Origin of the sequence: Mesorhizobium sp. M0048 (genome assembly GCF_040323405.1) — a bacterium.
In the GTDB taxonomy this organism is placed as follows: domain Bacteria; phylum Pseudomonadota; class Alphaproteobacteria; order Rhizobiales; family Rhizobiaceae; genus Mesorhizobium.
In genome coordinates this window covers 1-44,195 of the sequence record NZ_JAMYUV010000046.1, presented here as the reverse complement: position 1 = coordinate 44,195, position 44,195 = coordinate 1, and the positions used below count along the sequence as shown (strand labels likewise).

The 44,195-nt window shown below is 61.4% G+C and carries 33 protein-coding genes and 4 pseudogenes; 14 read left to right on the top strand and 23 right to left on the bottom strand.

Going from position 1 to position 44,195, the window contains the following annotated elements; all coding sequences use genetic code 11:
- Together NKJ84_RS26615 and NKJ84_RS26610 are read right to left on the bottom strand one after the other, a co-directional pair.
- The coding region (locus tag NKJ84_RS26615; protein WP_352508906.1) for a DUF6600 domain-containing protein at positions 1-1,184 on the bottom strand (1,184 nt) is incomplete at its 3' end.
- A gap of 156 nt (positions 1,185-1,340) precedes the next feature.
- Positions 1,341-1,615: pseudogene (locus NKJ84_RS26610) on the bottom strand (LacI family DNA-binding transcriptional regulator); the annotation flags it as partial.
- Between the two features lie 832 nt (positions 1,616-2,447).
- Here NKJ84_RS26610 and NKJ84_RS26605 point away from each other — a divergent pair.
- The 4 genes from NKJ84_RS26605 to NKJ84_RS26590 all read left to right on the top strand — a co-directional run bounded on the left by NKJ84_RS26605 (position 2,448) and on the right by NKJ84_RS26590 (position 11,709).
- Positions 2,448-8,714: a hypothetical protein gene (locus NKJ84_RS26605; RefSeq protein WP_352508905.1), complete on the top strand. Its 6,267-nt coding sequence runs from the start codon at positions 2,448-2,450 to the stop codon at positions 8,712-8,714.
- A gap of 3 nt (positions 8,715-8,717) precedes the next feature.
- Entirely contained in the window at positions 8,718-9,140 is a 423-nt protein-coding gene (locus NKJ84_RS26600) for a dihydrofolate reductase family protein (protein WP_352508908.1), read from the top strand.
- 78 nt (positions 9,141-9,218) lie between these two features.
- Positions 9,219-10,949, top strand: a complete 1,731-nt coding sequence (locus NKJ84_RS26595) for an adenylate/guanylate cyclase domain-containing protein (protein ID WP_352508904.1) — start codon at positions 9,219-9,221, stop codon at positions 10,947-10,949.
- A gap of 223 nt (positions 10,950-11,172) precedes the next feature.
- Positions 11,173-11,709, top strand: coding sequence for a dihydrofolate reductase family protein (locus tag NKJ84_RS26590; protein WP_352508903.1), 537 nt, complete (start codon positions 11,173-11,175; stop codon positions 11,707-11,709).
- A gap of 244 nt (positions 11,710-11,953) precedes the next feature.
- Here the strand turns inward: NKJ84_RS26590 and NKJ84_RS26585 are convergent, their stop codons facing one another.
- The 5 genes from NKJ84_RS26585 to NKJ84_RS26565 form a co-directional block, all read right to left on the bottom strand.
- Entirely contained in the window at positions 11,954-12,817 is an 864-nt protein-coding gene (locus NKJ84_RS26585) for a patatin-like phospholipase family protein (RefSeq protein WP_352508902.1), read from the bottom strand.
- Positions 12,814-14,226 (bottom strand): M16 family metallopeptidase, encoded by a 1,413-nt coding sequence (locus NKJ84_RS26580; protein WP_352508901.1) that lies wholly within the window; start codon positions 14,224-14,226, stop codon positions 12,814-12,816. The genes NKJ84_RS26585 and NKJ84_RS26580 overlap by 4 nt, the downstream gene beginning before the upstream one ends.
- A gap of 4 nt (positions 14,227-14,230) precedes the next feature.
- A complete protein-coding gene (locus tag NKJ84_RS26575; protein ID WP_352508900.1) occupies positions 14,231-15,595 on the bottom strand; it encodes a M16 family metallopeptidase in 1,365 nt (454 codons plus the stop codon).
- Positions 15,596-15,693: 98 nt separating this feature from the next.
- Positions 15,694-16,248 carry a 16S rRNA (guanine(966)-N(2))-methyltransferase RsmD gene (rsmD, locus tag NKJ84_RS26570; protein WP_352508899.1) on the bottom strand — a complete coding sequence of 185 codons (555 nt, stop codon included), beginning with the start codon at positions 16,246-16,248 and terminating at the stop codon, positions 15,694-15,696.
- Entirely contained in the window at positions 16,229-18,154 is a 1,926-nt protein-coding gene (locus NKJ84_RS26565) for a pseudouridine synthase (RefSeq protein WP_352508898.1), read from the bottom strand. Before NKJ84_RS26565 ends, rsmD begins: the two co-directional genes overlap by 20 nt.
- Positions 18,155-18,230: 76 nt before the next feature.
- Here NKJ84_RS26565 and NKJ84_RS26560 point away from each other — a divergent pair, with 76 nt between their 5' ends.
- Positions 18,231-18,683 (top strand): nucleoside deaminase, encoded by a 453-nt coding sequence (locus NKJ84_RS26560; RefSeq protein WP_352479909.1) that lies wholly within the window; start codon positions 18,231-18,233, stop codon positions 18,681-18,683.
- A 71-nt stretch (positions 18,684-18,754) separates the two neighbouring features.
- On the opposite strand, the gene NKJ84_RS26555 is transcribed toward NKJ84_RS26560, so the two are convergent.
- Positions 18,755-19,435 (bottom strand): hypothetical protein, encoded by a 681-nt coding sequence (locus tag NKJ84_RS26555; protein ID WP_352508897.1) that lies wholly within the window; start codon positions 19,433-19,435, stop codon positions 18,755-18,757.
- A 195-nt stretch (positions 19,436-19,630) separates the two neighbouring features.
- Complete coding sequence (gene ileS / locus NKJ84_RS26550) at positions 19,631-22,621, bottom strand: isoleucine--tRNA ligase (protein WP_352479907.1); 2,991 nt, start codon at positions 22,619-22,621, stop codon at positions 19,631-19,633.
- Between the two features lie 359 nt (positions 22,622-22,980).
- Here ileS and NKJ84_RS26545 point away from each other — a divergent pair, with 359 nt between their 5' ends.
- Both NKJ84_RS26545 and NKJ84_RS26540 read left to right on the top strand, forming a co-directional pair.
- Positions 22,981-23,355, top strand: coding sequence for an Xre family toxin-antitoxin system antitoxin (locus tag NKJ84_RS26545; RefSeq protein WP_352479906.1), 375 nt, complete (start codon positions 22,981-22,983; stop codon positions 23,353-23,355).
- Between the two features lie 2 nt (positions 23,356-23,357).
- Positions 23,358-23,792 carry an RES family NAD+ phosphorylase gene (locus tag NKJ84_RS26540; RefSeq protein WP_352479905.1) on the top strand — a complete coding sequence of 145 codons (435 nt, stop codon included), beginning with the start codon at positions 23,358-23,360 and terminating at the stop codon, positions 23,790-23,792.
- A gap of 16 nt (positions 23,793-23,808) precedes the next feature.
- On the opposite strand, the pseudogene NKJ84_RS26535 reads toward NKJ84_RS26540, so the two are convergent.
- A pseudogene (locus tag NKJ84_RS26535) lies at positions 23,809-24,577 on the bottom strand (MipA/OmpV family protein).
- A gap of 235 nt (positions 24,578-24,812) precedes the next feature.
- Positions 24,813-25,718, bottom strand: coding sequence for an alpha/beta hydrolase (locus tag NKJ84_RS26530; RefSeq protein ID WP_352508896.1), 906 nt, complete (start codon positions 25,716-25,718; stop codon positions 24,813-24,815).
- A gap of 350 nt (positions 25,719-26,068) precedes the next feature.
- On the opposite strand from NKJ84_RS26530, the gene NKJ84_RS26525 reads away from it, so the two are divergent.
- Positions 26,069-26,623, top strand: coding sequence for an HdeD family acid-resistance protein (locus NKJ84_RS26525; protein ID WP_254817426.1), 555 nt, complete (start codon positions 26,069-26,071; stop codon positions 26,621-26,623).
- A 141-nt stretch (positions 26,624-26,764) separates the two neighbouring features.
- On the opposite strand, the gene NKJ84_RS26520 is transcribed toward NKJ84_RS26525, so the two are convergent.
- Positions 26,765-27,748 carry a bifunctional riboflavin kinase/FAD synthetase gene (locus tag NKJ84_RS26520; RefSeq protein ID WP_254817425.1) on the bottom strand — a complete coding sequence of 328 codons (984 nt, stop codon included), beginning with the start codon at positions 27,746-27,748 and terminating at the stop codon, positions 26,765-26,767.
- Between the two features lie 9 nt (positions 27,749-27,757).
- Complete coding sequence (locus tag NKJ84_RS26515; protein WP_352508895.1) at positions 27,758-28,618, bottom strand: TIGR01459 family HAD-type hydrolase; 861 nt, start codon at positions 28,616-28,618, stop codon at positions 27,758-27,760.
- Positions 28,619-28,848: 230 nt separating this feature from the next.
- Here NKJ84_RS26515 and NKJ84_RS26510 point away from each other — a divergent pair, with 230 nt between their 5' ends.
- Positions 28,849-29,481, top strand: a complete 633-nt coding sequence (locus tag NKJ84_RS26510; protein WP_352479901.1) for a LysE family translocator — start codon at positions 28,849-28,851, stop codon at positions 29,479-29,481.
- Positions 29,482-29,487: 6 nt separating this feature from the next.
- Here the strand turns inward: NKJ84_RS26510 and NKJ84_RS26505 are convergent, their stop codons facing one another.
- Both NKJ84_RS26505 and NKJ84_RS26500 read right to left on the bottom strand, forming a co-directional pair.
- Complete coding sequence (locus NKJ84_RS26505) at positions 29,488-30,312, bottom strand: DUF2189 domain-containing protein (protein ID WP_352508894.1); 825 nt, start codon at positions 30,310-30,312, stop codon at positions 29,488-29,490.
- Between the two features lie 141 nt (positions 30,313-30,453).
- Positions 30,454-31,158, bottom strand: coding sequence for a glutathione S-transferase family protein (locus NKJ84_RS26500; protein ID WP_352508893.1), 705 nt, complete (start codon positions 31,156-31,158; stop codon positions 30,454-30,456).
- Positions 31,159-31,264: 106 nt separating this feature from the next.
- Between NKJ84_RS26500 and NKJ84_RS26495 the strand changes: the two genes are divergently transcribed.
- Positions 31,265-31,630 (top strand): winged helix-turn-helix transcriptional regulator, encoded by a 366-nt coding sequence (locus tag NKJ84_RS26495; protein WP_352508892.1) that lies wholly within the window; start codon positions 31,265-31,267, stop codon positions 31,628-31,630.
- Positions 31,631-31,908: 278 nt separating this feature from the next.
- On the opposite strand, the gene NKJ84_RS26490 is transcribed toward NKJ84_RS26495, so the two are convergent.
- Positions 31,909-32,358, bottom strand: a complete 450-nt coding sequence (locus tag NKJ84_RS26490; protein ID WP_352508891.1) for an SgcJ/EcaC family oxidoreductase — start codon at positions 32,356-32,358, stop codon at positions 31,909-31,911.
- Between the two features lie 62 nt (positions 32,359-32,420).
- Between NKJ84_RS26490 and NKJ84_RS26485 the strand changes: the two genes are divergently transcribed.
- Both NKJ84_RS26485 and NKJ84_RS26480 read left to right on the top strand, forming a co-directional pair.
- The gene (locus NKJ84_RS26485) at positions 32,421-32,876 is read left to right on the top strand and encodes a MarR family winged helix-turn-helix transcriptional regulator (protein WP_352508890.1); all 456 of its coding nucleotides are present in this window, start codon (positions 32,421-32,423) and stop codon (positions 32,874-32,876) included.
- A gap of 126 nt (positions 32,877-33,002) precedes the next feature.
- Positions 33,003-33,518: a CAP domain-containing protein gene (locus NKJ84_RS26480; protein WP_352508889.1), complete on the top strand. Its 516-nt coding sequence runs from the start codon at positions 33,003-33,005 to the stop codon at positions 33,516-33,518.
- A gap of 43 nt (positions 33,519-33,561) precedes the next feature.
- Here NKJ84_RS26480 and NKJ84_RS26475 read toward each other — a convergent pair whose 3' ends face one another.
- The 6 genes and pseudogenes from NKJ84_RS26475 to NKJ84_RS26450 form a co-directional block, all read right to left on the bottom strand.
- Positions 33,562-36,249 (bottom strand): EAL domain-containing protein, encoded by a 2,688-nt coding sequence (locus NKJ84_RS26475; RefSeq protein WP_352508888.1) that lies wholly within the window; start codon positions 36,247-36,249, stop codon positions 33,562-33,564.
- Positions 36,250-36,423: 174 nt separating this feature from the next.
- Positions 36,424-37,959, bottom strand: coding sequence for a DHA2 family efflux MFS transporter permease subunit (locus tag NKJ84_RS26470; RefSeq protein WP_352508887.1), 1,536 nt, complete (start codon positions 37,957-37,959; stop codon positions 36,424-36,426).
- Between the two features lie 304 nt (positions 37,960-38,263).
- Positions 38,264-39,442 (bottom strand): HlyD family secretion protein, encoded by a 1,179-nt coding sequence (locus tag NKJ84_RS26465; RefSeq protein WP_352508886.1) that lies wholly within the window; start codon positions 39,440-39,442, stop codon positions 38,264-38,266.
- Positions 39,439-39,918 (bottom strand): MarR family winged helix-turn-helix transcriptional regulator, encoded by a 480-nt coding sequence (locus tag NKJ84_RS26460; RefSeq protein ID WP_352508907.1) that lies wholly within the window; start codon positions 39,916-39,918, stop codon positions 39,439-39,441. The genes NKJ84_RS26465 and NKJ84_RS26460 overlap by 4 nt, the downstream gene beginning before the upstream one ends.
- Positions 39,919-40,074: 156 nt before the next feature.
- Positions 40,075-40,766 (bottom strand): annotated as a pseudogene (locus NKJ84_RS26455) (LysR substrate-binding domain-containing protein).
- Between the two features lie 77 nt (positions 40,767-40,843).
- Positions 40,844-40,924 (bottom strand): annotated as a pseudogene (locus NKJ84_RS26450) (LysR family transcriptional regulator); the annotation flags it as partial.
- Between the two features lie 199 nt (positions 40,925-41,123).
- Between NKJ84_RS26450 and NKJ84_RS26445 the strand changes: the two are divergent.
- The gene (locus NKJ84_RS26445; protein WP_352508885.1) at positions 41,124-42,512 is read left to right on the top strand and encodes an FAD-binding oxidoreductase; all 1,389 of its coding nucleotides are present in this window, start codon (positions 41,124-41,126) and stop codon (positions 42,510-42,512) included.
- Positions 42,513-42,549: 37 nt separating this feature from the next.
- Here NKJ84_RS26445 and NKJ84_RS26440 read toward each other — a convergent pair whose 3' ends face one another.
- Positions 42,550-43,485, bottom strand: coding sequence for a bifunctional helix-turn-helix transcriptional regulator/GNAT family N-acetyltransferase (locus NKJ84_RS26440; protein ID WP_352508884.1), 936 nt, complete (start codon positions 43,483-43,485; stop codon positions 42,550-42,552).
- A gap of 218 nt (positions 43,486-43,703) precedes the next feature.
- Here NKJ84_RS26440 and groES point away from each other — a divergent pair, with 218 nt between their 5' ends.
- The gene (gene groES / locus NKJ84_RS26435; RefSeq protein WP_006203049.1) at positions 43,704-44,000 is read left to right on the top strand and encodes a co-chaperone GroES; all 297 of its coding nucleotides are present in this window, start codon (positions 43,704-43,706) and stop codon (positions 43,998-44,000) included.
- Positions 44,001-44,195: the final 195 nt, after the last annotated feature.

Genomic DNA, 44,195 nt, shown 5'->3' with positions numbered 1-44,195 from the left:
TCGGCCTGTTGCTGCTCGGCGGCGGGCTGCTTCTTGGTCTTCTGCTTCTCAGGCTTGGCCGCCTGTTCCGGCTCGCCCTGCTGCTGCTCGGCGGCGGGCTGCTTCTTGGTCTTCGGCTTCTCAGGCTTGGCCGTCTGTTCCGGCTCGGCCTGTTGCTGCTCGGCGGCGGGCTGCTTCTTGGTCTTCTGCTTCTCAGGCTTGGCCGCCTGTTCCGGCTCGCCCTGCTGCTGCTCGGCGGCGGGCTGCTCGCCGACCTTCGGCTTCTCAGGCTTGGCGGTTTCTTCGGGCTTGGCCTGCTCGGTCGATGCAGCACCTTCGGTCGGCTTCGATTTCCGGCCAGCCTGAACCTGCTTCACCTCCTCGATGTCTTTGAGCTTAGCTGGTTTGGCCTTAGGGTCGGCTTTCACCTCGCCCTCAAAGACAGCGACCGTATCGTTTTCCAGTTTGCCGGACTGCTCGGGCGCGTCGGTCTTGCTGACCTTGACGGCAGTCACCTTCTGGTTCGTCTCCTTTTCGATCACATCGACATCAATGACTTTGTTGATCACCACGTTGTTCCGGATCGTCACGTCGCCGGCCGGCTCGGCCGCCTCGACGATGCGCACAAACTCCGGCTCATCACGTATAACGACGGTAGAAATGTCCGCAGCAAGGAATTCGCGGGTGGGGACCACAACCCAGTAATAATCCGGCGTCGTGTCGAAGGTCACCTCGATTGAAATCAAATCCGGATCGCGGCGCGGCGGCAGCGGAGCCCAAATCATGTGCTCCCTGTCACGACGCCAACTCACCCATGCCGGCGCCCAACGAGTGCCCGGAACCCAGTACCAGCCGATATCGTCGGCATAGCCCCACCGGCCGTAATGGTACGTCGCCCAGCCGAATGGCTCGTCCGATACCCACAGCCAGCCATACTGCTCGGTATAGGCCCAGTGTCCAACGGTATACGGACGCCAATCGTCAGGCACATCAACCGGCACGAAAACGGTCGCTCCGTGATACGAGACCCAATCACCATAGGAAGACAGCTCTTCGTAGAATGTGCTGATCGAAACGGTGGTGGCAGCCCTTGCCTCGGACACAAGCGACAACGGCGCAATTGGGTTGGGAATCTCGACAACTGTGAGCAGGCAGGCGGCGCCGAGCATCAGTCGCACCGCATGTTGGGCAAGGACGCGTTTCATCGTAATCTTCCTCCGAAACAGATCGCCCTTCATCCTACAAACCCGCCGGCTGCCGGATTGTTCCATTTCGCCGATGTTACCCGCATCCGCTCACGCAACGGCTTGGCATCGCACGATGATAATAGACATCAGAGTTGCGTCATGGAGGCGGTGAACCGTCACCAATGCGCGCCGAAGACGCGGCGATAGGTCGTTGGTCAGCGGGCCCGACGGTAAGGGAGCCGCCGCGACAGGCTCTGCGCCAGGCTGTTGGGGCGAAAGCCAAGCCGCTGCGCCGTCTCGCGAATGCGGGTCCGCGTCTCGGCCGTCATCCGCCCCTGCCCGTTCAGCGCTTTTGAGGCCGTGGCAACGCTGACGCCGGCGAGTGCCGCCACCTCGCGGAGAGTGACGGGGGTCTTGGTGGGCGCTGGCTGGGCGTCGGACGCCCTGATTTGGATATCGATCCTCCCAGGTGAGAAAAGCTTTTCTCTTATAGCCCTGCAAAACGCTGGATGGTGAGGTCAGCGGATGCGACGCGATTTGGGAAAAGGTTTTCTCAGAGGAAGATTAGGGGAAGGTGGAGGGGTTTGGCAAGGGGTAATGGCCTAGTTATGGGCGTCCGAGATTTCTTGCCAGGTGCCGTCGTGTACGACCGCGTTGCGCACGAAGCGGACATTAGGTCGCTCGGTCTTCCCTACCATCTAGGTGCCAGCGCCCTAGCAGCTTCACGAGAATCATAGTGCGGTGCGCGTTGTTTCGGTGTGCGCTTTCCCACAAGTAAACATTACTAGTCGAGGATTGCACTGAAACATTTTTGGGAATTAGATTCGAGATTGCGATTCTGTTTTATTGATTGACCCGCCTCCCCTTCGGCGCTGGCGTCAACTAGCAAGCTCGTCAACCGAAGGTATGGAGACCTATGGCAAACATTGCCGTCGATAAGGTACGTGCCTCACGCGACGGGCACCAATACCACGAAGCATGGTTGGCGAGGCGCGCGCTTGGCTTGCTGCTTCCGCACGACCAACTTTGCGGAATCGCCGTGGAGGGATTGGCAGTTGAAGATCAAAAAGGCGCCAGCCAGGACACTATCGAGATTGCGGATGCCACGTTCTATTTTGGTGCCGTTCCCAACTTTCAGGATGCTACGCGCATAGAAATAGCGCAGTTCAAGTATTCTATTGCCAGAGAAACCACGAAATTTCTGGCCTCCGATGTAGCTAAGACGCTTGGGAATTTGCTAAGTCGGAGGCCGGCTTTCTGTCGAAACCCGACCAAGCAAATGTGGCGGGCAAGATTGCTTATGCGATCTATACTAATCGACCCGTGGGTTCCGATCTGGCCGATGCAATATCTGCGTTGGCCGAAGGAACCGTGCCCTCCAAGAAAAACGTTCGCGCCCAATACAATCAAATCTTAGCTGTCATTCCCTTGGATGGCGACCATCGCAAGGCGTTTGCGGCAAAGGTGTCACTCATTGGCGGAGGAGGCGACCTAAACGCCGTCGAAAAGGGCAATGCCCGAATCGTCGCCGATTGGTCTGCTTCCAACGATGTGTTGGCACGTGCCAGATTGGGAGAGCTTCAGCAGCTTGTGCGCAACAAGGCAGGTCACTCAGGTCACAACAACAACGTCATCATCAATATTGACGTATTGGCAGCGCTAAGAATCGCACACGAAAGCGATCTGCTTCCAACGCCACAGGCGTTTGCCGAGCCTGGCCCGATCGTTGAACGTGAACAGCTGCAATGCTTCATCGACGGCATGGCGAGCTCCGGCTTATGGTTTGTCCACGCCACCGGCGGCGTCGGAAAGACCGTGTTTGTGCAGAGTGCGGCAGCCCGGCTCGGCACGGTTGATGAAGTCGTGGTCTTTGATTGTTTCGGAGGCGGCGCCTATCGCTCGCCCCTAGATGTTCGACATCGCCCCGAACGGGGATTGATGCATATCGTCAACGAACTTGCCTGTCGCGGCCTATGCGATCCGATTCTACCGGGCGCCTCCGATCCGACCGAAGTAGTACGACGAAGCATCGAACGGTTTGGACAGGCGATTGAGGTTGTACGCCGCGCTCGACCGAAGGCGCGTTTGGTTATTATCATCGACGCTGCCGACAATGCCGGAATGGAAGCGAGGGATAGAGGACAAGCTTCGTTCCCTCAGATGTTGCTGGAAGGTCTTTCGCACCTGTCTTCGCCCGTCGACGGCCTGGTTTGCGTTGCCACGGGTCGGCCCGAACGGCGCGCAATGGCAATCGGCCGAAGTCAGTGCAGTGACTTCGCACTTAATGCGTTCTCTTCTGCCGAGAGCCGTTCCTTCATCGAAAAGCGTCGCCCGGAAGCCACCCTAGCCCAGGTCGAGGCTATCCACCGTCGGTCAAATGGCAATCCACGAGTAATGGCCAATTTGATCGAACCCGATCGGTCACTCGCCGAGGTCGACACCATTACCACCGATATCGACCTGAACGATCTCATCCGCCAGCGGATTGAAAAAGCGATATCCCTGGCTGACGACAAGGGCAGTACTCGCCAAGAGATTGCGGCTTTCCTCTGCGCCTTGTCCGTACTGCCCCCACCAGTTCCTACCGATGAGATCGCAACGGCATTTGGAATCACTGTGTCCGAGGTGGAGAGCTTTGCTGCGGATCTCTCGCCACTACTGGAGCGCACAAGGCACGGCCTTATCTTTCGCGATGAGCCGACCGAAACGCTGGTCCGTCAGACCTATGGGCAGCAGCTCTCCCTTCTCGACGGAGTTGTGGCTCGTTTAAGAGACGCGCAGGTCTCTTCGGTTTACGCCGCTCGGTCGCTTCCCGGCTTGCTCTTCGCTATGGGCAAAACCGACCTGTTGCGGAGCCTTGCCTTCGACACACGGTTTCCTCCCGAACTCGATAGCGATCTTGCGAAGCGGGCAATTCGGCTCAACAGATTGCGGACGGCGGTAGGGGCAGCGGCAAAGGACCGAGACTTTAGCGCCACCGTTGACCTCCTGGTGGAGCTCGCTTCGCTGGTCATCGTTGATGAACGCGGCGAGGACTATCTGCTTGAAGAGCCCGACCTTGTAGTCGGTCTGGGTGACCCCGAAGCGCTTCGGCGTCTGTTCGAGGCACGAACAGGCTGGCCGGGCACGCGCCATGCTCGATTGGCGGTAGCCTATTTGGCCGATGGCGATGCCGCCGAAGCTTATGGTCATGCCGTGAGGGCGGATAATTGGCACCGGTGGCATAGCAACCAGGACAAGGAGTCAAATGGAGGAGGTGGACCAGATCACGACGACTACGCGTCGATCGCGTTCTATCTCTTAGCAAGGAGTCGACCGGCCAACGCCGCTCGATACATTGGTCATTGGAAGCCCTTCTATGGGTTTCTGATAGCGAGCCGCCTATTCGAACATTGCGTGGCCACAGAAGTACTCGGCAACCTCCCGAAGCTTATAGAAACCGTGAACAAAGTGGTCTCGTTGGCAAAAGCGCCACCCGCTTTGATTGCAGCGGCATTCACAGCCTTCCCTGGCTTCGTATCTCCCTCTCGCGCAAAAACTCTACTGAAGAAGCTCGCCGCAAGGCTGAAGCCCAGCGAGCACTTTCCCGAGGAATATGCCGGCAATGCGCACCGAGATACCTACCGAAAAGCTATGCTACGCTGTGCCGTCCGCATGGCAAGCCTTGGCATGGTGGAGGAAGCAGATCGTACCATTCAGGTCGTCGCACCACAACGATATGGCATGTGGTTGCTACGCGAGGCGTGGCACATCGATCTACTCATCCCTTTTGCATTGAGTGTCGCCGCACGCTGCGCGAACGAATCTCGGACAGCCGAATTCTTCGATTGCCTGCCCAAAGAACTTTGGATGTTGGTCGAGGACGCACCACGGCCTACGACCGATGAGGCCCAGCAAAAGCTCCTCAGCGAACGCTTGAAGGAGCTGGAGAAGTCAAAAGCAGAGGCATCGGTAGAAATCGAGGAACGGCGCAAGAAAAGCACCCTGTCGTCATCTGACAGGTATCATGCATCCGAAAAAATTTCCGATGGTGTCATTCCCCTCCTCGCCTTGGTGAGGCTGCTCACGTCCATAATTGCGGCGCCTAAGAAAACCGAAGCTCATAGTACAACACTGGCCTTTCTCGATGCGTGGGAGGCGGCTCAAACCAATGCAAGTAGGCGAGGTGCCTATGTGCAGAGAGAACAGCTTCGATTCACAGACGCTCTCTTCAAAGGGTGTGCAATCGAGATGTTTGCGGCACTCGAGTTGGCCATTCCCGATTCGGCCAGACGGTTGTCCTCATGCCTGGAGCGTTGCGAGGTACTAGCACCGGAAAGCGTCATTCGCGTTGTAAAGCGGTTCGCAGCAACACGCAGCTGTCACAACGAAGCCGGAAAGTTGGCGGTGCTGGCAATTCGGCTTGTCGAACGTGAGGACGACGTACAGCGTCGCAGCCAACTGTTCGCCAGCTTGTCGCGTGCGTTGCTGCAAGCAAATCTCGCCGAGTCTGCGCTAATCTTCAAGCGGGGGCTGAGGGAACTCGATGCCATAGGCTCGGGCGACTATGAGTTTGCCAATGAACTTCTGAACTTTACGGCCACCTTGCGCGATGGTCGGTTGAAGCCGGAGCTGGCGCTTCGCCTGGCTAAGATATGCGAGATCAACGTGTATGACTCGCACAAATGGCACTGGCCTCTCACCGCGCGGGCACTTACGCGCGCGTCAGGCGCCACTTACCTGGCGCAGATTGCCCGGTGGCATGACCGCGACAAAGTCGATCTAAGCCTAACCTTGCCATCTGCGCTGACATACCTTGTGAAGAACAGCGCTCTAAGCCCGGCGATTGGTGTATCGCTACTCTGGTTGGTTGATCCCGAGGTCTTGATGAATTGGGGATGGCATGACCTGGTGAAGGCCATGATCGGGCGGGATGCTACTGAGCCAATGCTGCAAGAAGTCCTCGATCAATACGAGCATTCCTTTCCGGGCAGATCGTCCAGCCATTACCTCAATGAGCTCGGTCAGGCATTTGGCTCCAATCCAAAACTCGCTGCGAAATTCGCTGAGCGCATCAGGCTGTTAACGCAGCGAGGCGTAGCGCCGCGAAAGGTCGAGACGGAAAATCGTTCGTCAGCATCTGGGCTTAGTGATCGCAATATCACCCGTAAAGATGCTGAGCGGCAGACCGCGTTAAAAGAGGCATTGGCAGATGTAAACCCAACCGATCCTGCGTCATTTGAGAGCTTTGTCGAAAAGCTAGACGCATTATCCGGCTGGCCCTACAAAAAATCTGACGCCTACAAGGCACTACGCGATCGGGTTCTCTACGGAGACCGTGCAAAGCACATCGACGTCATTGTCGCTGCGCGAAACCTGGGATTGTTCCAAAAGAACGATCTTTTACAAGCAATCAAGGACGAATGGACGCAAGACTCCCCGAGCCAACTAGTGGCACTTTCTGGAATTGGCCTGCGGCTGGTGCGGGAACACACCGAAGAATTGCTAAACAGGAAATGGGGCTTTGGTTCTGACCTCTTCAAATTGTCAGAGTTGACGAGCGTCCCGATTGATGAACTCGCCATTGCGCTGGTCGAGGCAGCGACGACCCGTGAACTAAATGCTGCGGCAATGACGTGGCTGAGCATTGCAACCATTCTTTCAAAGCGGGCCGATGCTGCCGTTCCCCGGATTGCGCTTGAGCGTCTACTTGATAGCGGCGCCGCAAGGCTGGCCGATCCGATTGGTGATGGGCCGTGGCGAGATGAGCTGGACGCTGGAACGGACGCCGACAGCATCGCCGCTGGCCTGCTGTGGTTTCGTCTCGGCTCGCCGATCGCAAGAGAGCGATGGCGTGCAGCGCATGCTCTGCGTTCGATTGCGCGTTATCAACGGTGGGGCATCATTGAACGCATGTTTATCTTGTTCGACGCGCCAGATGCGGGGGCATTTCAGGATCGCTCACTTCCCTTCTTTAGCTATCACGCCCAGTTATGGTTTCTACTAGCCGTTGCCCGTGTCGCTTTAGATTCTCCCGATGTGATCATTCGCTTTCGTCCGAGGCTGGAAGCGATCGCTTTTGACGACATGTTTCCACATGCGGGCCTACGCGAGGCCGCGTGCAAGGCGTTGCGACACTGCTTTGCAGGAAAACGCGATATGGACGCCAAGAAACTAATTTCCAGGATCGCCAAGATAAACGTATCCAAGTTTCCAGTTGCCAAAACTCGCAACAAGGGGGCGGATGATTTTCCTTGGAAACGGCCCAAGGATATTCCTGAGCCGGAACCGCGCTTTTATTTCGACTACGATTTTGAGAAGCAAAATATTGACAATCTTGCCAGAGTCTTCGGCCTTCCGAAATGGAAGATAAACGACCTCTGCCACGAGTTGGTACGCAAGTGGGGGCCCGGCGTGACCTCAATGAATGATTTCTCCGGCAGGGAACGTCCGTCTAGCCAGCGCGGATATTATCGGCCTACCGATGACGCCCATCAATCGCACGGCACCTATCTTGCGTGGCACGCACTGGCTGTGGTCGGAGGGCAGCTGCTTTTAGAGCGGCCGATTACTGACGAAAGCTACTATGACGATCCCTGGCAAAACTGGTTATCGGAGTATCGCGTCACGCGCGAGGATGGATATTGGATCTCCGACGGAACTAGTAGGTATCCGTTGGTGGCGCTCAACGATCTTAGAACCGGCACCGGGCCAGAGGCCGAACGCGATCTACCAATAGATGACAAGCGATTTTTGGCGACCCTTGCAGGCCTCGGCGAGCCATTGTCAAAAAATACAATCGTGCAGGCATCATGGTCGTCACCAGACAGTGTGACTTGCAGTGTCATGTCCGCCCTCGTTGCTCCAGCGAATGCTGAGTTGGCGGCTCTTGCCGTGGCAACGTCACCATCGTTCCATATGTGGCTGCCGTTCTATGAAACGTACGATGAAGAAGAACCAGGCTTCCGCCGCGACGGCATGCAGCCCTGCGATCCGTGGATCACACACGCGCAGAAGTCGGAGAATCTGGACAGATACGATCCGTTTGGGGCGCCAACGGCGCTATCAACTTACCGCCCTTCGGCATCCGTCATTACCAACTTCCAGCTCTCGGTGACGAAGCCTTGGTCTCATGCATGGATCGATAAAAGTCGTTCGGTCGCGTTCCGGTACGAAGGGTGGGGCGGCTGGCAAGGTGAGGGTGAAAGTGAGAACCGGCAGGATGGACATGCACTCTATTGTGATCGTTCGTTCCTTGCGCGGATGCTAAAAGAGCTCGATCGAAATCTGATCCTATTGGTCAAGCTCCAACGCTACCACGAGCGGAAGCGGTATGGCGATGAAGCCAGCGAAGAGGGCAAGTTCACATACTCATTCATGATTGCGGTCCTGGATAAGCAGCTCAATGTAAAGGTTATCGAACCGACGTCAGCGCAAATCGATGCCGTGGCAAAACTCGGTCAGTACGACGCCCACGACTTTGCCATACGGCTTCGAACCATTGCGGCATTGGGGTCGGTCAAGCAGTCGAAACGCTGGCAGAAGCCACGCCAGGAGGCCAAAGAATAGCTCATTCAGTTAGGCCGACCGACACCGCACGTTGCGCTCTTTTTCGGAGTCTGTCGCACCAGGCCGTGCCGTCCGTCCTCTGCCAGAAAGGAGCCCGCCCTGCCAAAACTCATCGTCACCGAATTCATCAGCGTCGACGGCATTGCCGAGGTCGAGACGCTGCCGGGCGTGACCTGGAACGATGAGATGCAAAAAAAATTCAAGGAGGACGAGCTTGCCGACAGCGGCGCCATGCTTTTGGGGCGCTATGAGATCTTTGTCGGCTCGTGGCCCCCACGGAACCGGAGACTTTGCCGACCGGTTCAACGCGCCGCCGAAATATGTCGCCTCGACGAGCTCGGCGCCGCGCCTCCCGCCATTGATACGATCGAGTTGGCAGCCACCAGGCGGAAGGTTCTGATCCGCCCTTTCCTGCTGCTGCGGTAGGAAGACTTGATTCAGCCACAAGCCCAAATTGCTGGATTTGGCGGCCCAGGAAGCGTAGGCTTGGTTTTTGGTTCAGCGATGGAACAGAGACTAGCCGCAATTCTGGCTGCCGATATGGCGGGCTACAGCCGGCTAATGGAAGCCGACGAATCCGGCACGCTCGCACGCCTTCGGACCCATCGCATAGAACTGGTCGATCCCGCTATCGCTAAGAACAAGGGCCGGATCATCAAGACCACCGGAGACGGCATGCTCGTTGAGTTCCAGAGCGTGACCGATGCCGTGAAATGCGCCGTGGAAATCCAACAGCGCATGAAACGGCGCAATTCGGATGTGCCCCAAGAACGGCGTATCGAATTCAGGATCGGCATAAATCTCGGCGACATCATTTTCGACGATGAGGACATTTTCGGCGACGGCGTCAATATTGCCTCGCGCATCGAGCAACTCGCCGACGTCGGCGGTATCTGCGTGACCGCAGCGGTGGCGACCCAAATTGCCGACCGTCTCGAAATTGCCATGGAGGACCTGGGCGAGAAGACGTTGAAGAACATCAGCCGCCCGGTTCGCCTCTATCGCATCGGGCTTGACAGTCCTGTCCTGCCGGAAGTCGAGGCAAAGCGATCCATCTCGAAACCTTCAATAGTGGTGCTGCCATTCACCAACATGAGCGGCGACCCCGAGCAGGAATTTTTCGCGGACGGACTGACCGAGGACATCATCACCGAACTGTCCCGCCACCATGAGTTGTTCGTCATCTCGCGCAATTCCAGCTTCGTCTACAAGAACCGCGCCGTGAATGTGCGCGAGGTGGCCGAGAAACTCGAGGTCCAATATCTGGTGGAGGGAAGCGTCCGCAAGATCGGCGAGAGGGTGCGCGTGACGGTTCAGCTCATCGACACGGCGAATGACGCTCATATCTGGGCAGACAAGTATGACCGGAAGCTGGTCGACATATTCGCGATTCAGGATGAGGTGACGGCGGCGATCGCAGCCACGCTGCCCGGTCGTGTCGAGGCGGCTCAGCGGGACCAGCTCGCGCGGGCGAAACCTGCAAACATGGCCGCGTATGAATGTGTGCTCGCTGCCAAGGTGCTGCATCACCGAAGCACGATTGCGGATAATGAACGCGCGCGAACCTTGATAGAAAGGGCCGTCGCGCTCGACCCCGATTATGCCCATGCCCATGCCTGGCGGGCCTGCATTCTTGGCCAGGCCTGGGTCCATAACTGGTGCGAAGACAGGGATGCCGTCTGGAACAACATTATGGCAGCGCTCGACAGGGCGCTGGCGCTAGACAACAACGATGCCGATGTCCACCGCATTCTCGCGGCAGTGAACGTGAACAACAATGAGCTGACCACTGCGCGCTACCATCAAGAGCGGGCGCTGGCCCTCAATCCCAATTACGACCTCGTGGTGGTGCAGCAAGGCGAGTTATTGACGTGGCTGGGGAGGCCGGAAGAGGGAATTGAATGGATCCGCAAGGCAATGCAGTTGAACCCGCACCACCCGGAGAGGTTCTGGAGCCATCTGGGAAAGGCGCATTTCGCCGCGCGCCAGTATGGCGAGGCGATCGAAGCTTTCATGCATCTGTCAACCATGGACGCGGCTCAGCACGCTTTCGCCGCTGCCTGCTACGGCTGGCTCGGCGACGAAATCGCTGCCGCGGCGCATCTGGGCAAGATCAGAACGCTCGATCCCCAATTCGACCTCGATTCATTCATCGCCACCCTGCACTATGCCCAGGAGTCCGATGTGCAGCACATCCGCGAAGGACTGCTGAAAGCCGGTATTGCCAAGCTGTAGGCAGCCCGTAACTACGAACCAGATCCAATCGGGGACAGGCAACAAAGACCGGCCCCACCCGACGCGGACCTTGTGGCATGACCGAACGGCGGGCGGGTCGGAGAAGCTTTTCCCACGGTATCGGTCTTTGGAAGCAGACAGGAAAGCCCTCCCCCTGAAAAGGCGCCGCGCTAGTTGACTCTGCAATCGCACAAGACCCGCGCTCGGCAGAAAGGAACCCGCCATGCGAAAACTCATCGTCACCGAATTCATCAGCGTCGACGGCATCGCCGAGGTCGAGAAGCTGCCGAGCGTCGCCTGGAACGATGAGATGCAGAAATTCAAGGAGGACGAGCTTGCCGACAGCGGCGCCATGCTGTTGGGGCGCACGACCTATGAGATTTTTGCCGGCTCGTGGCCCAAGGAGACAGGAGACTTCGCCGACCGGTTCAACGCGCTGCCGAAATATATCGCCTCGACCAGCTTGCAGGCGCTCGACTGGCAGCCGGCCGAGCTGCTGCAGGGCGCGTTGCCGGAAGCGGTCAGAGGGCTGAAGCAAGGCAGCGGCGGCAACATCTATGTTCATGGCAGCCTCAGCGTTGCGCAGGAATTGCTGCGCAACGGCCTGGTCGACCGCATCAGGCTGCTCAGCTACCCCGGTGCCGTCGGCCAGGGCAAGCTGCTGTTCCCGCCCGGCGCGCAATTGCCGCTCGAGCTGATCTCGGCCACGCAATTCAGCAACGGCGTGGTGGCGCTGGAGTATGCGGCTGGGACGGCGTGATGCGCTTCGGTGCAGTTGCGCTTTCATCGATAAGTCGGGCAGCGCCCCCCTCTGCCCTGCCGGGCATCTCCCCCTCAAGTGGGGAGATTGGATGTCACGCCGGTTTTCGCCAACATTCAACGTTGCAGAACAGGCGGTGTGAGGGAAGCTGCCAATCTCCCCCCTTGAGGGGGAGATGTCCGGTAGGACAGAGGGGGGCGCGAAGGAACGTAGGCATCTGAGATTCAAGCTGCCGGCACGCGCCCTACACCTTCCGCTGCCTGCCCTCGACCGCAGCGTCTTCCCTCGCCTTCAGCGCCTGCTCCACCTCGCGCTTCAGCTCGTCCTTGATCGCAACCGTCTCGGCCATCAGCGCCTCGATCTTCATGAAATCGAGCACCCGGTATTTCGACACCGCCGGCCGGACCAATATGTCGGGCCGGCTCTGGTTCAGCTTGCTGGCGATGATCGACTGCATCATCAGCTGCGTGGCGCCGAACATCAGGTCGACGGAGGTCGGGAATTTGCGGCCCGCCTCGGTCGGCGCGCCGACCACGTCGACGGCAATGATGATGTCGGCGTCGAGCTCGATCAGGTCGAATGGCACGGGATTGTAGATGCCGCCGTCGATCAGCATCCTGCCGTCGCGCATCACCGGGCGGAACACCGCCGGAATCGCCGCCGAGGCGGCCAGCGCCGAAGGCAGTTCGCCTTCGGCCAACACCGCGAGCTTGTGGCCATAAAAATCCGTTGCCGTCACCTTCAGCGGTATTTTGAGTTCGGCGAAGGTCTCGGGAATGGCATCGGGCAGGAACGCCTTGAGGATGCGCTCGACATTGAACTGGCTGACCCGCAGGCCGCCCTGCATTGCCTCGGCAAAAGTGCCGGGCCGCGCCCGCCACATGCGCGTCGCCACCTCGGCGCGCCGGCCGAGGATCGAGCGCGCATAGTCGTGGATGTCCTTGCCGGTCATACCAGAGGCCATGCCGGCGCCCATGATGGCGCCGATCGACGAGCCGGCGATTGCCGCCGGCCTGATGCCCAGCTCGTCAAGCGCCTCGATAACATGGATATGCGCCAGCCCGCGCGCGCCGCCGCCGCCAAAGGCGATGCCGAAGCTAGGGCTCATCCCTTGTTGGCCGCGCCTAGCTTCGGCCCGACCACCATGACGGCCGGCTCGGCGGAGAGCAGCTTTTTCGCCACCGCTTTCACCTGGTCCTGCGTCACCGCGTTGATCAGGGCGGCGCGGCGCTGCATGTAGTCGATGCCGAGCTTGCCGAGCTGGATCTCGACCAGCGTTGAGGCGATCGCGCCCGAGGAATTCAGATTGTTGATGGCATAGGCACCGATCATGTATTTCTTGGTCGCCGCCAGCTCGGCTTCGGTCGGCCCCTCCTCGGCCATGCGCTTGACCACGTCGCGCACCACGGCCAGCGTCTCGGCCGCCCTGTCGGCGCGGGTCGAGGTGGTGATGGACAGCGCCTCGGAATGCTGGTGGTCGACGAGGTCGGAGCTGACGCTGTAGGCCAGGCCGCGCTTTTCGCGCACCTCGTCGAACAGCCGCGAGGTGAAGGTGCCGCCGCCGAGGATCTCGTTCATCAGCACCGCGGCGAAAAAATCCGGCGCATTCCGCTTCACGCCGGGATAGGCGAGCTGCAGCGAGGCCTGCGGCTGGTCGTACACGACCTCGAGCTGCTGACCAAGCTTCAGGTCGATGTCGGGAACGGGCGTCAGCGCCTGCTTTTCCGGCAAGCTGCCGAACACCAGGTCGAGCTTCTGCTTCAGCGTCTCGGCATCGATGGCGCCGACCACCGCGACATGCAGGCCGTCGCGGGCGAAATTTGCCTTGTGGAAGGCGCTGAGATCGGCCGGCGTGATCGTCGCGATGCTCTGCCTGGTGCCCTGGTCGGGTCGCGCATAGGGATGCCTGCCATAGATCGCGTCCAGCCATTTGCGTTGGGCGAGCGTATCGGGATCGCGCTCGCTGGCGATGATGCCGGACAGGATTTGCGCGCGGATGCGGTCGATCGGCACCTGGTCGAAGCGCGGCTGGTTGACCGCCACGCGCAGCAGGTCGAAGGCGCCGTCGCGCTGGTCGGCCAGCATGCGCATCGAACCGTAAATGCCATCGCGCTGCGCATCGAAGCTCATCTCGGCGCCGACCTCGTCAAGCTTGATCTGGAAGGCCTCGCTGTCGAGGTTGCCGGCACCTTCGTCGAACAGGCCGCTCATCAGATTGGCAAGCCCTTCCTTACCGGGCGGATCCTGCGTCGCGCCGCCATCGAAAACGAAGCGGATGGCGACGATCGGCACCGAATAGTCCTCCACCAGCCAGGCGGTAATGCCCTTCGGCGAGGTCACCTCCTGGATGTCCATGGCGGCGCGAGCGGAAAGCGCCGGCAGGACGAGGAAGACGAGGGAAAGGAACAGGGTCGCTAGAATCTGGCCGGCGTGCTGGCGCTTCCCTTCTCCCCCTGGGGGAGAAGGGGAGGAGCCCACGAGGGGAGAAGGCAGAGCGGGACCATGCTGGCTCATCATCACATCAATTCCCAGCTTGGGTTTGCGGCAGAAGATAGCCGGTCGTTGCGTGGTCGAGATTGAGATAGCGGGCAGCGACCGCCTTGACCTGGTCGGCGGTGACCTTGCGGATGCGGTCCGGCCATTGCTGAACGTCCTGGACGTTGCCGCCGGTGGCGAGCGTCGAGCCATAGATGTTGGCCATGTCCTCCTGCTTGTCGCGGGCGAAGATCATCGAGCGTACGAAACGGTCCTTGGATTTTTCCAGCTCGTCGCTGGTGACGCCGTCTTTGGCGATGCGGGCGATCTCGGCGTCGACCGCGGCCTCGACGTCGGCAAGCTTGGCATCGCCGCGCGGCGCGCCGTAGACGGTGAAATTGGTGTCGTCGAGCATGGTGCCCTGGAAGAAGGCGCCGGCCGTCGCGGCGATGCCTTGCCTGACGACAAGCTCCTGGTAGAGCCGGCTGCGGTTGCCGCCGCCGAGGATTTCGGACAGCACGTCGAGCGCTTCGGCTTCGCCGGGCTTTGCCGTGTGATAGGACGGGACCACCCATTGCGTGGTAAAGCTCGGCACGCTGACGCGCCCGTCGGTCAGCGTCACCGTACGCCTGGTGTTCTGTTCCGGCTCGACCGGGCGGATGCGCGGCGGCAGATCCGGGCCGCGCGCGACCTTGCCATAGGTCTTTTCGGCCAGCGCCTTGACCGTTTCCGGCTCGACATCGCCGGCCACCACCAGCACGGCGTTATTGGGTGTATAATATTTGTTGTAGAAGGCCATCGCGTCGGTGCGGTTCAGCTTCTCCATCTCCTGCATCCAGCCGATGACCGGGATGCGGTAGGGCTGGTTCTGCCACAGCGTGGCATCGACTTCCTCGTCGAGCACCGCCTGCGGATTGGAGTCGATGCGCGAGCGGCGCTCCTCGAGGATGACGTCGCGCTCCGTCTTGATGACATCGTCGTTGAGGATGAGATTGCGCATGCGGTCAGCCTCGAAGCCCATCATCTCACCGAGCGCCTGCGGCACCACCGTCTCGTGAAAGGCGGTGTAGTCGTAGGAGGTGAAGGCGTTGTCCGAGCCGCCGATGGCGGCGACGGCGCGGTCGAGTTCGCCGGCCGCATGGTTGCTGGTCGCCTTGAACATCAGATGCTCGAAGAAATGGGCGATGCCGGACTTGCCCGGCGGCTCGTCGGCGCTGCCGATCTTGTACCAGACCATATGGGTGACGATCGGGGCGCGGTGATCGGGGATGACCACGACCTCCATGCCGTTGTCGAGCAGGAAATCGGTCACGACGCCGTCGTCGGGATTGTTGCCCGCCAGAGCCGGCGCGGCCATCACCAGAGCCAGCCCCAAGAGCGTTGCGCGTAGCCATTCAGCCTGAAATGTCATAGATGGCTCCGGTTTGGTGGTGGGACGATAGGCGGGGTTGCAGGTCGAGGCAAAGCGAATTGTGCGTCATTTTGAAGGCGCCATCGCGGACACCGAACTCAGGCGGCCTCGATGAACCGGATGACCGTCTCGCCATAGTTGCGCTCGTCGACAACCGAGAAGCCCGGCCCTGCCTCTAACAGCGCCGCCGTCGCTTCCTCGACGACGCAGAGCGCGCCGGGGGCGAGCCAGCCGCCGGCCTTGGCCGAGCGCAAGGCCCGTTCGCCAAGGCCTTTGCCATAGGGCGGATCGGCGAAGACCAGGCCGAATGCGGCGATGGTGCCCGCCTCGCCCAGGGCCGTCGCGTCGCGGCGGAATATCTTGGTGCGGCCGGTGAGGCCGAAGGCCTCGACATTGGTGCGGATCAGGCCGCGCCCCTCGGCGGATTCTTCGATGAAGACAGCGTAGGAGGCGCCGCGCGACAGCGCTTCGAGGCCGAGCGCACCGGTGCCGGCGAACAGGTCGAGGACGCGCGCGCCGTCCAGTCTTTCGGGAAAGCGATGCGCCAGCACGTTGAAGACCGCCTCACGCGTGCGGTCGGTCGTCGGGCGGATGGCAAAGGTGCGGGGCGTCGCCAGCGGACGCCCGCGAAACTCACCGCCGACGATCCGCATTGCTTCCCTTCGGGCCGCCGCGCGGCCGGTCGCCACCGCCATCCTGACGCTCGCCGCGTGGCTTGCCGAACGGCTTTGCACCGCCGCCTTGCGGCTTGCCGCCGGGCTTGCCGTAAGACGGCTTGAACGAGGCCTTGCGCGCCTTGTTTTCTGCCGTCTTGGCGGCGTCTGCCTCCGCCCTGCCCTTGCCGATCGGCCGTGCGCCCGGCGCCATCCAGACATTGGCCTTGCGCTGGCCCGGCGGCTCGATCGGCCGCTGCTCCCGTTCGGATTTCTTGCCACCGAAGCCGCCACGAGGCTTGTCGCCACGGGGTTTGTCCCCGAAGTCGCTGCGTTCAGGTCTGGGGCCACGCTCGCCAAAGCTCTTTTTCGGCCCAAAGCTCCTGTCGGGGCTTGTCGACAGCTTGCCGAGCGCTTCGTCGCGGCTGCCTTCGCGACGCTTGCGGTTCTTGATCAGGCCGCCCTCGCCGATCGGCCGGCGTTCGCCGTCGCGGTTGAATTTCGGCCGCTCGGGCTCCTCCTCCCGCTCACGCCTGACCGGCTTGTTGGAAAATGGCTTGGCGATATCGGCGTCGAAATTGGCGCCGGACTCTTCGACCAGACGCTCGCCGAGTTGGTCGCGCAGCACACGGCCCTTGATCTCCAGCACATGGCCTTCCGGCAAATCATCGAGCTGGAACGGCCCGTAGGAAATGCGGATCAGCCGCGTCACGTCGAGACCGAGCGAGCCCAGGATGTTCCTGACCTCGCGGTTCTTGCCTTCGCGCAGGCCGAGTGTCAGCCAGGCGTTCGAGCCCTGCTCGCGGTCGAGCGTCGCTTCGATGGCGCCATAAAAGACGCCGTCGACGGCAAGGCCTTCGCGCAGGCCGGCAAGCGCGCTTTCCTCGACCTTGCCGTGGACGCGCACGCGGTAGCGCCTGAGCCAGCCGGTGGCCGGCAGTTCGAGGACGCGCGACAGGCCGCCATCATTGGTGAGCAGCAGGAGGCCTTCGGTGTTGATGTCGAGCCGGCCGATGGTCATCAGCCGCGGCAGCCCGGGGGGCAGCACATCGAAGACGGTCTTGCGGCCTTCGGGATCGCGGTTGGTGGTGACCACGCCGGCCGGTTTGTGGAACAGGAACAGCCTGGTGCGCTCGATCGGCGGGATCTCCATGCCGTCGAGATGGATGACGTCGCCGGGCATCACGTTGAAGGCCGGCGAGGACAACACCTTGCCATTGACCTTGACGCGACCGGCCGCAATCAGTTCCTCGGCGTCGCGGCGCGAGGCCAGGCCGGCACGCGCCAGCCGCTTGGCAATGCGTTCGCCGGCTTCTTCCGTTAGCTCGACGCGACGCGGGCGCGGCTTGAAGCCGCCGTCCGACCCCGCCCGTGCCGTTTGTCCACCTTGCGGCCGATCGCCGCCAAAATCACGCTTGGGACGATCGCCGAAGTCACGCTTGGGACGGTCGAAGCGCCATTCGCCGTGCTCGCCTTCGGCAGTGGCCGGCCGGTCGCCGCGCGGCGCGTAGGGCTTGCGCGGACCTTCGCGCTTCTCATAAGGCTTGCCCTCCGGACGCGGCCCTTTGCTGAACGGCCGGTCGCCGCCCTTGAAGTCGCGCTTCGGCGGTTCGCCTTCGGCCGCCGCTGGCCGGTCGCCGCGCGGTGCGTACGGCTTGCGTGGACCCTCGCGCTGTTCATAAGGCTTGCCTTCCGGACGCGGCCCTTTGCTGAATGGCCGGTCGCCTTTGAAGTCGCGCTTCGGCCGTTCGCCTTCGGCCGCCGCCGGCCGGTCGCCGCGCGGAGTGTAGGGTTTTTTGGCGCCGAAGGACGGCTTGCCGCCCTTGCCGGGAGCGCTATCGCGACCACGCGGCCCTGCCGGCTTCGGGCCGGCCTTGCGCGGGAATTTCTTGTTTTTGTCGTCCATGTGGCCTTTGCTCGTTTGCGCGGGTAGTAACAGGATCGCGCTCTAGTGGCGAGGAGATAATCGGAATGGAAACCGCGTGAAGCGGCAGGATTTCATGGCGCTGGCGCTGAAAGAAGCCGAAGCCGCCGCCCAGCGTGGCGAGGTGCCGGTTGGCGCGGTCGTCGTCGGCGGCGATACGGTCGTTGCGAGTGCCGGCAACCGCACCCGCGAGTTCGCCGATCCCACCGCTCATGCCGAGATGCTGGCGATCCGCGAAGCCTGCCGCAAGCTTTCCAGCGAGCGGCTCAGCGGCCACGATCTCTATGTGACGCTGGAGCCGTGCGCCATGTGCGCCGGCGCCATCTCCTTCGCCAGGTTGCGCCGGCTCTATTTCGGCGCTGCCGACGAGAAGGGCGGCGCAGTGGTCAACGGCGTTCGCTTCTTCACGTCGCCGACCTGCCACCATGTGCCCGACATCTATCCGGGCATGGCCGAGAACGCTGCGGCAGCGCTGCTGAAAGACTTTTTTCGCGAGCGACGCGGACCCTGATTTTCCAGTCCGGCAGACGGTCCAAATCCAAGTCAGCCAATCCAGGCAAGAACGTCTCTGGCGCTGTCAGGCTACCAAGGCAGCCAGTCGAACATGCCGCCGCTCTTGCTCTTGGCGGCCGCCTCCTTCTTGAGGCGGCGTTCCTTCTTGTACTCATCCTCGCCGAGGTCATCCACCGGCGCGGTGGGGGCGGCGGCGCGGTATTGCACCGGCGGCTCGCTCAGATATCTGCGGGTGGTCGGGTCGCCCTGTTTGCCTTCAGCCAGACGGCGCTTGACTTCCGCGGCGCGGCCCTTGTCCGACTCCGCTGGAGTCCAGGCCGGCGGATGGCTCGAAGCCGACTGCGCCATCGCGGCCTTGACGGCCACCGGGTCGGTCTGCACGTCATCGACAATCTGCGCCTGGTAGGCCGGGTCGTCCTGATGCAGGGTGGCATCGGCGCGCAGGCGGGCACGGCGCTGCTCCGGCGATTCGGGCCATTCGGCACTTGCCGTCTCGATGCTTTCCTGGGGCGGCGGCAACACTTCCTTCTGCCCCGGCCCTGGCTTCACCAGCGTGGGGCGCGGCTTGTAGTCGATGTTGTTCTTGCGCTTGGGTGCAAAGGAAAAAGCCCCAGTGAGGTCGTCGGCAAGCTGCGAGGCAGCAGGCTTGTCGGTCCCGTAAGTGGGCGAGCCCATGCAGCCGGACAAGGCGAGGCCCGATACGACAAGCGGCGCCAGCAGCGCAACGCGCGCGTAAGTTCTCTCGGTCATGCCAAAAAGTCCCACTGTAGACAGCCTCTCGATTGCCGCCGGCCAAAGAAAGGTCCGGTCCCCGTCGCCTATGCTCTTCCGACGGAATTCCGGCGACAATTTGTCGTCCGGAGTTTCGCGTGTTTACCTCAACCACTCGTTAAGGGCAACGCGCCGGGGCCGATCGGCTGCCCGCCGTGGCATTTGTGCACCGCCTTAGAGGCGGCTCAAAGCCTTGAGTTCATGCAGGACAGCGGCGTCACGGGCCGAAACATCCGGGAATTCCGGATCTGAGCCGACATCGGCGGTGTAGCGCCAAGAGCGCGCGCACTTCACCAGGCCGCGGTTCTCCGCCTTCTCGACGACCACGGCGACGCCTTTAACGTCGTCGAGGGTAAAGCTGCCCGCCGGCGCCTTGCCGTGCACGATTACCAGATCGCTGGTGATCGCCATCTCGGCCATATCGACATCGGCGATCGCCGCTTCGAGCGCGGCATCGTCGAGGGTGACGACCGGCACCGCTTCCAGCGAAGAGCCGATGACCTTCTGCGCGCGGGCGATTTCCAGCGCGCCGGTGACGACACGGCGGACCTGCCGCACCTTGCGCCACTTCTCCGCCAGCGCCTCGTCCTTCCAGTCCGCCGGGATTTTCGGGAACTGGTCGAGATGCACCGAGACCGCATCCGGATGACGGTCGAGCCAAGCCTCTTCCATAGTGAAGGGCAGCATCGGCGCCAGCCATTTCACCAGGCAGTCGAAGAGATGGCGCACCACCTGCACGGAAGCCTTGCGCTTCACGCTGGAAGGCGCTTCGCAGTAAAGCGCGTCCTTGCGGACGTCGAAATAGAAGGCCGATAGCTCGACCACCATGAAGTCGAGCAGCGCGCGGGTGATGCGCTTGAATTCGAACGCGTCGTAGCCCGAGCGTACGACTTCATCGAGTTCGGCGAGCCGGTGCAGCATCAGCCGCTCCAGCTCCGGCATCTTGTCCAGCGGCACCTCCTCGCCGTCGTCATGGGCGAGTGTGCCCAGCATCCAGCGGATGGTGTTGCGCAGCTTGCGGTAGGCGTCGATATTGGTCTGCAGCACGTTCTTGCCGAGCCGTTGGTCTTCCCAATAATCGGTCGTCACCACCCACAGCCGCAAGATGTCGGCGCCGGACTGCTTGATGACGTCCTGCGGCACGACCGTGTTGCCGAGCGACTTCGACATTTTCCGCCCCTCCTCATCCATGGTGAAGCCATGGGTGACAACGGTGTCATAGGGCGCCCTGCCCCTGGTGCCGCAGCTTTCGAGCAGCGACGAGTGGAACCAGCCGCGATGCTGATCGGAGCCTTCGAGATAGAGGTCGGCCGGCCATTTCAGGTCGGGCCGGTCCTCAAGCGTGAAGGCATGCGTCGAGCCTGAATCGAACCAGACATCGAGGATGTCCATGACCTGCTGCCATCTCGAGGCATCGTGATTGCCGAGGAACCGCTCCTTGGCGCCGGCGGCGAACCAGGCGTCGGCGCCTTCTTTCTCGAAGGCGTCCATGATGCGCTGGTTGACTGCCTCGTCGCGCAGCACGTTGCCGTCGGCATCGGCAAAGACGGCGATCGGCACGCCCCAGGCGCGCTGGCGCGACAGCACCCAGTCGGGGCGCTCCTCGATCATGGCGCGGATGCGGTTCTGGCCGGCGGCGGGCACGAAGCGGGTATCGTCGATGGCTTTCAGCGCGCGGCCGCGCAGCGTCGTGCCGTCGCCAAGCTCCTGGTCCATATAGACGAACCATTGGGGCGTGTTGCGGAAGATGATCGGCTTCTTCGAGCGCCAGGAATGCGGATAGGAGTGCTTCAGGCGGCCGCGCGCGAACAGCGCGTTGCGCTTGATCAGCTCGTCGATGACAGCCTGGTTGGCGTTGCCCTTCTTGCCATTGTCGTCGATGACGCGCGCCGCTCCACCCTCGCGGTGCGGGCCGAAGCCCGGCGCGTCCTTGGTGAAGAAGCCGGCATCGTCAACGGTGAAGGGGATCGCAGTGTCGATGCCGCGCTGGCGAAGGTCAGAGGCGGCATCCATCCAGGCGTCAAAGTCTTCGCGGCCGTGTCCCGGCGCGGTGTGGACGAATCCGGTGCCGGCATCGTCGGTGACATGATCGCCGGCGAGCATGGGCACGGGAAAATCGTAGCCGCCACCCAGACTTTTGAGGGGATGCGAAAGCGTAAGATTTTCAAGCTCTTCGGCGCCAACGTTGCGAAGCCGATTCAGGGTGACCTTGGCCTTCGCGGCAGCGTCGTCTGCAAGTTTCTCGGCAAAGATCAGCTTTTCGCCGGGCTGGGGACCAAAGGCGTTCTCGGCCGCTGTAACCTCATAGAGACCATAGTTGATGCGCGGCGAGTAATTGACGGCGCGGTTGCCGGGGATTGTCCACGGCGTCGTCGTCCAGATGACGACGCTGGCATCAAGCAGATCGAGCGACGTCTGCGTCAGCTTGGGATCCAGGGCTGGCTGTCCATCCTCGATGTTGATGACCTGGCGAGCGAGGCTGACGACCGGAAACTTCGCCCAGATCGTGTCCGACTCATAGTCCTGGTATTCGACCTCCGCCTCGGCCAGCGCGGTGCGTTCGACGACGCTCCACATCACCGGCTTGGAGCCGCGATAGAGCTGGCCGGACATGGCGAATTTCAGCAGCTCGCCGGCGATGCGCGCCTCGGCGTGGAAAGCCATCGTCGTATAGGGATTGTCGAAGTCGCCGACGACGCCGAGGCGCTGGAACTCGGAACCCTGCACCTTGATCCAGTGCGCCGCAAACTCACGGCATTCCTGCCGGAACTCGTTAACCGGCACCTCGTCCTTGTTCTTGCCCTTGGCGCGGTACTGCTCCTCGATCTTCCATTCAATCGGCAGGCCGTGGCAATCCCAACCGGGTACATAGTTCGAGTCATAGCCGCGCATCTGAAACGAGCGGGTGATGACGTCCTTGAGGATCTTGTTCAGCGCGTGGCCGATATGGATGTTGCCATTGGCGTAAGGCGGGCCGTCGTGCAGCACGTATTTTTCGCGGCCGGCTGCGTCTTCGCGCAACTTGCGGTAAAGGTCCATGTCCTGCCAGCGCTTGACCAGCAGCGGTTCCTTTTCCGGCAAACCGGCGCGCATCGGGAAATCCGTCTGCGGCAGGTAGAGCGTTTTGGAATAGTCGATCGTCTCGGCGGTCTCGGTATCAGTCATTCGTCTGCCATATGCGTTGCCGGCGGCAAAAGAGCCCGGGCGTTGAAGTTCTTCGCTTTGACGCATATCGTCTTCCCAAAACCGGACCCACTTTTGGGCGATATGCGTTGATGATCTGGAAAAAGCGCGAGAGGCCGCGCGCAAGATTCCCGGCGGCCCCGGCGGCGGTCAAGCCGCCCGGAACACCGGGCCTGTAATTCGTATCGCAGTCGCGAGAAGGCGCGAAAAGCTCGTCATGGCTGGGCTTTTAACCGAGACAGGCGATATTGAAAAGCCCGAACTCTGATGCTTCCTTGCGTTAGGTGCCAATTGCGCATACATTTGTAGGCAAATGGCCTGCAGTGCCAAGGAAACAATTCATGTCGGTCGCAGCAAGGGCAATTCGCGCAACACGCGACTTTTCCGTCCCTACGGACAAGATCGATCATCTGCGCAGTCTGGGTTTCAGTAGCGAAGAACTCTATCGTATCGTTGCCCCCCGCCGCACGCTGGCGCGTCGCAAGGAACATGCCGAGCCGCTTTCGCCAGCTGAATCCGACCGCGCCCTGCGCCTTGAACGCATCGCCGAGCAGGCGGATCGGGTATTCGGTAGCCATGAGAAAGCCCAGCGTTGGCTGAGAAGCGAGATCATAGCATTGGATGGTGCAAGGCCGATCGATCTCCTTGAGACAGAGACCGGCGCCCACGTCGTTTCCGAAGAGCTTATCCGTATCGACTTTGGCATGCTTGCCTGACGATGCGCATCTGGCGCATCTCCAGTTTCGCGGATCTCTCGGGTCGTGGCGGAACGCTCGTTGATGGAAGATGGAACAGGCGCGGAATGCCCATCGTCTATTGCACCGACCACCCTTCGACGGCACTGCTGGAGATACTGGTGCATGCGACGCGCGAAACCGTTCCGGAAACCTACCAGCTTATCGAAATCGACGTTCCGGACGGAATAGAAATGACCGAACCGGTTATTCAGGACGGCTGGGACAAGGACATGGAATCGACACGGCGACAGGGCACGGACTTTCTCTCGGCCAATCGTTACGCGCTCATGAAAATTCCTTCGATCATAATGCGCAAGGCAAACAACTATCTGCTCAACCCGACCCATGACGATGCGTCACGCATTACGATTGCGGGCCTATACCATTATCCGTTCGACAGCCGTTTGATCAAATGAGCCGACGCCCGCCCGCTCACATCGAGAAATCGAAGCGGTAGGTTGTCGACACGCCGATCGTGAACTGGTTGCGATCGCCGCGCTCCTTGACCAGGCTGGAATCGCCGGCCGGGCCCATCAGGCGGGAATATTCGCCGAACAGACTGGCCGTCATCGGCTCGGTCACCTTCCAGGTCACCGCGCCGCCCAGGCCCGCCGACTTCACCCCGCCACCGGGATGATATTCGCTGAGCCCCGAGGCCAGGGACTCCTCGGCATCAACGCCGTAATAGGCGTCGAAATAGTCCGATGAGGCGAATGAAACGCGCGGCCCGCCCGAAATCCTGACATCGGGCGTCACATCGTAAAAGGCGTCGGCGGCGATGTCGGCGACAAAGCCGTTATGGGCGCGAATGCCATGCCGCAATTCGGCGCGGGCACGCAGCCAATCCAAAGGATAGAATTCGAAGAAGCCGCCGGCCTCGCCGCCCCAGCGCACCGGGTCGAGGCCCTTCAACTCGTCGGCATCACCACCGTCGCGGGAAAACAGGAACTTGCCTGTCAGGCCGGCGCGGACGCCGCCATCGTCGATCAATGCCAACGAGATATTGTCGTTGCGCGAGGTGAAGCGCGCCGCGGGACCAGCTTTGCCGAGCGAGATGATCGGCGAGGCGCTGAGCAGGTACTTTTTGCCGCCTTCGAAATTCGGGGCAACCATGCCGGTGGCGCCGACCGTCAGGTACCAGTCTCCGGACACCCCCAAAGGTGCCCTCGCCTGCCTTGGCAACGCCGCAGGCGCCGAGCATGAATGCGGCCAAGACCGTCGGGACAGACCGCATCATTACTCCATACGTCGAACGCGTTGACGAACACTATCAGCCTTTATCCAAGCCATGGCGCCAGTTCGGTAAAATTTGACTTAATGTCCGTAACGTTGGCGGCATTGGCCGGGCTGTTTTCCGCATTGCAGCGAATTGTACTGGCGCACCAAGATTCCAGATCAAGACGTTTGGAATGCGCCAGCAGCTGCCTCGGCAGGGGTTATAAATATTCGCGGGCAAACATGCCCGCGCTGTGAAGAGCGCGCCGACCGGCACCCAGCCCCGCATTCCAAACCGGCCAAGCGTGAATCATATGCGGCCAAATTTCGAGACGTACTTTGACGTCAGCCGCGCCAGCGGCTTCCGCGAGCCGAGTTGCGTCCGACAACAGCGTCTCGGCCGAACCGACTTGTATAAGCATTGGGGGAAATCCGCTCAGATCGGCGAACAAAGGCGAGATCAGCGGATCGCGCCGACCAACGCCATTGGGAACATAGGCGGTTGCCAGTTCCCCCAAATACGCCCGGTGGATGATAGGGTCGATTGCGTCCTTGGTTGATAGTGTCGCGCCGGACATCGAAAGGTCCGTCCAGGGCGAACACAGCCAAAGACATCGCGGCAACCGCTCGCCTGCCGTGCGCAATATACTGACCAGGCACAGGGTGAGATTGCCGCCCGCACTGTCTCCCCCAACCACGATGCGATCCGGCGCGATGCCTTGCCGCCTCAGAAAGCGCCATGCGGTGAGTGCGTCTTCATGTTGCGCAGGGAAAGGATGTTCCGGCGCGCGTCGATAGTCGATCGCGAGGGTGCGCATTCCCATTGCCCGACCTGCCTCGGTCACCATTCGACGATGACTTTTAAGAGAGCCGGAGCAGTAGCCGCCACCGTGGAAAAAGAGCAGAATCTTATCCCTGTCACTGCCAGGCGCCAGGGACCACTCTCCCTCGAGGCCATCGAAAACCACATGCTCGCATCGGATGTCCTCCGCGACCGGCCAGACCGAACCGACTTCGTCGAGCCGTGCCCGGCGTTCGTCCCAGCGGACCGTTCGTGGTTTTGACGTCAACAGCCTGCGGATGGCATTGATCTCCAGCAGATCGCGGTGTTCGTCCATATCGCTCATTTTGCTTCCCCAGCCTCATCAAGCGTAGAAAACGGTATACAGCAGCAGCCGCACGTCATCGATAAAGGGCCAATTCCAGCGCTGGCAATTTTTCGTTTCACTTGCGCCATGGCGAATACACGGGACGACGGGGGTCGCCCGTAAACCCGCTTGTCATCTTTTAGCGCTGGCCCACCGCTGCACACGATCGAATATTCCATCTGGTATTTGGCCGCTTCGGATAAAAAGCGAAGGTCTGGCAAGCGGATCGCTCGGGAGTGTTGCGCTCACAGCCTGCTCGCTGGACGGGCAAGGCGATCGGCGCTACCTTTCGGAACAAAGAAGCTAGGCAACCTTGACGGAGAAGGGCAATGACCGTGCACAGCGATGCCATGAAAGACGCCATTGGCCAGACGCGGGCGAAGTGGGGATGGTTCGTCGCGCTCGGGGTGCTGCTGCTCATCTTCGGCGGCATTGCTTTCGGCAATCTGTTCATCGCAACCGTCGCCTCGGTTTATGTCGTCGGCTGGCTGATGCTGATGGCCGGCATTGTCGAGATCATCCATGCCTTCGGCGTGAAGACATGGGGCCGCTTCTTCTATTGGCTGCTCAGCGGGCTTCTCTACGCCGTCGCCGGGTTCTTCGCCTTCTACAATCCACTGCTGGCCTCGGCGGTGCTGACATTCCTCCTGGCGGTCGCGCTGCTTGCCTCAGGCGTGCTCAGGGCCTGGGTCGGCTACAGCCACCGGCCGCAGCCGGGCTGGGGCTGGGTGGTCACGGCCGGCGTCATCAGCGCGCTGGCGGGACTGGTCATCGCCATGGGTTGGCCGTTCAACAGCGTGTGGGTGCTCGGCCTGTTCCTAGCCGTCGACCTGATTTTCCAAGGCTGGACCTTCATTGCCGTCGGCCTGGCGCTGAAGAGATAAATTGTGATCGACATGGCGGATTGCAGGACGCCGACAGGTAATGCTCGTCGTTCATTTCTATCGCATACCTTCGAGATTGGCTGAAATCCCCAGCTTCATCATCCCAGGGCGAAGCGACGCGGACGACGACGGCGCGGGTTGTCAAAACGCGATCGCGCGGTCCAGCCCGGAAAGCGGCCTGACGCCGGCGAGCAGTGCCTTCGCCTCGGCCTCGTCACGCTTCATCTGGGCGACCAGCGCGTCAAGCCCGTCGAACTTCACCTCCGAGCGCAGGTAGCCGAAGAAGGACACGGCACAAATCTCGCCATAGAGGTCGCCGGAAAAGTCGAAGACGAAGGTCTCCAGCAATGGCGCGCCATTGTCGTCGACCGTCGGCCGGCGGCCGAAGCTGGCGACGCCATCATGAAGGGAACCGTCGGCGCGGCGGAAGCGGACGGCATAAATCCCTTCCTTGAGGGTGGCTTCCGGCGAAAGCCTCATGTTTGCGGTCGGAAAGCCGAGTGTCCGGCCGAGCTGCTGGCCGCCGATCACCTCCGCCTCGACGGTGAAACGGTAGCCGAGCAAGCCGGCGGCCTCGGCCACATTGCCCTCGCACAGCAGCGTGCGTATGCGGCTCGACGACACCACCTCGGCGCTTTCGTCGCGAAACGCATCGACCAGCGTGACGCCGAAGCCGTGGCGCTCGCCGGCAGCCATCAGATAGGCCGGACCGCCCTGGCGGTCCTTGCCGAAATGGAAATCGAAGCCGGTGACGGCGTGGCTTATGCCGAGGTTGCGCTCGAGCACGCCGGTGACGAAAGCCTCCGCCGACAAGGAGGCGAACTCGCGTGTGAACGGCTGCTCGACCAGCGCCGCAAAGCCCAGATGCGACAACAGCCGCGCCTTCATCGGCGGCGGTGTCAGCACGAACAACGGCATGTCCGGCCTGAAAACCTTTCGCGGATGCGGTACGAAGGTCAGCACCAGGGCGGGTACGCCGCGACGCTCCGCTTCGGCGCGCGCGCGTTCGAGCACCGCCTGGTGGCCGCGGTGGACGCCGTCGAAATTGCCGATAGCCACCACGCCGCCGCGCAGATGGGCCGGCAGCGGTGCGGTTGCGGAAATGCGTTCGAACATTGCCGTCATGGCTTGAACCTATTGCAGTCTGGGAATCACCGCGACCGGCCTGTAGCCGTATTTTTCCAGAAAGGCCGCGAGCCTAGCCGGATCCGGCTGCAGCGTCTCACCGTAATCGCGGGCATGGATGCCGCCCGATACGTAGAGCACGTCGAAGCCATTGTCGGCCGCGCCCTTGATGTCGGTCATCATGCCGTCGCCGATGGCCAGAACTTGCGAACGCTCGACCGGGCGGCCGAGAATGACGGCGACCTCCTTCATGGCGACGTCATAGACCGGCGCGTACGGCTTGCCGGCGATCAGCGTGCGTCCGCCAAGCTGTGCGTATTCGCGGGCCAAAGCGCCTGCGCACCAGATCATGCGTTCGCCGCGCTCGACGACGATGTCGGGATTGGCGCAGATGAAGGGCAGGTTCCTGGCACGCAGCCGCCGCAGAAGATCGGCATAATCTTCCGGCTTCTCCACCTCGTCGTCGAACAGGCCGGTGCAGACCACGCCGGATGCTTCGAACTCCTCGACGAGCTCGACGTCGAGGCCCTCATAGAGCGTGAAATCCCGATCGGCGCCTATATGGAAGATCTTTCGCGGCCCTTCGACGATCAGATCGCGGGTAACGTCGCCGGACGTTACGACACGGTCATAGGCAGCGGGAGGAACGCCGATGGCGTTCATCTGCGCCACCACGTCGGCGCTGCGGCGCGGCGAATTGGTGATCAGCACGACAGGTATTCTCGCCGCGCGAGCAGCGATCAGCGCGGCAGCCGCCGCCGGGAAATGCCATTCGCCATTGTGCACCACGCCCCAGACGTCGCACAGTATGGCTGAATAGGCTCCCGACAAGTCTGCGAGCGAACCGATGATGTCGGGCGAATCCGCCATGCCGTTGTCCCTGTACCATGATGCTTGCAAGCGCCGCGACCGACGGTCCGTAGCGGCCGGCCCGGATTAACCGAAGCGCTTCGCCCTGTCACCAGCTTTCATTGTGTCCGCAAGATTGTCGTCCGGGAACTAAGGCAGGAGGCCCGGCGCACTGGCGCAAAGGCTCCTGCCCTCATGCCCTTGCGGATGATGGAAGCATGTGGTGAGTGTTCCCATCCGGAGATGCGCTCTTGCCTGAACCCGCCAACCACCTTGCCTTCGCGCTGGTCTGCCTCGGCATGGTGCTGACGCCCGGCCCGAACATGATCTATCTGATCTCGCGCTCGCTGTCGCAGGGGCCGAAGGCCGGGCTGATCTCGCTGGGCGGCGTGGCGCTCGGTTTCTTGTTCTATGTGCTGTCGGCGGCGTTCGGCATCACCGCGCTGCTGCTCGCCGTACCCTTTGCCTATGATGTGCTGCGCCTTGCCGGCGCGCTCTATTTGCTGTGGCTCGCCTGGCAAGCGGTGAAGCCCGGCGGGCGCTCGCCCTTCCATATCCGCGAACTGCCGAAAGACAGGCCGCGCAAGCTGTTCGCGATGGGCCTGATGACCAACCTGCTCAACCCGAAGGTGGCAGTGCTCTATCTGTCGCTGCTGCCGCAATTCATCAGCCCCGGCAAGGGCCACGTGCTGTCGCAGCTTCTAGTGCTCGGTGCCACGCAGGTAGCGATCAGCCTGACCGTCAACGCCATCATCGCGGTGACGGCCGGCTCGATCGCGGTTTTCCTCGCCGGGCGGCCCTTATGGATGGTGATCCAGCGCTGGATGATGGGCACGGTGCTGACCGCGCTGGCCGTCAAGATGGCAACCGACGCGCAACGCTGATCGGTCCTACATCGGCCGCCTGACCTGCTCCGCCCGCTCCGGTTCGACCACCCTGCGATAAAGATGCCAGGTCGCGTGGCCAAGGATGGGCATGACGACGGCAAGCCCGGCAAATAGCGGGATCGAGCCGATGACCAGGAGCACGGCGACCATCAGGCCCCACAGCGCCATCTGCAGCGGGTTTGTCAGGACGGCGCGCGCCGACGTCTCGACTGCCGAGACCGCGCCGACATCGCGGTCCAGCAGCAGCGGAAAGGCGACGACGGTCGTCGCCAGAACGATCGCGGCGAAAGCGAACCCGGCCAGGTTGCCGAGCAGGATCAGCTTCCAGCCCTTGCTGGTCGTCAGCACCTCGCGAATAAAGCCGGCAATAGAGGCCGGAGGCTGATTGCCGTACAGGCCGGTGTAGATCGACTGCGCGGTGAACAGCCAGAGCAGGAACAGTACCAGCAGCATAATACCGATGACTGCAATCGCGGGGAGCGCCGGCGAGTGGCGCACATCGAGCGCATGCCACCAGGATGTATCCATGCCGAACTCGCGCCGGCGGCTGATTTCGTAAAGGCCGATAGCCGCGAACGGACCGACCAAAGCGAAGCCGGACATCAGCGGATAGATGAGCTGGATGGCGTTCGAGCCCGAGGTCCACTGCGTCAGGATCAGGCCGACCACCGGATAGATCAGGCACAGGAACACATAATGCGACGGCTTGGCCCAGAAATCCTCGACGCCGAGACGGAGCGCATCAATCAGATCCTCGGTGCTGATGCGGCGCACCGTGGGCTGTACATGCATTCCACGTGCATCAGCCATGACATGAAAGCCGGCCATAACCTTTCTCCCGTGTGTCGGGGCGGTCACCGCCAGGATGGCCGCCTGCAGCTGCCACTTCAAGAACGGTGACATGATAGCCGATCTGGGCGTGCTTGGCGCCAGCGCCCGGCGCCAGGGCGCCGGGCGCTGAGCGAACAGTTACGCCGCGAAGCGATCGATCACCTCGGCCAGCGGCAAGTGACCGAAGCAAGCGCCTGACCCGGCGAGCTTTTCGCCAGCCTCGACAGCGAGCGCGTATTGCACGGCCGGATCGGCTTCGATGCGGCGGCGTAGCGCCGCCAACTTTGGGTAAGCGGCGCCGTCGACCGCCTGGTGGAATTCCGCCCAGCGCGCCACGCCGATCAACGTGGTGTCGGCAAGCGTCAGCCGCTCGCCGATCAGGAAATCCGTGTCGAGGATCATCGCCTCAAGCTGGTTATGGCGGTTGGTAACGACCTTGCGGCCGAAATCACGTAAAGTCGCCAGCAGCACCGGTTCGGCCGACTCCATTTCATATGCCGCCCAGAGCGGGGTGAAGGCGGCGGTGAAGCCGGTGTTTATGAAGGCGACCAGCTGGTGCATCCGGTCGGCCTCCGGCGAGCGAGGATCGAAGCTGATACGGCGTTGCGTATCGCGGGCTTCGAGCCAGGCGGCAATCGCCATGGTCTCGGTGAGTACCCTGCCCTCGTCCGTGATCAACACCGGCGTTTCCTGACGGCCGTTGATGCTGGCATAGGCCTCGTTCTTCATCTCAGTGAGCATGTCGACACGACACAGGCGATAGGGTTGTCCGAGGCGTTCAAAAGCAGCGACAAGCCCCATCGAACTTCCCAGCGGGAAGCCGTAAAGGAGAATAGGTTCCATTTCTTTGTCTCTTCCATGTTAGGGGTCACGCTGCGCAGCGAAACTTGACCCTAAACGCTGGTCGCCCCATGTAAATTAGGCACTATTCTGTAACCAGGTCCCCGCCATGAAAGATGTCGTCTCACGCTGCCCGATCGAGGAGACCATGCGTGTGCTCAGCGGTCGATGGCCCACCTTGCTGCTCTATTATCTCAAGGATGGTACCAAGCGCTTCAGCGATTTGAGGCGTGACAACCCGGCAGTGTCGCACCGCATCCTGGCGCTGGAACTGCGCAAGCTGGAGGAAGCCGGGATCGTGCGGCGAACGGCGCATGTCGGCTATCCGCTACACGTGGATTACGACCTCACGGAGCCCGGCCTCAAGCTTGTGCCGCTTATCGACGCCCTGGGCGACTGGTGGGAACATACCGAAGACGATCGGGCCGGCCGGGTTTCATCGACGCCGGAAACCAAACTCGTGGCGGCGGAATAGCCGACCGGCGATCACCGCGCCGCAAAGAACTGCCGGCGAGAGCCCAGCGCGCGCCAAGCCGTTCATACATTAGATCCCGCAAGACCAAGCGACCGGCTTATATGGCGCGCCATTGTGGCCGGCCAAACCGGGCAAGGCGCGGGCCATCCAGCACCAACTCCTGTAGCATGGCTCGCCAATCCCGATTCACCTGACCCGCCGTTCGATCTCATTGCCCGATCAGATCGGCTGACCATGCTGGATGGCTGTCGCTTTCGACTCTGACGTGAATGAAGAGCCTACTTATCCTCTTGAAGTTTCTCCTGAGACTTTGCCATTTGATCGTCTCCAAGTTCCATATTGTGCATCGTTGCAATCAACCATTCATCGTGATCCCGCGTCGCCACTACGCTGATTAATCCGAGCCGACGCGGCCATTCGTTTCCCATCGGATCGAGTGCGCCAGTCATGGACCACCGCAGGTCGAGCGTGGCAACATCAGGGCGAACAAGCCTGTTCCGCACGCTTTCCGCGGATAGGTGGCTGTGCTTGAACATCTTCTCAAAAATTGGGGCATGGAACTGCTCGATCTTGTCACGTCCAGTCGCCTGCATACCGAAGACGTTTGTAAATTCGGCATCTGCCGCGAATACGGCGGCAAAGGCGCGAGCATCGTGACGATTCCAAGCTTCGATCAGCCTGTGCGCGACACTTTCCACCCCTTCAGTTCGGACGTTGCCGGCAGCCATGCTGACCTCCTGTCATATAGTTCGGTTGCCATACTATATGGACACCATATAAGTTTGGAAAGATGGATAATCCGCCATACACGCAGTCTCTGCTTCTCTATGCTTATCAATCGTCGGCGAGCGCTTTGGTCCAGGTTCTCCGGGAGAGCGGCCATTCGGCAATCAAGCCCAAACACGGCGCTTTATTCGCCAACATCGACGCGGAGGGAACCCGACCCAGCGTCCTCGCAGAGCGTGCGGGCATTGGCAAAGCATCGATGGGTGAGTTGATCGATGAACTGGAGCGCCTCGGTTATGTTCGGCGCTCGCATGATCCGAACGACCGACGGGCCAAATTAATCGTTGCAACTGACGCGGCGCTTGCGGTGATCCGGACCGTCCACGATTTCAATCAGCGTCTCGAAGACCAATACCGGAGGCTGCTTGGTGCTCAGGCGTACGAATCGCTCCGGTCGTCACTGCAAGCGATATCCCCCAGAGAAAATTTGCAACCGAGGATACCTCGCCAGCGCTCGTGAAGCCGCAGAGATGGGGCAAAAGAAACTGTCTGTCCGTGCCTGACTGGTATCGAGCCGGAAACCATCATCACGCATTTTCACCGCCCCGCCCGGCAAAAGCCATGATCGCGCTTATGTCAGGCGGGCATGACCGTTACGAAAATCGAAAATTATGGGGCCCAACCAAGCCTAAGCAGGCGCGTGCTGCTCAGAGCTGCCGGCCTTGGCGCCCTTGCCGGGCTCGTCGCCTGCGCCACCGTGCTGCCCACCGGCGAAGGCGCCGGTGTCTCTGCCTCCGCCGCTGGCACGCTGGCCGGCATCCGCGCTTCGGCGGGTCTCGGGCCGCTTGTCCCCGATGCGCAGCTCGAGCAGGCAGCGCTGCAGCAGGCCGGCTATATGGCGCGCGGCGGCCGAATGAACCACACCACCGGCTGGGGCAAGGACTTTGCCTCGCGCGTCAAAGACAATGGCATTGCCGGCGCTGCCGCCGAAAACATCGCCGAAGGCCGCTTCGACCAGCAGAAGCTGTTTGATATCTGGGTGCATTCGCCAGGCCACCGCCGCAACATGCTCGACCCGCGCTTCACCCGCTTCGGTCTCGCTTACGTGCGCGACGGCCGCGACAGCACGCTTCGCTACTGGTGCCTTGTGCTCGGCAGATAACTTCCGCCATTTGGTCGGCGGAAGCCTGCTGACGACCGATTCGTCAGTCTTTGCGGCCGCCGCCGAGCAATTCCTCGATGTCCTGCGCGCAAACCGGCCTGCTGAAATGATAGCCCTGCATTTCGTCGCAATTGTTCCTGCGCAGGAAAGCAACCTGATCATCTGTCTCAACGCCCTCGGCGATGACCCTCAGGTTGAGATTTTGCCCCAATGAAATCACCGCGCTGGCCACGGCCTGATCGTTCTCGTCGGCGGCGAGATCCTTGATAAAGGACTTGTCGATCTTCAGCCGCGCCACGGGAAAGGTCTTGAGTGCGCTGAGGCTGGAATAGCCGGTGCCGAAATCATCGATCGAGATCTGGACACCCAGGCTTTGCAGGGCGTTCATGGTGGCGACCGCCAGCTCGATATCCTGCATGATAAGGCTCTCGGTCACCTCCAGCTCGAGATACCTGGCCTCCAGGCCGCTGTCCTTCAGCGCGCTGACGATGCGATCGATCAGGTTGCGCTCCCTGAATTGCCGCGCCGACACGTTCACGCAAACGGTCAAGGGCGGCAGTCCCGCGTCTTGCCAGGCTTTGTTCTGCCGGCACGCCTCATGCAGAACCCAGTCGCCGATCGGTACGATCAGACCTGTCTCCTCGGCGGTCGGGATGAACATCGTCGGCATTACCGTGCCAAGCGTTGGATGGTTCCAGCGTATCAGCGCCTCGACCGCAAAAATCCGACCTGACCGAAGGTCCACCTGCGGCTGGTAGAGCAGCGTGAATTCCGAACGCGCCAAGGCGTTTCGCAACTCTTCCTGAAGCACGAATTTTTCATGCGCCCTGGTGTTGAACTCGGGAGCGTAAAACTGGAAATTGTCGCGGCCGAACTCCTTGGCGCGATACATGGCCGCATCGGCATTTGCCAGCAGCGTATCGGGATCCGTTCCATCCTTGGGATAATTGGCAATGCCGATGCTGGCCGTCGCCCGCACCAGATGTGCTCCGAGCCGAACCGGCTCGGCAAGTGCAGCCCTGAGCTTTTGCAACGTCTCGGAAACGAGATCAACGTTCGCCGGCTGGTCGAACAGCACGATGACAAATTCGTCACCGCCAAGCCGCACGACGGTATCGGTCGCCCTTACGCAGTCGACCATGCGACTAGCGACGGTCTTCAGAAGCTCGTCGCCGGCATTGTGGCCGAGCGTGTCGTTGACGAATTTGAAATTGTCCAGATCGATGAACACCACCGTCACCCAGCGATCGTATCGCTGGGCGTACAAGACCGCCTGTGAAAGCCGATCCTCCAACAAGGCGCGATTGGGAAGCCCGGTCAGCACGTCATGGTTGGCCATGAAGTGGATCCGGTCTTCGGCCTGTTTGCGTTCGATGGCGATCCCGGCGATGCGCGTGGTGAAATCGATGAGGCGAGTCTCGGCCTCGGTCGGTTCGCGCACCGTCATCGAATACATCGCAAAGACGCCAAGCACGGCGCCCTGATGCGACAGGATCGGGGTCGACCAGCATGAACGCAAACCGTGCGGCCGCGCGAGTTCGCGATAATCCTGCCAAAGCGGATCGCGCATGATGTCAGCGACGATCACCGGCTCGCGCCGATAGACTGCGGTTCCGCAAGACCCTGCTCCGGGGCCGACCGCGGCGCCGTCGACGGCGTCGGTGTAGTCTCTCGCCAGGCTGGGCGCGGCGGCGTGACGCAAGTGGCTGCCATCCTTGTCGAGCAGCAAGACCGAACCGAATATCCCCGCCAGTTGGGATTCGACCAGACGCATGAGCCGCTCGAGCACATCTTCGAGGGGAGCGCTCTTTGCGATCATCTCGAGGATATGCGCCTGCCCGTCGCGCAGGATTTCGGCCTGCTTGCGCGCAGTGATGTCGCGGGCAATGCCGACGAGGCCGAAAATGTTGTTTTGAACGTTGCGCAACGGCAGTTTCGTCGACAGGAACCATTTGCCGGTGCCTGACGCATCGATGACGAACTCTTCCTCGTCGATCATCGGTTGTCCGTCGCGCATCAGTTGCTGCTCGATGAAGCGAAATTTCTGCGCAAGTTCCGGCGCATGAAGGTCGAAGTCGCTCAGACCGATCATGTCGCTCGTACTGTCCCGACCGCTGTCGGACGCAATGGCTCGGTTCGCGACGACGAAGCGGCTCTCGGTGTCCTTCACCCACATGTAGTCAGGCACCAGGTCGATCAGCGTCTGCAAGGAGATACGCTCGTCAACGACCAAGCGATTGGCGCTGAGCTCGCTGATGTCCTCGTGCGTGGCCACCCAGCCGCCGTCAGGCATCGGTTGATGGCAGACCTGAATTGTCCGGCCATCGGCGAGCTCGGCTGTCCAGTTCCCCGAAGCCGTGCCCGAATTGACTGCCCGGGCCAACCCCAGATAGGCGTCCGCATTCATTGCCGAGGTCCCGACAGCGACGCGCCGCTCGACGATTTCGCGCAGCGCCACACCCGGCTGCAATTGCTCCGGTGCAAGGCGATAGATTTCCGCGTAGCGTCGGTTGCACAGGATCAGCCGTTCATCGGCGTCAAAGAAACAGATGCCTTGCGAGATGTTCTCTATCGCGGTCTGGAACCGCAGTGCCTGGTCCTGAAGCGCCGCAATCGTGGCGCGAAGTTCGCGCTCGAGGACTTCGTACGAGGTAGTCGCCAGTTTTGCCAGCGTCGTCAGATTGGCGGACTCGGGCGCTGCGGCGGTTTGCCTGGATGATTTCGTGGCCAAACACAATTCCTCCCGCTGATGCTTGAGGCAAGCAATGGAGGCTCGCCTTCAACCCAAAAGCGAGTGCATATTGGTCCGGATATACTAATGGCAGGTGAACCTGGCTCAACGCGACGCGACCGGGACAGCCAACGGAAACCTCGAGCCGGTCGCGGTTGCCGTAAGCCCTGAGGCTTAGTCCATATGCGCGGCAGGCGCCCCACCGGCGGGCGGCGCGGCCTTTGGCTTGCGCAGCAGGAAAACAAACGGAATGGCAAGCAGCGTCATCATCATCAGCAGCTTGAAGTCATTGACGTAGGAGATCATCATCGCCTGTACATTGACCATGCGATCCATCAGCGACAGCGCCGTCGGATCGCCGCCCGCCGCTGCCGGCGATGCCGCCCAGAGGTTGGGATTGAACGGATTGATGTAGGCCGAAAGCTCGGCATGGTTGATCTGCGTGTTGCGTACCAGCAAAACCGTCACCACCGACACGCCGATCGACGAGCCAAGGTTGCGCACCAGGCTGAACAACGCCGTGGCATCGGTGCGGAAGCGTGCGTCGAGCGTGGCGAAGGCTACAGTCGACAGCGGCACGAACACCATGCCCATTCCCAGGCCCTGGATGACGCCGGAACTGAGGATCAGCCAGTCGTCCATCTGCGGCGAGAAGCTGGACATCGTGTAGAGCGATTGCGCGGTCAGCAGGAAGCCGATGACGACGAGGATCCTGGCATCGATCCTGTGCATGATCCGCCCGACGAACAGCATCGCGATCATCGTGCCGACACCGCGCGGTCCCAGGACAATGCCGATGGTGAGGGTCGGATAGCCGAAGATGGTCGACAGCATTGGCGGCAGCAGCGACATGCTCGCCAAGATGAGCACGCCCATGACAAAGATGAACGCCAGCCCGGTGACGAAATTGCGATCGAGGAAGATCTTCGGGTCGATAAAGGGGTGCTCCGCCGTCAATGTGTGAATGGTGAACACCCAGAAGCCGGTGATGGAAAGACCGAGCTCGATCCATATCTCGATCGAGGAAAACCAGTCGACCTCGCCGCCGCGATCGAGCATCAGCTGCAGCGCGCCGACACCGAGCGAGAGCATGGTGAAGCCGAAGAAATCGAAGCTGCGCACCCGCCGGGCGACGCTGGGAAGATACGCCGCCATGCCGAGGAAGGCGATGATGCCGACCGGCAGGTTGATGAAGAACACCCAGCGCCAGTTGAAGTTCTCGGTCAGCCAGCCACCCAGCGTCGGGCCAAGGATCGGTCCCAGCATGATGCCGGCGCCCCAGATGGCCATGGCTTGGCCGTGGCGTTCCCTAGGGTTGATGTCGAGCAGGAAGGTCTGCGACAGCGGCACGATGGCGGCGCCGAACACGCCTTGCATGAGCCGGAACAAAACGATGGTCTCCAGGCTCCAGGCGATGCCGCACAGCATGGAGAAGACGGTGAAGCCGACCACGGCCGTCAGGAACAGCTCCTTGCGACCGAAGCGGTCGGCAAGCCAGCCGGTCACCGGCGTCATGATCGCCGCGGCAACGATGTAGGAGGTCAGCACCCAGTTGATGTTGTCGGGGGAGGCGCCGAGATCGCCGGTCATGGTCGGCAGCGCAACGTTGGCGATCGTCGTGTCGAGCGCCTGCATGATCGTCGCAAGCATGAGCGCGACTGTGATCAGGCCGCGCTGCGGTACTTCGCGAAAGGGTTCTGGGCTGCTCATGACGTAAAACTTCCAGCAGGTAACAAAAACGTGTACATTGGGTTTCCGGACGGCGAGGCCCTCGCCGTAGAGAGACCCTCATCGCGGTGGGACGCGAGCATCGATGTGGGGGTTACATCAACTGAGCGTCTCGACAAGCGGGCGCCTGCCGCCCGGAAACCTGAGAACCGAAGATCCTGCGCGGAGTTGTCTGCTCAGGCAGGTTACAGCGCAGCCCGTTTACGCATTCAACTTTTCCTGCGCCTCCTTCGGACCAATCCTGCATCCATCTCACTGTTTGCTATGCGGCCGCTGTTCGGCCTCCTTACTTGGCCTCGCCTGCCGTGGCGCCGCGGAAAATGCTCGGCAGCCCGCGGGAAACGCCGGTGTCCACCGTGACCGTAGCGCTCATGCCGGTGCGCAGCGCCGCCTTGGCGTCGGCATCGGCCAATTCCAGGCGGACCGGAATGCGCTGTGTGACCTTGACCCAGTTGCCGGTGGCGTTCTGCGCAGGCAGCAGCGAGAACTCGGCCCCGGTGCCGGCGCCGATCGCCTTGACGGTGGCTTCGAAGGTCTTGCCCGGATAGGTATCGACTACGATTTCGGCCTTCTGGCCTGGCTTCATGTTGGTGAGCTGGGTTTCCTTGAAATTGGCGTCGACCCAGGTGTCGCCTGTCTCGACCAGCGAAAACAGCGGCGTGCCCGAACCGACATACTGGCCAACCTTGAACGAAGCGGCCTGGCTGATGATGCCGTCGGCAGGCGCCTTGACCTTGGTCTGGACCAGATCGTAGGCCGCCTTGTCGCGTGCGGCGAGCGCCGCCATTACCGTCGGATGCTTGTCGGTTTCGATGTCGGGATTGCCGCCAAGTGCCGCCTTGGCGCTGACGATCCCCTGCTGGGCTACGGCCAGCTGCTGCTTGGCCTTGTCGAGGTCGTTCTTGGCTTCGTCCAGCGACGACTTGGCGTTGATGCCCTTCTGGGCAAGGTCGGCGGCGCGGTCATATTGAGACTGCGCGTACTGGACCTGGCTTTCGTCGGACTTCTCCTGCGCCAGCGCCCGGCTGTAGGCCGCACGCAGTTGCTCGACATTGAGCCGCGCGCCGGCCACCGCCGCGTCGGCCTGGGCCAACGCGATCCGATAGGGCTCGGGATCGATGGCGAACAACACGTCGCCCTGCTTGACAGACTGGTTGTCGAAAATGTCGACCTGAACGATGCGGCCCGCCGTATCGGCGGCTATCGACACCTTGGCCTGCTGCAGATTGGCGTTCTCGGTCTCCTGATAGCGGCCGCCGGTCACCCAGACATAGCTGCCGCCGGCGATCAATGCAGCGGGCAGCACAAACATCAAAAGGAAGCGGCCGGCACGGCGCTTCTTCTTCGGCACCACCGGCGCCGGAGCTACCTGCGGAGCGACCGTCACCGGAGCTGCCGCCGGCTTCGCGGGAGCTTCCATCTCCAGCTTGGCCGCATTCTCATCTAGTTTGGCTACCGCGTTCATGTTGCTGCGCCTTCCGTATTCTTCACTTTTTCCGAGGGCGGCGTCTCACCATCTGCAAGATTCTGCACCATTGTTTCCAGCGCCTTGACCAGGACGCGGCGATCTTCCGGCGAAACGCCGACGAGCGATTCCTCATAGACCTCGCCGGCAAGGCTCTTGACGTGGGCATAGGCCGCGTTCGCCTTGGCGGTCGGGAAAATCATGCGCACTCGCCTGTCCGTTGCGTCGGGACGGCGCTCGATCCAGCCGCCCTCCTCCATTCGATCGACAAGACGCGAGACGCTGATCGGCTCGATTTCGAGAAGCTCGGCAAGCCGCGCCTGCGCGACCCCCGCCTCCTTGGCGACACGTACCAGAAGCCGCCATTGCGCTGAAGAAAGGCCGAAACCACTGGCGCGCGCCTCGAAGCGCTTGCGCATCAGGCGCTGCACGTCGTGGATCAAAAAGCCCAATCTGTCGATGCCGTCGGAAACCATGAGCGACATATATAATAAGCGTGCTCATAATTCAAGGAGCCCGATTGTGCCAGAAGCCGGTAAGTGTGCATGGCAATCGGTGCAGGGCGATCGTGGTTAGCAATTTATTACGCCGGGCGCTTGTGACGAGCATGCGGAAGATCGGCGTTCAGATGCTCAGACTATCGATCTCACCCAGGCGGAAAAGGCTTCGATATGCGCTTGTCGGGGGTGATTGGCTACGCCAGCAAGGTAAAAGCCATAGCCTGGCAGAGAGAGATCATGTGCCTTGACCAGCCTGCCAGCCTCGAGTTCGCCACTGACGACCACATCGCTGCAGATAGCGATGCCTTGGCCTGCCGCTACCGCGTCAATCGCGTGCAGCTCTTCGCGGAAACTCAAGTCCCATGGCCGGTTGGCATTGGGGATGCTGGGATCGATCGAGCGTGCGATCGCCAGCCATCGCTGCCAGGTCGGCGCTTCCGGGTCGCGGTTCGTCCAATTGAAATGGATGAGCGGGTATTGCAGCAGATCGGCGGCGCGCTCGATCTGTCGGTGTCCTCCTGCCAGCAGATCCGGGCTGCATACCGGAAAGAATGCGTCCCGAAAATTTCCTGCGCGGGAACGTCCCGCGGCATCCTGCGCGCATAGCGGATCGCAACGTCGGCGTCACCGGCTTGCAGGTCCAGAACGGCGTCTGTCCCGATGATCTCCAGTGGAATGTTCGGATGCTGTTCGCGCCACTTCGACAGGCGCGGAACCAGCCATCGGCTGGCAAATGCATTTGGGCTCGCACGCGCAACGGACGTTGGCCAACACCGGCCGAGGCTGATGCGATTGCCGCAGCGAAAGCGTCGAAGCCGCTGCAAATTACCGGGAATAGCCGTTCGCCCACGCCTGTGAGCACGAGCGGTCGTGGGCGCCGCCGGAACAGCAGTTGCCCACAGACCTCCTCCAGCAGTCGAATCTGGTGGCTGATGGCCGTTGGCGTCACTCCGAGTTCCGTCGCGGCCTTCCTGAAGCTCATCAGCCTGGCAGCGGCTTCGAAGGCGCGAAGCGATCCGAGCGGCGGAAGTTTTCTCATCCACGCAGTTTAGATGAATTTAGCTCATCCAGCGACTGAGATATTCGATTTTGCAGCGAATGGCGCCGCATGAGATCATTGATCCGACACATGTCGGTGAACGAAAGCGGCCTGTCCAACCGTGCCGGATCGCGAAGGGTCGATGAGCATGTTCAAGCTTATGGATGGTTCCGGGCCGACGTTGCATGCGCCAGATATCGCTCGGCTCAGGCAGGCGATCCGCGGCGATCTGATCCTTCCGGACGACCCTGGCTATGACCAGGCGCGCAGAGTTTGGAATGGCATGGTCGATAAGAGGCCGGCGGCTGTGTTCTATTGCGCCGAATCCAGCGATGTCGTCGCGGCGGTCAACTTCGCCCGATCACAAGGCTTCCTCGTCGCCGTCCGCGCCGGTGGCCATAACGTCGCCGGCAGTTCGGTATGCGACGGCGGCGTGGTGATCGACGTGTCCCGCATGAAGCGGATCGAAGTCGACCCGATCCGCCGTGTTGCGCGCGCAGAAGCCGGCTTGAACCTGGGCGAGTTCGACGCAGCCACACAGGCCCATGGTCTCGCGACGACCATGGGTGTCAACGCGGATACCGGCATAGCCGGACTGACACTCGGCGGCGGGTTCGGCAAGCTTGGCCGCAAACATGGACTGAGCTGCGACAACCTTGTCGCTGTCGAAATCGTGACGGCGGACGGCCGGTTGCTCACGGCAAACGCGGCCGAAAATGCAGATTTGTTCTGGGGCATCCGGGGCGGCGGCGGCAATTTCGGAATAGTCACGACCTTCGAATACAAGCTCCATCCCGTGGGTCCGCTCCTCATCGCGGGATCGATGCTATACCGCTACGAAGAGGCACGCGATGCGATGCGGTTCTATCATGCGTTCTCGAGCGGCGCCCCGGATGAGCTGAGCCTGGATGCAGCACTTGTGACGGCGCCCTCGGGCGAACGCTTCTTCAGCATATCGGCGTGCTACATCGGCCCACTCGACGAGGGCCAGCAAATCATTCAACCTCTGAGAGAATATGGCACGCCGGTTGAGTGCCAGATTGCTCCTGTCCCCTATCTTCAAATTCAATCGGCCGGGGATAGCCTCTTTCCGCGCGGGCGGCGCTACTACTGGAAGGCGCAGTTCATGCGCGAAATCACAGATCAGGCGATCGATGCCATGCTTGCGGCTTACATGACCGCACCCCGCGAGTCGCTTCTGGTCCTGCAGCAGGTTGGCGGCGCCATCTCGCGAGTACCGATGGATGAAACGCCCTATGCCAACCGAGATGCTCTTTACGATTGTTTCCCGATATCGATCTGGGACAATCCGTCTGACGACGAAACGCACATCCGATGGGCGCGTGACCTGTGGGATGCAATGAGACCGTTCTCGACCGGCGGCGTCTACGCCAACAATCTCGGCGAAGAGGGCATTGATCGGGTTCTGGCGGCTTACCGCGAGAATTATCCGAGGCTGGCCGCGCTAAAAAACAAGTATGACCCCACCAATCTCTTTCGCTTGAACCAAAACATTAAGCCTGCGACCTGAGCGACCGCAGGCCGATGCTCGAAATTCTGCGGCGCTGCTATAACTCCAAATTCCAGTTCTGGCCGACCAGGTCCTTGCCGAAGGAATGGTGGCGCTCCTCGTCGGTCAGCTTGAACCCGGCCGCCTCGTAGATGCGGCGCGCCGAGGTGAGCACGTCGTTGGTCCACAGCGTCAGTGTCCTGTAACCCTTGGTTCGAGCAAAGCCGATGCATTCCTCGACCAGCCGCCTGCCGATGCCGAGACCGCGCGCCGAAGGCTCGACATAGAGCAGGCGCAACTTCGCCACCGCGTCCGACTGGCGCACGACGAAGACCGAGCCGACGACCTCCCCTTCCCGCTCGGCGATCCAGCTGCGTTCCCATTTCGGATCGAAGGATTTGACGAAGGCACCAAGGATTTCGGCGACCAGCGCTTCATAGGTTTCGTCCCAGCCATATTCCTGCGCGTAGAGCAGGCCCTGGCGATGGATGATCCAGCCGATGTCGCCGACTTGCAGAGACCGCAGCATATAGGGAACTTTGGGCTCGGCACTTCCGCCCAGCAGACGCTGCACCGTCTGCATGGCCCTGACCAGCCTGTCCTGTTCGGCAGCCGAAAGCCGTTCGAGCAAAGCCGCGACCTGTTCGTGCGAACCCTGGTTCAGCGGCGCGAAGGCCTGCCGCCCGGCCTTGGTCAGCGCGATCGACGAGCGCCGCGCATCCGCCTCGATCGTGGCGCGCTCGACCAGATCACGCTCCTCGAACTTCTTCAGCAGCCGGCTGAGATAACCGGCATCGAGGCCGAGATCGCGCGCAAGCTCGGTGGCGGTCAGGCCATCGCGATGCGCCAGCTCATAGAGCACCCGGGCTTCGGTCAGCGAGAAGTCGCTTTTCAGCAAGCCTTCCTCGAGCAACCCGATCTGGCGGGTGTAGAAGCGGTTGAAGGCCCGCACCGCGTCGATCCGCTCCTTGCCTGGGTGATGATGAATGGTCATGGCATCCTCCTGCCCGGCAAGATCAGCCATTTAGTTGACTTAGTCAAGTATCCGTTTGAAGCAATCGTCCTGAGAATGGTCACCGGGCGTCTTGACTCGCGCGGGCTGCCAGCCTATTTCAGCGCCACGTTAGCACTCCCCCAAGATGAGTGCTAACCACATGTCCGGCGCCGCCGGACGGAGGAACTGTTCTCACCATTCTCATCGAGGAATAAAAAATGGCAAAGTCGAAGTTCCGCCCGCTTCATGACCGCGTGGTCGTTCGTCGGGTCGAATCCGAATCCAAGACCGCGGGCGGGATCATCATCCCCGATACGGCTAAGGAAAAGCCGCAGGAAGGCGAGATCATCGCCGTCGGTTCCGGCGCCCGCGACGAAGCCGGCAAGCTCGTCCCGCTGGACGTCAAGGCCGGCGACCGCATCCTGTTCGGCAAGTGGTCGGGCACCGAAGTCAAGCTCAATGGCGAAGACCTTCTGATCATGAAGGAATCCGACATTATGGGCATCATCGGCTGAATATCGGCCTCACCCTCATTTAAATCTTCGGGCTTAATCCAAGCCCCTGCCAGGAGCTGAAAATGGCTGCCAAAGACGTAAAATTCTCCCGCGACGCTCGTGAGCGCATGCTGCGCGGCGTCAACATCCTCGCCGACGCGGTGAAGGTCACGCTCGGCCCCAAGGGCCGCAACGTCGTCATCGACAAGTCGTTCG

What these genes read in the sequence shown, in the direction of transcription:
- NKJ84_RS26595 (WP_352508904.1), top strand. Translation starts at nt 9,219, where the DNA reads ATGGAACAGAGACTAGCCGCAATTCTGGCTGCCGATATGGCGGGCTAC.
- NKJ84_RS26590 (WP_352508903.1), top strand. Translation starts at nt 11,173, where the DNA reads ATGCGAAAACTCATCGTCACCGAATTCATCAGCGTCGACGGCATCGCC.
- NKJ84_RS26585 (WP_352508902.1), bottom strand. Translation starts at nt 12,817, where the DNA reads ATGAGCCCTAGCTTCGGCATCGCCTTTGGCGGCGGCGGCGCGCGCGGG.
- NKJ84_RS26580 (WP_352508901.1), bottom strand. Translation starts at nt 14,226, where the DNA reads ATGATGAGCCAGCATGGTCCCGCTCTGCCTTCTCCCCTCGTGGGCTCC.
- NKJ84_RS26575 (WP_352508900.1), bottom strand. Translation starts at nt 15,595, where the DNA reads ATGACATTTCAGGCTGAATGGCTACGCGCAACGCTCTTGGGGCTGGCT.
- rsmD (WP_352508899.1), bottom strand. Translation starts at nt 16,248, where the DNA reads ATGCGGATCGTCGGCGGTGAGTTTCGCGGGCGTCCGCTGGCGACGCCC.
- NKJ84_RS26565 (WP_352508898.1), bottom strand. Translation starts at nt 18,154, where the DNA reads ATGGACGACAAAAACAAGAAATTCCCGCGCAAGGCCGGCCCGAAGCCG.
- NKJ84_RS26555 (WP_352508897.1), bottom strand. Translation starts at nt 19,435, where the DNA reads ATGACCGAGAGAACTTACGCGCGCGTTGCGCTGCTGGCGCCGCTTGTC.
- ileS (WP_352479907.1), bottom strand. Translation starts at nt 22,621, where the DNA reads ATGACTGATACCGAGACCGCCGAGACGATCGACTATTCCAAAACGCTC.
- NKJ84_RS26545 (WP_352479906.1), top strand. Translation starts at nt 22,981, where the DNA reads ATGTCGGTCGCAGCAAGGGCAATTCGCGCAACACGCGACTTTTCCGTC.
- NKJ84_RS26540 (WP_352479905.1), top strand. Translation starts at nt 23,358, where the DNA reads ATGCGCATCTGGCGCATCTCCAGTTTCGCGGATCTCTCGGGTCGTGGC.
- NKJ84_RS26530 (WP_352508896.1), bottom strand. Translation starts at nt 25,718, where the DNA reads ATGAGCGATATGGACGAACACCGCGATCTGCTGGAGATCAATGCCATC.
- NKJ84_RS26525 (WP_254817426.1), top strand. Translation starts at nt 26,069, where the DNA reads ATGACCGTGCACAGCGATGCCATGAAAGACGCCATTGGCCAGACGCGG.
- NKJ84_RS26520 (WP_254817425.1), bottom strand. Translation starts at nt 27,748, where the DNA reads ATGACGGCAATGTTCGAACGCATTTCCGCAACCGCACCGCTGCCGGCC.
- NKJ84_RS26515 (WP_352508895.1), bottom strand. Translation starts at nt 28,618, where the DNA reads ATGGCGGATTCGCCCGACATCATCGGTTCGCTCGCAGACTTGTCGGGA.
- NKJ84_RS26505 (WP_352508894.1), bottom strand. Translation starts at nt 30,312, where the DNA reads ATGGCCGGCTTTCATGTCATGGCTGATGCACGTGGAATGCATGTACAG.
- NKJ84_RS26500 (WP_352508893.1), bottom strand. Translation starts at nt 31,158, where the DNA reads ATGGAACCTATTCTCCTTTACGGCTTCCCGCTGGGAAGTTCGATGGGG.
- NKJ84_RS26495 (WP_352508892.1), top strand. Translation starts at nt 31,265, where the DNA reads ATGAAAGATGTCGTCTCACGCTGCCCGATCGAGGAGACCATGCGTGTG.
- NKJ84_RS26490 (WP_352508891.1), bottom strand. Translation starts at nt 32,358, where the DNA reads ATGGCTGCCGGCAACGTCCGAACTGAAGGGGTGGAAAGTGTCGCGCAC.
- NKJ84_RS26485 (WP_352508890.1), top strand. Translation starts at nt 32,421, where the DNA reads ATGGATAATCCGCCATACACGCAGTCTCTGCTTCTCTATGCTTATCAA.
- NKJ84_RS26480 (WP_352508889.1), top strand. Translation starts at nt 33,003, where the DNA reads ATGACCGTTACGAAAATCGAAAATTATGGGGCCCAACCAAGCCTAAGC.
- NKJ84_RS26470 (WP_352508887.1), bottom strand. Translation starts at nt 37,959, where the DNA reads ATGAGCAGCCCAGAACCCTTTCGCGAAGTACCGCAGCGCGGCCTGATC.
- NKJ84_RS26465 (WP_352508886.1), bottom strand. Translation starts at nt 39,442, where the DNA reads ATGAACGCGGTAGCCAAACTAGATGAGAATGCGGCCAAGCTGGAGATG.
- NKJ84_RS26460 (WP_352508907.1), bottom strand. Translation starts at nt 39,918, where the DNA reads ATGGTTTCCGACGGCATCGACAGATTGGGCTTTTTGATCCACGACGTG.
- NKJ84_RS26445 (WP_352508885.1), top strand. Translation starts at nt 41,124, where the DNA reads ATGAGCATGTTCAAGCTTATGGATGGTTCCGGGCCGACGTTGCATGCG.
- NKJ84_RS26440 (WP_352508884.1), bottom strand. Translation starts at nt 43,485, where the DNA reads ATGACCATTCATCATCACCCAGGCAAGGAGCGGATCGACGCGGTGCGG.
- groES (WP_006203049.1), top strand. Translation starts at nt 43,704, where the DNA reads ATGGCAAAGTCGAAGTTCCGCCCGCTTCATGACCGCGTGGTCGTTCGT.